This is a genomic window from Bacillus sp. ISL-7 (assembly GCF_018613065.1).
Window position 1 is genome coordinate 1 of the sequence record NZ_JAGGQW010000008.1, and the last position, 57,671, is coordinate 57,671.

General features: G+C 38.5%; 45 protein-coding genes, 1 pseudogene and 1 riboswitch (1 of these 47 running past the window's edge). Of the genes and pseudogenes, 12 read left to right on the forward strand and 34 right to left on the reverse strand.

The window, feature by feature from the left end; translation table 11 throughout:
* Positions 1–951: 951 nt before the first annotated feature.
* Both J7E66_RS02415 and J7E66_RS02420 read left to right on the forward strand, forming a co-directional pair.
* Complete coding sequence (locus J7E66_RS02415; RefSeq protein WP_214997866.1) at positions 952–1,548, forward strand: DUF5317 domain-containing protein; 597 nt, start codon at positions 952–954, stop codon at positions 1,546–1,548.
* Between the two features lie 170 nt (positions 1,549–1,718).
* Entirely contained in the window at positions 1,719–3,560 is a 1,842-nt protein-coding gene (locus tag J7E66_RS02420) for a bifunctional diguanylate cyclase/phosphohydrolase (RefSeq protein ID WP_214997867.1), read from the forward strand.
* 194 nt (positions 3,561–3,754) lie between these two features.
* Here the strand turns inward: J7E66_RS02420 and J7E66_RS02425 are convergent, their stop codons facing one another.
* From J7E66_RS02425 to J7E66_RS02435, 3 genes are all read right to left on the reverse strand, one after another.
* Complete coding sequence (locus tag J7E66_RS02425; RefSeq protein ID WP_214997868.1) at positions 3,755–6,100, reverse strand: Ig-like domain-containing protein; 2,346 nt, start codon at positions 6,098–6,100, stop codon at positions 3,755–3,757.
* 90 nt (positions 6,101–6,190) lie between these two features.
* A complete protein-coding gene (locus tag J7E66_RS02430) occupies positions 6,191–7,522 on the reverse strand; it encodes an Ig-like domain-containing protein (RefSeq protein ID WP_214997869.1) in 1,332 nt (443 codons plus the stop codon).
* A 170-nt stretch (positions 7,523–7,692) separates the two neighbouring features.
* Positions 7,693–9,783, reverse strand: coding sequence for an Ig-like domain-containing protein (locus tag J7E66_RS02435; protein WP_214997870.1), 2,091 nt, complete (start codon positions 9,781–9,783; stop codon positions 7,693–7,695).
* 464 nt (positions 9,784–10,247) lie between these two features.
* Between J7E66_RS02435 and J7E66_RS02440 the strand changes: the two genes are divergently transcribed.
* The gene (locus J7E66_RS02440; protein WP_214997871.1) at positions 10,248–10,637 is read left to right on the forward strand and encodes a VOC family protein; all 390 of its coding nucleotides are present in this window, start codon (positions 10,248–10,250) and stop codon (positions 10,635–10,637) included.
* Positions 10,638–10,724: 87 nt separating this feature from the next.
* On the opposite strand, the gene J7E66_RS02445 is transcribed toward J7E66_RS02440, so the two are convergent.
* The 11 genes from J7E66_RS02445 to J7E66_RS02495 form a co-directional block, all read right to left on the reverse strand.
* Positions 10,725–11,462 carry an energy-coupling factor transporter transmembrane component T family protein gene (locus J7E66_RS02445; RefSeq protein ID WP_214997872.1) on the reverse strand — a complete coding sequence of 246 codons (738 nt, stop codon included), beginning with the start codon at positions 11,460–11,462 and terminating at the stop codon, positions 10,725–10,727.
* On the reverse strand, positions 11,459–13,030 hold the full coding sequence (locus J7E66_RS02450; RefSeq protein ID WP_214997873.1) for an ABC transporter ATP-binding protein: 1,572 nt from the start codon (positions 13,028–13,030) through the stop codon (positions 11,459–11,461). Before J7E66_RS02450 ends, J7E66_RS02445 begins: the two co-directional genes overlap by 4 nt.
* Entirely contained in the window at positions 13,008–13,604 is a 597-nt protein-coding gene (locus J7E66_RS02455) for an ECF transporter S component (RefSeq protein WP_214997874.1), read from the reverse strand. Before J7E66_RS02455 ends, J7E66_RS02450 begins: the two co-directional genes overlap by 23 nt.
* Positions 13,601–14,287, reverse strand: coding sequence for a thiaminase II (gene tenA / locus J7E66_RS02460; protein WP_214997875.1), 687 nt, complete (start codon positions 14,285–14,287; stop codon positions 13,601–13,603). The genes J7E66_RS02455 and tenA overlap by 4 nt, the downstream gene beginning before the upstream one ends.
* 110 nt (positions 14,288–14,397) lie before the next feature.
* A riboswitch (TPP riboswitch) is annotated at positions 14,398–14,501 on the reverse strand.
* Positions 14,502–14,811: 310 nt separating this feature from the next.
* Positions 14,812–16,032 carry a benzoate/H(+) symporter BenE family transporter gene (locus tag J7E66_RS02465; protein ID WP_214997876.1) on the reverse strand — a complete coding sequence of 407 codons (1,221 nt, stop codon included), beginning with the start codon at positions 16,030–16,032 and terminating at the stop codon, positions 14,812–14,814.
* 326 nt (positions 16,033–16,358) lie between these two features.
* On the reverse strand, positions 16,359–17,297 hold the full coding sequence (rbsB, locus tag J7E66_RS02470; protein WP_214997877.1) for a ribose ABC transporter substrate-binding protein RbsB: 939 nt from the start codon (positions 17,295–17,297) through the stop codon (positions 16,359–16,361).
* 24 nt (positions 17,298–17,321) lie between these two features.
* Positions 17,322–18,260: an ABC transporter permease gene (locus tag J7E66_RS02475; RefSeq protein ID WP_214997878.1), complete on the reverse strand. Its 939-nt coding sequence runs from the start codon at positions 18,258–18,260 to the stop codon at positions 17,322–17,324.
* On the reverse strand, positions 18,257–19,759 hold the full coding sequence (locus tag J7E66_RS02480; protein ID WP_214997879.1) for a sugar ABC transporter ATP-binding protein: 1,503 nt from the start codon (positions 19,757–19,759) through the stop codon (positions 18,257–18,259). The genes J7E66_RS02475 and J7E66_RS02480 overlap by 4 nt, the downstream gene beginning before the upstream one ends.
* Before the next feature lies 1 nt (position 19,760).
* Positions 19,761–20,156: a D-ribose pyranase gene (gene rbsD, locus J7E66_RS02485; RefSeq protein ID WP_214997880.1), complete on the reverse strand. Its 396-nt coding sequence runs from the start codon at positions 20,154–20,156 to the stop codon at positions 19,761–19,763.
* Entirely contained in the window at positions 20,153–21,043 is an 891-nt protein-coding gene (gene rbsK / locus J7E66_RS02490) for a ribokinase (protein ID WP_214997911.1), read from the reverse strand. Before rbsK ends, rbsD begins: the two co-directional genes overlap by 4 nt.
* 27 nt (positions 21,044–21,070) lie before the next feature.
* Positions 21,071–22,051 (reverse strand): LacI family DNA-binding transcriptional regulator, encoded by a 981-nt coding sequence (locus J7E66_RS02495; protein WP_214997881.1) that lies wholly within the window; start codon positions 22,049–22,051, stop codon positions 21,071–21,073.
* A 451-nt stretch (positions 22,052–22,502) separates the two neighbouring features.
* On the opposite strand from J7E66_RS02495, the gene J7E66_RS02500 reads away from it, so the two are divergent.
* From J7E66_RS02500 to J7E66_RS02510, 3 genes are all read left to right on the forward strand, one after another.
* Positions 22,503–23,249, forward strand: a complete 747-nt coding sequence (locus J7E66_RS02500) for a GntR family transcriptional regulator (protein WP_214997882.1) — start codon at positions 22,503–22,505, stop codon at positions 23,247–23,249.
* Positions 23,250–23,588: 339 nt separating this feature from the next.
* Positions 23,589–27,278: a polysaccharide deacetylase family protein gene (locus J7E66_RS02505; RefSeq protein WP_308162444.1), complete on the forward strand. Its 3,690-nt coding sequence runs from the start codon at positions 23,589–23,591 to the stop codon at positions 27,276–27,278.
* Between the two features lie 228 nt (positions 27,279–27,506).
* Positions 27,507–28,049: a CBO0543 family protein gene (locus J7E66_RS02510; RefSeq protein WP_214997883.1), complete on the forward strand. Its 543-nt coding sequence runs from the start codon at positions 27,507–27,509 to the stop codon at positions 28,047–28,049.
* 251 nt (positions 28,050–28,300) lie between these two features.
* Here the strand turns inward: J7E66_RS02510 and J7E66_RS02515 are convergent, their stop codons facing one another.
* From J7E66_RS02515 to J7E66_RS02530, 4 genes are all read right to left on the reverse strand, one after another.
* Positions 28,301–28,972 carry a hypothetical protein gene (locus J7E66_RS02515; RefSeq protein WP_214997884.1) on the reverse strand — a complete coding sequence of 224 codons (672 nt, stop codon included), beginning with the start codon at positions 28,970–28,972 and terminating at the stop codon, positions 28,301–28,303.
* A 186-nt stretch (positions 28,973–29,158) separates the two neighbouring features.
* A complete protein-coding gene (locus tag J7E66_RS02520) occupies positions 29,159–33,790 on the reverse strand; it encodes a S8 family serine peptidase (RefSeq protein ID WP_214997885.1) in 4,632 nt (1,543 codons plus the stop codon).
* Entirely contained in the window at positions 33,745–34,188 is a 444-nt protein-coding gene (locus J7E66_RS02525) for a hypothetical protein (protein ID WP_214997886.1), read from the reverse strand. Before J7E66_RS02525 ends, J7E66_RS02520 begins: the two co-directional genes overlap by 46 nt.
* 58 nt (positions 34,189–34,246) lie before the next feature.
* Positions 34,247–34,540: a hypothetical protein gene (locus J7E66_RS02530; protein ID WP_214997887.1), complete on the reverse strand. Its 294-nt coding sequence runs from the start codon at positions 34,538–34,540 to the stop codon at positions 34,247–34,249.
* 398 nt (positions 34,541–34,938) lie between these two features.
* Here J7E66_RS02530 and J7E66_RS02535 point away from each other — a divergent pair, with 398 nt between their 5' ends.
* A complete protein-coding gene (locus J7E66_RS02535; RefSeq protein ID WP_214997888.1) occupies positions 34,939–37,155 on the forward strand; it encodes a glycerophosphodiester phosphodiesterase family protein in 2,217 nt (738 codons plus the stop codon).
* Between the two features lie 322 nt (positions 37,156–37,477).
* Here J7E66_RS02535 and J7E66_RS02540 read toward each other — a convergent pair whose 3' ends face one another.
* Positions 37,478–38,545: a sulfite oxidase gene (locus tag J7E66_RS02540; RefSeq protein ID WP_214997889.1), complete on the reverse strand. Its 1,068-nt coding sequence runs from the start codon at positions 38,543–38,545 to the stop codon at positions 37,478–37,480.
* 179 nt (positions 38,546–38,724) lie between these two features.
* Complete coding sequence (locus J7E66_RS02545; RefSeq protein WP_214997890.1) at positions 38,725–39,234, reverse strand: DUF2179 domain-containing protein; 510 nt, start codon at positions 39,232–39,234, stop codon at positions 38,725–38,727.
* Between the two features lie 249 nt (positions 39,235–39,483).
* Between J7E66_RS02545 and J7E66_RS02550 the strand changes: the two genes are divergently transcribed.
* Entirely contained in the window at positions 39,484–41,193 is a 1,710-nt protein-coding gene (locus J7E66_RS02550; RefSeq protein ID WP_214997891.1) for a fibronectin type III domain-containing protein, read from the forward strand.
* Positions 41,194–41,388: 195 nt separating this feature from the next.
* On the opposite strand, the gene J7E66_RS02555 is transcribed toward J7E66_RS02550, so the two are convergent.
* From J7E66_RS02555 to J7E66_RS02565, 3 genes are all read right to left on the reverse strand, one after another.
* Positions 41,389–41,523 carry a BA3454 family stress response protein gene (locus J7E66_RS02555; RefSeq protein WP_088089908.1) on the reverse strand — a complete coding sequence of 45 codons (135 nt, stop codon included), beginning with the start codon at positions 41,521–41,523 and terminating at the stop codon, positions 41,389–41,391.
* Between the two features lie 451 nt (positions 41,524–41,974).
* Positions 41,975–42,322, reverse strand: a complete 348-nt coding sequence (locus J7E66_RS02560) for a VOC family protein (protein ID WP_214997892.1) — start codon at positions 42,320–42,322, stop codon at positions 41,975–41,977.
* Positions 42,323–42,510: 188 nt separating this feature from the next.
* Entirely contained in the window at positions 42,511–43,338 is an 828-nt protein-coding gene (locus J7E66_RS02565; protein WP_214997893.1) for a TrmB family transcriptional regulator, read from the reverse strand.
* A gap of 142 nt (positions 43,339–43,480) precedes the next feature.
* On the opposite strand from J7E66_RS02565, the gene J7E66_RS02570 reads away from it, so the two are divergent.
* Positions 43,481–44,110 carry a homoserine/threonine efflux transporter gene (locus J7E66_RS02570; RefSeq protein ID WP_214997894.1) on the forward strand — a complete coding sequence of 210 codons (630 nt, stop codon included), beginning with the start codon at positions 43,481–43,483 and terminating at the stop codon, positions 44,108–44,110.
* Positions 44,111–44,459: 349 nt separating this feature from the next.
* Here J7E66_RS02570 and J7E66_RS02575 read toward each other — a convergent pair whose 3' ends face one another.
* Positions 44,460–44,885 (reverse strand): MaoC family dehydratase, encoded by a 426-nt coding sequence (locus J7E66_RS02575; RefSeq protein WP_214997895.1) that lies wholly within the window; start codon positions 44,883–44,885, stop codon positions 44,460–44,462.
* 164 nt (positions 44,886–45,049) lie between these two features.
* Between J7E66_RS02575 and J7E66_RS02580 the strand changes: the two are divergent.
* Positions 45,050–45,232, forward strand: a pseudogene (locus J7E66_RS02580) (IS110 family transposase); the annotation flags it as partial.
* Between the two features lie 223 nt (positions 45,233–45,455).
* Here J7E66_RS02580 and J7E66_RS33060 read toward each other — a convergent pair.
* The 7 genes from J7E66_RS33060 to J7E66_RS02615 all read right to left on the reverse strand — a co-directional run bounded on the left by J7E66_RS33060 (position 45,456) and on the right by J7E66_RS02615 (position 52,905).
* Positions 45,456–45,638, reverse strand: coding sequence for a hypothetical protein (locus tag J7E66_RS33060; RefSeq protein WP_214997896.1), 183 nt, complete (start codon positions 45,636–45,638; stop codon positions 45,456–45,458).
* 153 nt (positions 45,639–45,791) lie between these two features.
* Entirely contained in the window at positions 45,792–47,075 is a 1,284-nt protein-coding gene (locus tag J7E66_RS02590) for an SLC13 family permease (RefSeq protein WP_214997897.1), read from the reverse strand.
* Positions 47,076–47,175: 100 nt separating this feature from the next.
* Entirely contained in the window at positions 47,176–48,342 is a 1,167-nt protein-coding gene (locus J7E66_RS02595) for a sialidase family protein (RefSeq protein ID WP_214997898.1), read from the reverse strand.
* A gap of 218 nt (positions 48,343–48,560) precedes the next feature.
* Positions 48,561–49,589, reverse strand: coding sequence for a 4-hydroxythreonine-4-phosphate dehydrogenase PdxA (gene pdxA, locus J7E66_RS02600; RefSeq protein ID WP_214997899.1), 1,029 nt, complete (start codon positions 49,587–49,589; stop codon positions 48,561–48,563).
* A 13-nt stretch (positions 49,590–49,602) separates the two neighbouring features.
* Positions 49,603–50,502 (reverse strand): 4-hydroxy-tetrahydrodipicolinate synthase, encoded by a 900-nt coding sequence (dapA, locus tag J7E66_RS02605; protein WP_308162445.1) that lies wholly within the window; start codon positions 50,500–50,502, stop codon positions 49,603–49,605.
* 11 nt (positions 50,503–50,513) lie between these two features.
* The gene (locus tag J7E66_RS02610) at positions 50,514–51,671 is read right to left on the reverse strand and encodes an iron-containing alcohol dehydrogenase (RefSeq protein ID WP_214997900.1); all 1,158 of its coding nucleotides are present in this window, start codon (positions 51,669–51,671) and stop codon (positions 50,514–50,516) included.
* Positions 51,655–52,905, reverse strand: coding sequence for a four-carbon acid sugar kinase family protein (locus tag J7E66_RS02615; RefSeq protein ID WP_214997901.1), 1,251 nt, complete (start codon positions 52,903–52,905; stop codon positions 51,655–51,657). Before J7E66_RS02615 ends, J7E66_RS02610 begins: the two co-directional genes overlap by 17 nt.
* A gap of 167 nt (positions 52,906–53,072) precedes the next feature.
* Here J7E66_RS02615 and J7E66_RS02620 point away from each other — a divergent pair, with 167 nt between their 5' ends.
* A complete protein-coding gene (locus J7E66_RS02620) occupies positions 53,073–54,860 on the forward strand; it encodes a sigma-54-dependent transcriptional regulator (protein ID WP_214997902.1) in 1,788 nt (595 codons plus the stop codon).
* A 299-nt stretch (positions 54,861–55,159) separates the two neighbouring features.
* Complete coding sequence (locus J7E66_RS32245; protein ID WP_285289194.1) at positions 55,160–55,291, forward strand: hypothetical protein; 132 nt, start codon at positions 55,160–55,162, stop codon at positions 55,289–55,291.
* Positions 55,292–55,397: 106 nt separating this feature from the next.
* On the opposite strand, the gene rfbB is transcribed toward J7E66_RS32245, so the two are convergent.
* The 3 genes in view from rfbB to rfbC are tightly spaced (at most 3 nt apart) and all read right to left on the reverse strand, a layout consistent with a single transcriptional unit that may run on beyond the window.
* Positions 55,398–56,426, reverse strand: coding sequence for a dTDP-glucose 4,6-dehydratase (rfbB, locus tag J7E66_RS02625; protein ID WP_214997903.1), 1,029 nt, complete (start codon positions 56,424–56,426; stop codon positions 55,398–55,400).
* Positions 56,426–57,280 carry a dTDP-4-dehydrorhamnose reductase gene (gene rfbD, locus J7E66_RS02630; protein ID WP_214997904.1) on the reverse strand — a complete coding sequence of 285 codons (855 nt, stop codon included), beginning with the start codon at positions 57,278–57,280 and terminating at the stop codon, positions 56,426–56,428. The genes rfbB and rfbD overlap by 1 nt, the downstream gene beginning before the upstream one ends.
* A gap of 3 nt (positions 57,281–57,283) precedes the next feature.
* Positions 57,284–57,671, reverse strand: the 3' portion of a protein-coding gene (gene rfbC / locus J7E66_RS02635) for a dTDP-4-dehydrorhamnose 3,5-epimerase (protein WP_214997905.1). 170 nt of this gene lie beyond the right edge of the window; the window shows 388 of its 558 coding nt (coding positions 171–558); the start codon falls outside the window, past its right edge; the stop codon is at positions 57,284–57,286.

The window sequence follows — 57,671 nt, forward strand, 5'->3', positions numbered from 1 at the left end:
GTGACCGGACTCTCCTTTTTTCCTCCTTCACGGTCACTTAGAACCTCTCTTTACGACCAACTTCTCTCTTTTTTCGCCTTCATGGTCGTTTACAGCCTCTTGAGTACTAGTTCTCGCTCTCCTCAAAACTCTTCTCCATTTCCGCCCGCCCGTTGATTATTTACTCCCCATCCATCCGACTAAATGACAAACCTCGCTTATTTCCCCCAAGTTTCCCTTTCAATCAAACGTTTGATTAAAACTGCTTCCACCCTTTGATAAATAAGTGTTTGTCTCTCCAAATACGTAAATTAATTGTTGAAATATGAACTAAAAATGGGAAATAAATAGCTCCAGAGCCATTATTGTCACTAAACGACGGCCATTCGACTAAATACCATATATGCTATATTAATCAAACGTTTGGTTGAAACAGCTGAAAGTACTAACCAATAAGGATTTCCTCTGCTAATGCAGGCGGGAAATTGTCGGTTTACGCGTGATCATTCCGCAGGAAATAACCATTATTTCCACAAAAACAGGCGGATTTCGCTTGAACTTACATCATTCTATTAATTCCCCCCCTTTTCCCTACTACATAAACGTTTGATTAAAAGTGGGTTCAGCACCTGCCATTCCTGGATTTATTTCTCTAAATGGCTGAAAAGTATGTCGAGAACTGTCTTTAATAACACCTCTTTTCTGGAGATTACTAATGAATAGCTGAGCACTCCACATAAAAAAAGCTATTCTATTAAGCTACCAGTCGGTTTATTACATGGGACAATCCCATGAAATAAGAGTATCCTTGTCAAGACATAAGAATATATACAAATTCGTCACAAAACCAAGCAACATCCCCTTGCATTCGACGAATATCTTTGATTATATTATTGTGGGAATATTTTTTTTTTGTGGAATTTTTGAACTTCTTCTATTAGTTATATATTCTGGCATAGGCAGGTAACAACTATGGTATTTGACGGCATCATTATTTCGTTTATAGTAGGGTTTCTTCGAAAAGGGAATCTAAGAGCACTGGCACAGTTGAAGCTAAAGTGGGGATGGATCTTTCCTCTTCTATTGGTTGTTGAACTAGCCGTTTTTATGCTTCAAAATGATTACAAATTCCTGGGAAAGGTAAGCGGATACATTTACATTGTGGTATATGTACTCGGTTTGCTGTTTTTATTTATGAACCGCAATAACCAAGGATTTACTTTCATTCTAATTGGTGTATTTCTCAATTTTTTAGTCATGGTGATCAACGGCGGAAGAATGCCGGTTTCATTGGAAGCAGCTGCTGTTTTAGATCCTGAATATATCGAAGTCCTTAAAGAAAGCCTATACGCCAAGCATACGATGCTAACATCTTCTACGCATCTTGGATTTTTGGGCGATGTTATTCCCATCACAGACCCCTATCCACGAACACAAATCATCAGTATCGGTGATATCGTTATGAATATTGGTATCTTCTTTTTCATCCAACATCTCATGGTTCATCATCCAGTCGCCAAAAAGAGTGAATACACACCCGCCTCCTTTAGAGGAGGTGAAAAAAGATGAAAAATGAACAAAAAAAAGGCATTAAATTAACTGGAATTCTTTTCAATGCAATCATTATCGGTTCAATTATTATTGCTTTAACATCTGGATATAAATTAGTATAAGAGTAGAATTGTAGGGAGAAGTAACTTTTTTTACTTCTCCTAAATTTATTTATGAGAGTGATGAGTATGCGTATTATAAAGACACCTGCAAATATATATCTTTTCTTAATTTCAGTCTTAGGCATTTTGTTTTTTACTTTCTCAATTAAAATCCCACAGTACTCTCAAATGGATTGGATTGTTATTTTTGCTTTTTCCGGTTCCATCTTATTGCTTAATTACTACACCGTACTGATTCCTCCAAAGGGTAATTCCCTTTCCATGGATTCTTCTATTTATCTAGCAAGTCTTTTTTTGTTTGGATTAAATACATCATTACTTGTTTTATTCATACATTCCATAGTATTTGCTATATTCCAGCGAAAAGTCGCCTGGTGGAAACATGTGTTTAACTTCTCTGTTTATTCTTTAATGATTAATAGTACCTATTATGTTTATATATATACAAATGGCATCACTGGACATATCAGTGTCGATAACATTTTTTCCTATTTACTTTCTTTTTGCACTTATTTTGCACTAAATCTACTATTAGTTGGGATCTATTTTATATTGGCAACATCTGAAAACATCGTGAACTTTTTTAAGGAAATTATTGAAGAGACAGCTGCCACATATATTATCACACTTGTACTTTCATTAGTCCTAGTCATTTTATTGAAACCCGACGAATTATTCGGTCTGTCTCTTTTCACCTGTATTGCCTTTTTATTATCATTAGCATTTAAACAGTATTTTAATTTATATAAAGAGATTTCCGAGAAAGCCAACAAAGACACCCTCACTGGTCTCAATAACCACGGTTACTTTAAAGAAATTTTGGAAAAAGAAGTAGCGATCGCAAAGGAAACGGATCAGCCTTTAAGTGTGGTCATCCTTGATATGGATGATTTTAAAAAATTTAATGATTTGTACGGGCATATTCAAGGCGATCATCTGCTCCAGGAATTTGGTGGTATTTTGAAAACCGAGTCCGACGCGGCAAATTTTATCGTTGCACGCTATGGCGGCGAAGAATTTTCGATCATCATGCCCAACACCGATCGTAAAACCGCTTATTCCTTCATGAATGAATTACGGAAGAAAGTAAATGACACCTACTATAATGGGGTGGAACGTCTCCCCTACGGCTGCTTGTCCTTTTCATCTGGGATTGCCGAATGTGAAAAAGAGACCTACAATATTTCTGAACTTTTGAACAGAGCGGACCAAGCCATGTATGCGGCGAAGAACCAAGGGAAAAATCTTGTCCAAATCTATAATGGGCTTTCCGAATATTCCGTCCATCGGTCGCTTTCACTTGAAAAAGAACTGGAGGAAGCGGAGTTTCAATTAAAGATCTTCCTCTCAAAAGATGTCTATACCTATCGTCACAGTAAACGGGTCTACCAATATGCGGTTGATTTTTCACGGATGCTTAACTTAAGTGTTCATGAACGCAAAACGCTGATTCTTGGAGCTCTTGTCCATGACATTGGAAAAATAGAAATCCCGCGGGAGATTTTAAATAAAAAAGGAAAGCTTGAGCCTCATGAATGGGAATTGATGAAGAAGCACGTAACCTATGGAAAAGAGATCATTTCAACGAATAAGAAATTAGAAGACTTGATTCCGCTAGTTGAACTCCATCATGAGCGCTATGATGGGAACGGCTATCCATATGGCTTAGCAGGAAAATCGATTCCAAAGCTGGCGCGAATTCTCTGCGTGATCGATTCCTTTGACGCAATGACAACCGAGCGTCCTTATCAAAAAACAAAAACCTTCCATGAAGCAATCGCTGAATTGCGCAACTGCTCTGGAAAACAATTCGATCCTCAATTCATTGAACCGTTTATAGCGATGATCAAGAAGTTTGATCACTCCGGGGATAATCCAAAAAAGGAGCTTGTTGGAGTGAATGGCTGACAGGCGGGCAACGAAATTAAGACAATGACCTGAGCCAGGCTAAATGACTGGCTTTTTTTGGTTTTATTGGGGTGAGTGATAGAGGAAAATCGGAAGTGGCCGATAAAACTAACAAAACAATACTAAGCATATTGAAAAAAGCCAAGTTCCCTAAGAAACTTGGCATTCAACATATTCAGGCTCCAACCAAGATATTAATATACCTTCACAACTTTCACCTTACTCTGGTTCCCAGCTTTATCTAATACAGAAACCTCTAATGATTTCCCCTTTTTCTGTACCTTGATCACTGCTTTAAACTTTCCGTACTTATCTGTGAGCGTTTTACCAATCAAAGTTACACCGTTATAAATATATACAGTTGATCCTGCTTCAGCTTTTCCTGTAACCGATTTTGATAGATGGGTTACTTTGTTGACAACCGGGATGGAAGGTGCAGTTTTATCAACTACCGTAACAGTGGTTTGACTTTGGTTCCCCGCTTTATCACTAGAGTAAACTGTTAATCGGGTCCCTGCTTTTTTGGCTGTACGGATTTTTATTAGGAAGGATCCAGTACTATTCACATAACTCTGACCTAAAACAGAACTCCCCTCCTTAATAACTACTTTTGCACCCGCCTCCGTTCTCCCAAATATAATCGTTTGATTATCACCTACGGAATAAATCGAAGGCTTAATAGGCACTGTTTTATCTGAAACAATGACCGCAACTTCTCCACTTTTGTTACCTCCACCATCTTGTACAAAAACAGTTAATCGGGTCCCTGCTTTTTTGACAGCAATTTTAACAGAAAAAGAACCAGAAGAACTTACCAAGTCTTGACCGATGATGGTTGAACCAGATTTCACAACTGCCTTCGTTCCAGCTTCTGCTTTCCCTGTAACAGCTGTTTGATTGTCTCCTACCGGATTGACAATCGGGTTTGCAGGAGGGATGGTATCCTTTACCGTTACTGAAATGGTTTTGCTCCTATTTCCAGCTAAATCCTCTGCATATACTTGCAGGAGGGTTCCGCCCTTTTGTTTAGGAATCGTGACATTGAAATTTCCTGTACTTTCAGTCACTACACTGCCAAGCAGCGCAGTCCCTTTCATTACATAAACCACAGCATCAGCCTCGGTCATTCCAGTTACTGTTGTATCAAAATCACTCACAGGGTTAATCGAACCGATGACTGGCGGAGTGTAATCGCCATCTAGATCTTTCGGTATAAATGTATATGTCACATCAGTACCTTTATCCGCTGGTGCTGTATATTCTGTTTGGGAATCCAGTTGCTTAACGACAGCCCCACCGCCATGAAGTTGAGTTCCTGAACCGTTGTATAATTTTGGCGTGATTGCTTCAAAGCCTGGTTCACCTTTAAAACTATATAACCCAGTCCCCTGTTTTAATAAAAGGGCAGCTCGGAAAGAAGTCATAAATTTCCCAAAGGTAAGAGTAGGGCTGATATATTTTTGTACAGCATCTTCCACCGCACGATAATCATTGTTTGGATCATTTAATAGTTCTTTAAAAATACTATCTCCTTGATTCGCTTGAATCTTTAAATATTGAGCGAATAAGTAGGAGAGGGAATAATTAGCTAATACATCCCCGTAATCATCCCAATATAATAAAGAATGGCCATTGGTTATGGAGTCCGAATAATTATAATAATCGATTCGATCATCTAATGCTTGCCCAGTATATATTTGCTCAGCGGCCATGGCCATCGCTTCATCCAACCAAGTATCCATAGATTCCGTACTGCCTTCGATTAACACATTCCGGTTAAAGTTCACCATGTGCTGAAATTCATGCGCTAACGTGCTATATGCTTCCGTCACATCCTTCGTGGTTCCAGTACCCATGGATGGATAGGTATCCATATAGAATATTTCGGATTGATTGGAGTGAGGGTCAGCATATAAGTCGCCTGCCCAAAAATAGCCCCCAATATATGCACCAGTACCATCAAAACCATCCTCGATATCATAGCATAGGATATTGACCTTCCCATTTCCATCCACATCAGACGCTCCGCCAAAGCTGTTCGTAATAAGTGGTTGAATTTTACTATCAAACTCTTTTCCTAACTTTTGTGCATCTAAACTAGTAATTTGATTATTATAGACCCAGACATTTGCTGTGGACCCGCTATATAATAATTTGGCCGTTATTTGCGTATCAAAATTGTTGACAAAGTCTGTCACCCAGAACGGTTTACTATCACCAACTACGGGGACCGACTGAGCAGAAAAATATTTCTTCACCAGCTTGCTGCTGTTTTTTGCACTATTAAAAGGTTTGTTAACATCCATTTGGTAGGCAGTTGGTTTTAAATCGTTGTTAAATGAAAAGTTTTGTTTTTTTACATTAAATGTGCCCGTATATGCCGTTCCATCACCATTGGTTGCTTCGTTACCAATGATGACGTAATTTCCTTCTACAGCCAAATTTTCCGCAACACCAGGTTCTTGACCGTAAGCGATTGTAGTTAAGCAAAGCAGCAAAATGGATAGAAGCGAACAAAGGGTCCTTTTGAGATTGTTCATATAATACTCTCCAATCATTAGTTAACTTCATTTGTGGATACTAATAATCTTTTTGTATTGATCTAGGGATGGAAAATTGTAAATCTTATATTAATATACTTTTGAAAAAGTTGACTTACTCTGATTACGAGCCTTATCCAATGAAATCACTTCTAATGTGGAGCCCTTCTTTTGTGCTTTAATGGGTGCTGTAAAGCTTCCACTAGTATTGCTGGAAGCTATTCCAACCAAAGTCGAACCATTAAAAATATACACCATCGCGCTTTTTTCTGCTTTTCCTGTCACCTTCGTTGAGGCATAGGTTACCTTATTAACGGTAGGTGCAGTTGGAGGTATTTTATCGACTACTGTTATAATGGTACCTAGGCTCCGGTTACCCACACGGTCTGTTGCATATGTAGCGAAGATCGTCCCAGCCTTCCTAATCGATGTAAGTTTAATAGTAAAGTAGCCTGTACTAGATGCAGTCGTTTGGCCTACGACAGTCGAACCTTGCTTCATTACCACTTTCGAACCAGCTTCTGCTTTTCCTCTGATAATGTTTTGATTGTCGCCAACAGAGTAAACAAGTGGTTTACCAGGAGCAGTTTTATCAATCACAGTGACGGTTGCTCCACTGCTCAGATTTCCTGCACGATCTCTAGCATAAACCGTTAATTTTGTACCTGCTTTTTGTTTGGGAATCGTTACGCTGTAAGTGTTATTTGACAATGCGGTCCCTCTTCCAATCGTGGTGCTTCCTCTGTTCACACTAACTGTCGAATAAGCTTCAGCCTTCCCTTTCACAGCTGTGGTCAAATCACTAACTGTTGTTACGGTTGGCTTTGACGGTGGAGTTTTATCCACAGGAGCGGTGTAAAAAGGATTTTTCACTTTAAACTGTGTAACATCTGAGTAATATTCATCATCAATAGATTCTGAGACACCAACTCTTAAATAGATATATGGCTGGCCTTGATAGATTGATTTCGGAACAAGAGAATTTAATCTAATGGTTGTATAACCAATCGTATCAAATTCAAGTGAATTCAAATACACTAGTGTGCCTCCATTACTTTTTAGAAACTCAATCGTAACAATAGAGTCCTTCAAATATGCATAATCTGTAAAATCAAAAATCTGAACGTTCATAGTTGAGGCCGAATAATTCGACACTGCTTCAAAATAAATATCATGGGTTGTATCATAACTATCCCACAAGCTATCTACATAATTACCGTTTGCTTTTAATGAATAATCCGCTGGGTTGTATGATTGTTTAATGGATAGGGACCTTTTTGGCAAGTTCCCTGGAGTAATACTTTGAACTAGTTTGTTAGTCAGACTTTTTTCAACCTCTTTCATTTCTTGTCCATCCGCATGATTGGGTATAGCAAGAATCATTAATACGATTAGGAAAAAAAACATCCGTAAACTCTTCATTATTTATCATCTCCCTGCTACCATATTACTAGATACTTCATCCTAAATCTAGGTGCTTTGGAAAAAATATCCTTCATTATATTGTCATTAGTGAGATAGATAGATAGGTTATTGATAAGCAAAAAAAAAGCCAAGCTCCACTAAGAAAACTTGGCTTCACCTAATACCTATTATTTTCTAGAAAAGACCACCCGATCTAAACCACTAATCTGAATGCGATCTCCGGATTTAAGAGTCACAGTCACACTAGTAACCTCATAATAATCCGCTTTACTTGAAAGAATTTCATTTACAAGTAAATTATTTCCTCTGTAAATAATTAAATTCCCAGCGCCACTAGAAGTTGTGATTCTATACTTCCCAGCACTAATATCTTTACCGACCGTCCAGTAACCAGAATGCAAGATATTTGATTTCACATTTGAGACACGAGTAAACTGCACACTATTTAAACCTAAAATTTGAATACTATCACCAGCTTTAATATCCGTTGTCACAACCGTTACACCAAATCCATCATTACTACTCGATAGGATTTCATTTACAAAATGATTGGTGCCCGAACCAATAAATAAATTGCCACTACCCGAACTTGTAGTAATCTTATAACGACCTGCCGGTAAATCTTTACCCGCCTTCCATGTACCAGCACTTAAACTCTTAATATATGGAACTCTAATCGTTGCCGAAGTTTTTTTACCATTTGTAGTTGTCGATGTAATGGTAGCTGTCCCCGCACCAACTGCAGTTACTTTCCCTTTACTATCTACTTTTGCCACTTTCGTATTAGAAGATTTCCATTTCACTGTTTTATTCGTTACATTACTTGGGCTTACAGTTGCAGATAAGGTTATTGTTTTACCTTTAATGAGCGTGACGAAGGTCTTATTTAATTTAACTGACTTGGCCAAAACAGGTGGCGTAACCTTAACTTGTACCTTTACTATCTTAGCACCGTTAACCGTAGCGGTAATTATCGCCGTACCTTTTGCTATAGCGTATATTTTCCCTTTACTATCAACGGTTACAATTTTTTTATTAGACGTTTTCCACTTTACCGTCTTATCAGTGCTATCCGATGGTGAAACTGTGGCTGAAAGTACCGCTGTCTTACCGACCGTTACGGATAAACTAGTTTTATTTACTTTCACTGTTTTTGTAGAAACTCTAACGGCAACAGTCTTAAAAACTTTAACATTATCACTAGCAGTCGCCGTAATCGTCGCAGATCCATTGGCAATTCCTTTAATATTACCAGCGGCATCCACTGTGGCCACTTTCGTGTTTGAACTTTTCCATAAGATGGTCTTATTTTCCGCATCAGTCGGGGCTATTGTCCCATATACTTTTACCATTTGATTATTGGTGATATTTAAGGAGGATCGACTTAACTTCAAACTAGTGGGTACAACTTTCGTTACAGTCACATTAATACTTTTTTTGATAGTAGGATCACCATTTGCGCTAGCCGTAATGCTGGTACTTCCTGCTTTAAGCGCTTTTACATTTCCTCTCATATCCACTGTTGCAATATCTGGATGACTGCTAGTCCAACTAACCATTTTATTAACAGCTGTAGATGGTTTTACAGTCGCTGTTAACTGTGCCGTACGGTTTACAAGGAGTGACAAACTTGATTTGTTTAACGTGATACTTTGAGGAACAAGAATTTTTTCCTTCAGGCTCATTGTTCCTGTCATCCTCGAGATATAGATTTTATCCCCTGATGAAACTGTGTATTCAATCGGATCATCATCAGCATATAAACTAAGATATCCAATTTCATTATATTGTGGATCATAAATATTAACATAAGCAAAATCATTGTAGACTTCTGAATCATTAATTTCTAAAGTGTATGTTCCAGCTGGAATATCAGCACCCACTTCGTAAAAACCAATTGACATATGATTTAAGTCCACGCTAGAGATTGGCTGTACCTCTATGTTAGACGCACCATAGTCTACTTCAACCTCGATTTCATCTCCATCTTTCAAACTCGCAGTAAATCGATCAGAGTAGTAATACTTATCACTATCCAGCGATTCATTTAGATAAATTTCCGTTCCTCTACTAATTCGAATAGTAGCTGCACCTTCTGAAATATGAAATTCCTTTAATCCTGCAGAAATTTCTTCTCCTACCGTATATGTACCATTACTTAATGAGCTATTACTTGCTGCCAGTACTGAACTGCCTACTGAAACCGAGAGTAACAGCATCATCATGAAAAATACTTTAATCAATACCTTCTTGTTCATAAACAAACCTTCTTTCATATTTAGGAAATACCATTTATAAAAGAGAAAGGTTGTAGCACATCTCCCCCGCTACTATACTACTAGATACTTTGACCTAAATCTAGATATCTTGGAAAAAATAACCTCTATTGTATAGCCATTACTATCCTATTCATAGATAAAGGAACCACTGGTAGCTGCTGAACTAGAATCGTGCCCATACCTATTATTGTGAGTGGTTGTGAATTTCCAATTATCATCCAGAAAATGTCGTAAGTTTTGAAAAATATGTAGTAAGTGACCGCAATTTCGTCGTAAGTCTCAATTATTATGTAGTAAGTGTCCGTAATTTCGTCGTAAGTTCCAATAAAGGTGTAGTAAGTTGGTAACTAAAAAGTGAGTCATAGCTGCAATTTTTAGCACGCCATATCAATCATCTATTTGTGATATGATGAAAATAAATTTATTTAGGGGGGATGACTGCGGTGATCCAATATAAAGAACTCCACCATGTTAGTCTAACGGTTACTGATTTAGAACGTGCCAAGCATTTTTATAGCAGCATCTTATGTTTAAAAGAAATACAACGTCCTAATTTTGATTTTCCTGGTGCCTGGTACGAAGTTGAGGGACAACAGCTACATCTAATCGTTCTTCCTACATCACAAACGATTCGCCAAGATAAACGCCTGAGCAGCAGGGAAGGCCATTTTGCACTAAGAGTGAAGGATTACATAGAGACGCTGAATTGGTTGAAAAGTAAGGATGTTGAACTGTTAGAGAAACCCAATGGCATGAGCGGTTTTGCGCAAATATTCTGTGCGGACCCTGATGGGAATCTAATTGAACTAAATGTCGATCAAAAAGACCTTTAGGAATGCCGGCAGCTGACGAACCTTCCAAAGTAAAAAGGAGAAGTGCGCTAACACTTCTCCCCTCTAACAGCCTATCAACTTCCCCATTCATCCAATAAAAATAATAATCCCCACTCCAACAATTACCAAAGAAAGTAAGTAGATCAAGTCTCTCGATACTATTTTAGTTGTTTGATAATACGTTCTGTCTCTTGTACCCGTAAATCCTCGCGCTTCCATTGCGATTGCCATTCGTTCTGATTTCCTAATTCCTTGAGTAAACAGCGGTATAGAGTACCTCATAAAAGCTTTCCAGCTATTTTTCTGCTTGTAACCTCTGACTTTATGAGCCGTCTTCATTTGGTTTAGTTCAGATTGGAATAGTGGAATAAAGCGGAACCCCGCTAATAGCCCATACGCCCATTTAGGTGAAAGTTTACATTGATGAATTAAACTCATGATGAACAAGGTGATGTCTGTGGTAGAGGTGAATAATAATCCATACGTAACAAACGCTAACATCCGCAAACCGATCGTTAAGCCATGATTCATGCTCTCATGCGTAATATGGAACCAGGCCCATTTCCATATCGTTTCTTCTCCTTCTCCAAACGCCGCCATCATCCAAAATACAAGAATAAAAAAACCTAAATAAGGCAGAAGCCTTTTCAGAAGGTAAGTCATTCTCCATCCGCCTAAAAAAATACCGATCAATACAGCAAGTAACCAGATCAAAAAAGTCACCTTTGGATTGGAGATCGCCATTAATAGAAACATAACGATCAAATGAGAAAGCAGTTTACAAGCAGGATTGAGAGTCGCCAGGAATGAATCGTTAGCCTTCATACCAAAACACCCTCCTTTCGTGCATGCATCAACTGGTAATGGAGGGGTGGAATTAACGCACTGTCACGGAAACTACTCGGATTTGAAAATAACCCATAGGGGGTCCCTTGATAGGTTATACTTCCCTTGTTGAAGAGGATAACCTGATCAGAATAATCATCCACTAAATCCATATCGTGGGTGACCATGACAATCGTTGTTCCCTGGTCCTGCCGCTCCTTTAAGCGTTGAATCAGTTCGTTCGCTGTTTTTTCATCCTGACCAAATGTTGGTTCATCAAGCAATAATAAATCTTGATCAAACAATAACATCGTCGCCACACTTAACCGCCGTTTTTGTCCTAAACTTAGGGTAAACGGATGAGCATTTTTATGCGATTCCAATCCAAACTCCTCTAACAATTGGTTGGTCTTGGTATGAATCAGCTCTTCGGGCCAATTTCGTTGCCGGCCGCCAAAGGCAACTTCCTCAAAGACAGTATCCGTAATGAATTGAAGTTCTGGATTTTGAAAAACAAAGCCAGCTTTTTCATATAATTCTCGTTCGGACCATTTTTTTAGCTCCGTATTTTGAAAGAGAATTTCCCCCTTTTTAATCGGCTCCAATCGGATCAGACTTTTTAAAAAGGTACTTTTCCCACTTCCATTTTCTCCGACGATGGAAATCCATTCCCCTTTATGAATTTTTATATCAATATCGCTCACGATGGTCTTCTTCCCATAGCCAATTTCAACATGTTCGGTGCGTAGTAAAATCTCGCCATCCTTGAGCGGTTTGGTTTTTTTCAGATTAGCAAGTTTAATAGAAAGAGGATGCGCGTTATTTCGAACCACTTCCTCCCACTTTTCTGGAAACAACTTAGGGCGCCAAATGCCCGCTTCTTTCATTTCATTTTTAAAATTCAGGAGCATTTCTTTCGGCTGACCATCCCCGATAATACTTCCATTCTCATTTAGGATAATGACTCGATCCATCCATTCGATGCATCCGTCTAGGACATGTTCGACAAATACCATCGTATGGTTTGTCTTTTGGGCTAATTGATTCAATAAAACAAATATCTCATTCCGGCCGGCAGGGTCTAGCTGGGCTGTTGGTTCATCAAAGAAGATGACTTCTGGTTCTAATGCTAGTAAACAAGCTAACGCCAATCGTTGTTTCATCCCACCTGAAAGGGTTTCAATGGGTGTTTTCTTATCGACCATTAGCCCTACTTTATCCATCAACTCAGCAATGATGGGGTCCATCTCATGTCGCGGAATCGATCGATTTTCGAGACTAAACGCAATTTCTTCATCGACATGAAGCATGCAAAATTGCGAATCAGGATCTTGAAACATAACACCTGCATCTTTCCTGCAGAATACTTCACCACTTACCTCTGCCTCCAAATGCTCAGGGATAATACCTGAAAGAGCGGAAATCAACGTCGATTTCCCGCTCCCACTAGGCCCTAATATTAATACTTTTTCGCCTTGATTGATGGATAAAGTAATATGACTGAGTATTTTTTCAGAGCGATTATAAAATCGAATCGAAAGATCCTTACATCCCAGAAACATGTCCATCGACGTTTTCCCTTTTCCTTTTTTCCTTCATCAGTTCATATTGTTCTAACACACCTGTTTTTGCGAGTGCGTCTACAATGATCTTCGCTAACAATCCACCGAGAATCATTCCGCTGACGACATGAATTCCTAATGTTGTAAAAAATACTTCCTTCGTGTAATATCCAAAACCGTTGGCGATTAAGTTATAAATCATGCTGCCTAGCGCTGCAAAAGCTCCAGATAGCATTAAATTAAATAGATTGTAGCGTTTATATCCGAATATTGCGAATGCGATTTCTGCACCAATCCCTTGAAAAACACCTACTAAAAGGGCCGACAAACCAAAATGACTTCCGGTTAATAACTCTACTGCGGCCGCTGCAATCTCAGCAATAAGCGCTGCTCCCGGTTTGCGGATAATATACGCGACGATTGGACTAGCAATCACCCAAATTCCAAACATAAAACCTGCACCCACCGGCCCGACAAGAGCGGAAATAGGAATCCACAGCGTCGACCATCCTAAATAGATTACTCCACAAGCGACCGCTAGAATCACAGCAAGAACGACTTCTTTCATCTTCCAAGTCATCGTTTCACTACCTCCATTTTCACAGGCCATTCTTCGAGTTTATAAGCCATATCCCAAAACATATATTCCAACTGACAACTGATTAAGAAATGATCCTTCATTTTTTCCTTCTCTCTCTCTGTTGCTGTTATTGCCCACTCATCAAGACGGGCACAAAATTTCGTGGTAATCGAATCGGTACGATTTCCATAAAAACTGATCCAATCATAAAAAGGATGAGAGCGATCAGGATTAACCTCAGTTAATAATCTTTTCCCAATTTCCCAATACGTCCACGGACATGGCAACAACACAGCTAAAATTTCCCCTAATGTACCTTCGTGAGCAACGGTTAGCATATGACGCGTGTAATGAAGAGCCGAGGGAGATAACGGATATCCATGTAATTCCTCGTAGGGAACACCAGCTACTTGACAAAAGTTATTATGAGGATGGATTTCACTGTTTAAGATAAAAGAAATCTGCGTATTAAACATATCCATTTCTTCACGATTCTCACACTTGGAAACCGCTATTCCATAGATGCGCATAAACGAATTCAAATATTCAAAGTCCTGTTTAACATAATGAATCAATTGTTCCTTTTGTAAATCCCCATTGGCGATTCCTTGCACAAACGGATGTTCAAAAATCGCCTCGAAAATAGGATCTGCTTCTTTTCTTAATTCTGCTGTAAAACTCATAATTTTGCCCCCTTATTGGTTTTAATGGAAAGACTCTAGAAAAGGCGACTGAATTTTCAAACACGAAAAAACCGCCCCAAAAATGGAGCGGCTGAATAATTATATCTATCCATACACGAACTCCACTTTCCTACGCTAGTATGAACTAGATCAGGTTCAAAGGGTCCAAGATAACTCCTGTCTCAGCCATAAAATGGCTCCCCTAGTGGTCTTCCTATTAATTTAACCTTCATTCTACACTCACTGGTTAATGTTGTCAATCAATTAATATCTTAAATATAAAAATAGACCAAATGGATTATAGATGTTTGGAAACTCAAAGTAATTTCCAATTAATAACCAGAAAATGTCGTAAGTGTCCGGAATTATATAGATTCGCTGATAAAATGCTAGAAACGCTGATAAATGTTCGATTTCCGCTGATAAAATGGCCCAGTTCGCTGATATCTCCCAAAAATCCGCTGATAAACTACTCCCCTCTAACAACCTATCAATCTACGACAAATTCTGGGACGTGAAATTTTTTACGCTTCCACCGTCTTCGCAATAATGGCTCCAACAACCAGCCCCCATACAGGTGCACTTATATGGAAAAATGATACATTGGATAATGCGATGAGGAACGCAAATAGGGCACTTAAACGATATTTATTTTCGGAGAAACCCAGCTGTAAACTAGATAGAAGGACGCCGATTAACGCAAACCCTGCTAGCATCGATACAAACGCGTGGGGTAATGATTGGATAAAGGGAACAATTTTCCAAGCGAATACTCCAAACAATAATGTCAAAACCCCTGATACCACCGCTGCCATATACCGCTTTGATTTTACCCCTGCATCCGAACTAGAGCAGATGGCGGTCATCATGCCAGCAATATTCGCACTTTGCCCCCCGAAAAAACTGGCAATAATCGAAAACACTCCACTAAAAGAAACAATTTTTCGAATGGGAGGTTCAAAATCCGAGCTTTCTAGTGCGCCGATTCCAGGTGCCACATCATTACTTAAGATTAACATGGCCAGAGGCAGACCTAATGTAACCATCCCCATCCAGGTAAATTCCGGCATTTGTATCGATGGTAGGAAAAAAGCAATCTCCTTAGATGAGCTATGTAGATCTTGGGTTAAAAACAAAGTAATAAAAGCGACAACCACTGCGACCATAACAGCCGGGATACGTTTTGAGACCTTCGTACTGATAAAAAAACTAAGCAAGGCTGCCCCACCAACTATTGGTAATGCCTTAACGTCTTGGACAAGCTGAACAACATAATTGGTGACCAGACCTGCCAGCATGGCTGCAATGACTTCTTTCGGAACCCATTTAATAATTTTAGTAAAAAGTCCTGACAACCCAATCAGCAAAATCAACAGCCCCGATATCACATACCCGCCAATTAGCTGGGGATAAGTAAAATGTGCTGTCACTGTCGTTAAAAAAGCAACCCCCGAAATCGAGTGAGCTCCGGTAATGGGAATTCTAAATAACAGAGGCATAACAATCCCTAACAACCCTCCAAAGAAATAGACGGCAAACATCCAATTGATGGTTTGCTGATTAGAGAAATGCCCTGCCTCTGCTGCCTGCAGAATGATTAACGCTGGACCTGTCATAACTAAAGTACTAGAAATCAATCCAGAAGATACGTTTTGAGTCGTTAGATCTTGAAAAATTGATTTCCTTTTATTTTCACTTAATGGTTCAATTGGTTGCTCACTAATTAATCTATTTACCTGCCCCATTTTTTCTCCTCATACCCTTCTTCAAATAAACGACTTTTATTGTTAGTTTAGACAACCTTCTACAAAATGTATAGGACAAAGGCAATCTTCGACAACCTATTAAAAACTCACTGGCAGCCCTTATCATAACAAAAGGGATGGGGAATAAACTAGAGGAAAAAATAGCTTAAAAAAGGGAAAAGGTGCATTCTCGCCGGTTCTCGGGACTGCACCTTTTTCTTTTAGCCTTTAAACTCCACGGGCATCATACCCTTCAACTAAACTAAAAAAGGAGAAGTGTGCTAACACACTTCTCCCCACCAATCTCTATCAATCTCCGAAAAAAATTACTTCTTAATCAATTCTAACGATACTGGAACAAACTTATCTACAGATTCTTTCTTAAATACTTTCATTGCTGTTTGTACACCTTTTTGGCCAATTTCAGCTGGCTTTTGCGCTACAGTTGCTGCCATTTTTCCGTCATGGACTGCTTTAACGGCGTCATCCGTTGCATCAAAACCAACAACAATGACATCTTTCATTCCAGCTGCATCAAGTGCTTGAAGAGCTCCTAACGCCATTTCATCATTGTGAGCAAAAACGGCTTGAATATCTTTGTTGCCTTGAAGAATATTTTCCATTACTGTTAATCCTTTAGCACGGTCAAAATCTGCTGCTTGCTTGGCAACCACTTGGATATCAGCCACTGCATCAATGGCTTTGTGGAATCCTTCGCCGCGTTCACGTGCTGCAGAAGAACCTGGGATTCCTTCTAATTCTACCACTTTACCTTTTTTGCCTAACTTTTCAAGAATAAAGTCACCAGCCATTTGACCACCGGCCACATTATCAGAAGCGATATGAGATACAACCGTGCCGCCATTTGCACTACGGTCAACCGTGATCACTGGAATATTTGCATTATTTGCAGATTCGATCGCAGCTTTAATCGCATCAGAATCAGCTGGATTCACGATTAAAACATTTACACCTTTTTGAATTAAATCTTCGATATCACTTACTTGCTTCGCTGAATCGTTTTGCGCATCCACCGTAATAATCTCAGTACCTTCTGATTTTGCTTCTTTCTCAGCACCCTCTTTTAACGAAACAAAGAAAGGATTATTTAACGTTGAGATCGAAAGACCGATTTTTAATTGATCGTCTTTTTTCTCTTTCGCAGAATCCTTGACTGAAGAAGAGGAAGGTGCTTTTGTGGAACAACCAGCTAAAACGACCATAAGTACTGTTAAAAATAGAAACCCTTTAAATAGTTTTTTCATTTTTATTATTCCCCCATAATTTTATTAGGCAGTTTTTTTACGATCAAGCAAGACGGCTAGTAGGATGACACCTCCTTTAACTACCTGCTGGTAGAAGGAACTTACATTCATTAAATTCAAACCATTATTTAAAACTCCAATAATGAGTGCCCCAACCAATGTTCCAAAAATCCACCCTTTACCGCCTGAAAGACTTGTCCCGCCTAAAACAACGGATGCAATCGCATCAAGTTCATAAGAAGCACCGGCAGTAGGCTGGGCAGAGTCCAATCGGGAGGCAAGGATAATCCCTGCAAGTGCAGAAAGCGTCCCTGTAATCGAGTAAATCCAAACCTTCACATTTGTAACCTTGATTCCTGATAAAATCGATGCCTCTTCATTGCCGCCAATTGCGTATACTCTGCGGCCAAACGTGGTTTTTTTCAGGATAAAATAAAGAATCAGATAACAAGCGAGCATCCAAATGACGGGAACGGGAATCCAGCCAAAATAGCCTCTTCCCATGATTTCAAAAAAGGAACTCGTTGAAAGACCAGTAATCGGTTTACCATCGGTGTAAACCAAGGTAAGCCCGCGGAAAATTGTCATCGTTGCCAGCGTCGCGATAAACGGTGCCACTTTTCCTTTGGTGATAAATAGACCATTAATGGCCCCCATCACCGCACCTGCGCCTAAACCAATTAACATCGCTAGCGTAGGATCCATTCCATTCGCTAACATCCCAGCGGTTATTGCTGATGATAAGGCTAAAATCGACCCGACCGATAAATCAATCCCACCGGTTAAGATGACGAAGGTCATTCCGAAGGCAATTAACGCATTAATCGATACTTGGCGCAAAACATTAAAGATATTATCTAAGGTTAAAAAGCTAGAGCTGACGATGGATAGAATGATTGTAATCACAATTAGCCCAATTAGCGGACCTAGCTTTTGTAAGATTTGGAACTTCGAGGACTTCATTCGTTACTCCCTCCAGTGGCGGATTGCATAATATTTTCTTGGGTTGCTTCGGACTTGTTAAGCTCGGCGGCTAATTTCCCTTCATGAATGACGAGAACGCGGTCACTCATCCCTAAAATCTCAGGAAGCTCCGACGAAACCATAATGATGGAAACCCCTTGTTTCGTTAAATCGTTCATTAATTGATAGATTTCTTTCTTCGCCCCCACATCGACCCCGCGCGTTGGCTCATCAAGAATTAAGATTTTCGGATTAATTCCCAACCATTTTCCAATGACAATTTTCTGTTGATTCCCACCACTTAAGGATTTGACACTGATTTCACGTCCCGATGTTTTGACATGGAGCTTTTCAATCATTTCATCGACCAGGTTCATTTCTGTTTTCGTGGAAATCACACTTTTAGTAGAAATTTTATCGAGCGTCGTGATCGAAAAATTCTCGCGAACGGACAGTTCGAGAATTAAACCTTGGCTTTTTCGATCCTCCGTTACAAACGCAATTCCAGCTTTAATCGCCTCATACGGAGACTTGATCGACACTTCCTTGCCATCAATGAACATCTTACCGCCATCAACGGAGCGATAACCGAAGATTGCTTGCATGATTTCACTGCGGCCAGCACCCATCAGACCCGCTACACCAACAATTTCACCTTGATGGACGGAAAAACTAATATTTTCGAAGGAACCTTTGCTTGTTAAATTTTCGACCTTGAATCGTTCCTGGCCAACGACTGTATCTCGTTCCGGAAAACGCTCACCCAGCTGTCTTCCAACCATTAATTTGACAATTTCATCAAAGTTGGTCTTTGCCACTTCTTTGCTATCAATGAATTGCCCGTCCCGAAGGACTGAAATCTGGTCACAGATTTGAAAAATCTCTTCCATCCGATGAGAGATATAGACGATCCCGACACCTTGTTCCTTTAAGGAGGAAATCACTTTAAAAAGGGCCTCAATTTCCCGATCTGTCAGCGCTGCTGTTGGCTCATCCATAATCAGGACTTCGGTATTGGCAGCAACCGCACGGGCTATTTCAATCATTTGCTGTTGACCAACGGATAAATTTCCTGCTTCCGTATTCGGATCAATTTCAATTCCTAAGCGGTTCAGATATTCTTTCGTCTTCCGCTTCATTTCTTTATCTTTGGTAATCCCAAACCTGCCGACCGTCAGCTCTTTGCCGAGAAACATATTTTCATAGACCGTGAGATAAGGGATAATATTTAACTCCTGATGAATCACAGCAATTCCCATTTGCTCTGCTTCCTTCGGATTTTTAAAATGAACTTCTTTTCCTTTGATAAAAACTTTCCCAGCATCCCGTTCGTAAATACCGGTTAATATCTTAATCAATGTCGATTTCCCTGCGCCATTTTCCCCCATCAGGGCATGGATTTCACCTCGTAAAAGCTGAAAATCGACTTGATCCAACACCCTGTTTCCAGAAAACGATTTGCTGATACCCTTCATTTCGATGATAGGTGTGAGGCTCATATTAGAAAATCACTCCTGCGTGTAAAATGATATTGGCATAGGGAGTTGCTTCACCGGTGCGAATTACCGCTTTCGCATTCTTCGTTAACGCCTTTAGTTCTTCATGGGTAAGATAGGCAATTGGAACACCATTTACTAGATTCGTAACCTGCGCCTCTACTTCTGGATTCTGATCTTTGATTTCATGAGCAAGGGTTACTTTTTCCACCGCCATATCCGCTAATATCACTTCCAGTGTTTCTATAAACGATGGGGTCCCTAGGCTAAGAGCAAGGTCAATTCGGATTGTTTCTTCCGGGATTGGCAGTCCGCAATCCGCAATCACGATCGTATCCGTATGACCAAGCCTTGAAAGGACTTCGGAAATGTGACTATTTAATATGCCGTATTTCTTCATAATTCTTCCTTCCCTTCCCGTAAAAACGTCCGAACCTCTTCCATCGTCGGCATGCCGCCTTGGGCACCAAGCTTGGTAACCGAAAGGGCCGCAACCGCTGTCGCAAACTGGCAGGCCTCCGCCAAAGACGCCCCTTGACTGATCGAATACGCGAATCCTCCATTAAAAGAATCCCCTGCACCCGTCGTATCCACAACATCTACTTTAAAACTAGGAATCTCCACTTTTTCCTCTTGAAAAAAAGTAATCCCCTTTGAACCTCTGGTAATAATACATTTCTTTAACATTGCTTGCCGTTCTTGCTCCGTCCATTCGACCGAATCAAAGAGTAATTGTTGTTCATATTCATTCGGAGTAAGATAATCGACCTTTTCTAGCAATTCCTTCGGAAGCGGCTGAATCGGTGCAGGATTCAAAATCACCTTTACCTGATGCTTGTGGGCAAGCTCGACTGCTTTTTCGACACTTTCAAGTGGTATTTCGAGTTGAAGCAACAAAATATCACTTTTTGCAATCACGTCCTCAAACGATGCCACAAACGCCGGTGTTACATGATAATTCGCACCTGGAATCACAATAATCTGATTCTCTCCATTCGAGATGGTAATCGCGGCGATTCCTGTTGAGGAATCTGTAACCGGTTCCACATTGTCCACATTGACACCCTGTTCTTTCAAATGCTTCAATAGGTCCTGGCCAAATAAATCCTTGCCGACACAGCCAATCATCGTCACATCCGCACCCAATCTTGCAGCGGCTACGGCCTGATTAGCGCCTTTTCCTCCAGGAATCGTATGAAAGGATTCTCCCATCAACGTCTCTCCAAGGATCGGTACTCGATGGGTACTCGTCACTAAATCCATATTGATACTGCCGATGACAGTCATTTTTCTATTTTTCAAATGTTATCACTCCTAAGCCCTTGTAGATTGGCCTTTCATTAATGAAACTTCAAACAGATGATCTAGCTTCGGAACGGTCTTTCCTTCAATCAGTTTTAGCAACAGCTCACCGGCTGTAGAGCCTAGTTCATAAATCGGCTGAGCCATCGTCGTGATTTCAGGACTGGTTAATTGGCTCAGTTGGATCCCATCAAAACCGATTAACGAGAGATCGTCTGGTACCCGAATCCCCAGCTTTCTAGCCGCCTTTAAGACGCCTACTGCCATATAGTCGTTCCCTGCAAAGATCCCATCAATATCAGGATTCGTAATCAGTAACCTCGTGGCTGCCTCTGTCGTCTGCTCCACATGATAATTTCCATCCACCACTAAATCCGGGTAAAACCATGATTCGTGCTCCACCTCAGCTAAGTAGCCTTTATACCGTTCATCCGCATTACTAATGTCGTGCGGACCGCGAATATGAGCAATCTTTTTGCAGCCAATCTTCTTCAAATACTGAACCGCTTGCCTTGCCCCTTCCATATTGTTAACGGAAACAGAGGGCAAATCGCTACTAATTGGCCTGTCTAACGCCACGATTGGAATGTCTTTATTTTTAATATGCTTAGGCGTCAATGTACTCGTGACAATAATAATTCCATCCACATATTTCTGCTTCATGACATCCAAATACATGATTTCCTTTTCCACTTGCCCATCCGAATTACAGAGGATCAATGTATATTCCTGGCTGCTCATCACATCTTCAATCGCTCTTGCCACTTCAGGAAAGAACGGGTTCTTAATATCCGGAACAATCAGGGCAATCGTCTTCGACTGTTTCTTAAAAAGACTTCTGGCCACCTCATTTGGCACATAATTTAATTCCGAAATGGCGAGCAGAACCTTCTTTCTGGTTTCCTCGTTGATATAACCTTTATTATTTAAAACTCTAGAAACAGTGGCAACAGACACGTTTGCTAAAGCTGCTACATCCTTAATCGTGCTCATGCTGTTCACTCACTTCCCTTAATGAAAAATTTCTCATTTATTTTATGTAACCCGTTACATATTCTTGTAAAAAAAAGGTGTTTTCCCTTTGTGTAACCCGTTACATACTGATCAAAAAAATATCGATCCATCTTTTTTTGTAATCGCTTGCATTTACAAGTTTATTTTAGGGGCTATTATATTTGAAGTCAATACTTTTCTTATTAGTTATTTTACAATAATTTAATTGTTACGTTATTCTTCACATTTCGTAATATATTTACTAACCTTTAGTAAATTAAGTAAATAGAACGATAGATCCCCTTCCTTACTGCCTTGCCAATCTGAACACCAATTACTTTCGACAAATATCGAGCGGTGCCTGTGTAACCGAAAAAAAAGCGCTTGCATTATTAAAATGTTCTATTATAATGCTTGTATACAAGTATACTCCTTAAGAGAAGGTGAATTTATGGCTGAATCAAAGGAATTTCTTTATCCTGAAAAATGGCTTTCAAAAGCTTCAGCTGGTGATCGTGTAACATCCGAGCTTAGAATGCGTATTATTTCGGGCATGATTGTAAGCGGTGCTATCCTATCTGAAAATAAATTAGCTGCCGATTTTGGTGTGAGCCGCTCACCCATTCGAGAAGCGTTAAGAATACTTGCATCTGAAAATATCATCCGATTAGAAAGAATGGGTGCGGTTGTCATAGGTTTAACAGAAAAAGAATATGCAGAAATTTATGATGTACGTTTACTCATTGAAACGTTTGTGTTTGAACGGCTAGTAAGGATGGACACGAATGAATTAGTAATGGAACTTAATAAAATACTAGAAATGATGAAAATTGCCATAAAATACCGAGATGCTGATGAGTTTTCCTATCAGGATGTCCTATTCCACGAAACAATTATTCGGTCGATCAATCATTCCTACATCCTGATGATCTGGGAAAATTTAAAGCCTGTGATGGAAAGCTTGATTGTTCTATCCATGCGCAGTCGTTTTAAAGAAAAGTATGAAGACTTTACAAGGATCATCAATAATCATCAACTGTATATTGATGCGATCAAAGCAAAAGATCGAGAGCTCATGATTAAGTCGTTACATGAAAACTTTGATGATGTTCAAGAGAAAGTTGAAGACTTATATATGTCCCAACAGATGCTTTCGAAAAAGTCTGATAAACTTAAAAAAATCAGAAAAAAAATATAATAATTTCTTAATTAATTTAAGCTGAAATATATATAGCCAATTCAATGGCTTAGTATATTTCAGCTTTTTTTACAACATATATCTAAATGAGGTTTTTACATTTACACAAAATCCTCCTCAATTGCCATTTAAAATTAAAAAAACTTTATCCGCCTACCCCCAAATTCTTTAAATGATTATCTAAGTGTTTGAAGATAATCATTTTTTGTCGAAAAATCCGCCCGCGAGATTGTAGGATAACTTTCAGTTAACATTTTTTATAAATTCAACTGTATAAAATCAATCTATTACAATAGAATGAAACATTTTTAAAACACTACACCTATAGGAGGAGTCAATGTGAATCGTGGTTTTAGGTGGATTGTTAGATCATTATTTGCACCCGTCACAGGAAATGCAGGAGCGGTTGCAAGTACACTTGGTTTTTTCATGGGGTTTTTCCCTTTAGATAGTTTTAGAATACCATTATTGCTTGTTCTTTCACTTTTGTTGCGTCTTAACATCATTGCCTTATTTCTTGGAACGTTGATTCCCCTTTTTATACCAAAGATGAATCATTTACCCTTCCTGGATATGCGTGTATTGGAGGATTACTGGTTATATTCTACCCTGAAGTCAAAAATACAGCTTTCACAAACTTTTGTCTCGGGGGTTCTAGGAGGCTTGATTGGCCTTGTCTGCTACTTTATTTTCCATTGGTTTTACAATTTAGGGCTGAAAAAGAGGGAGAGAAATCAAGAACATGTTTTTCTTGATCCAGCCAAAAGACGCTGGTCTATTATCAAACGAATGAGTGCAGGCTTTACGGTTTTAATTATTTTAGTATCGACTATTTTTATTGAAAGTCTTAATACGAACCCAGAATTTCCTGAACTACAATTGAATAAAAGCGCAGTAAAGAGCGGAATCGAGCCGATTAATAAAAGTTTCAGTGCAGAACAGCTTGCCACTCAGTTTCAAAAAACGAGTCCTTCCCCTCTTATTCAAAAAAATATCGGGCAATCAAACAAAAAACAAGAAGTGTATGGTTTTTACGTCGATTGGGACAAAAACAGCCATACTTCTTTTAAAAAGAATAGCGATTCGATTACAACATTAGTGCCGGGGTGGATGCAGCTTACTCCTGGCCTTACCCTAAAAACCAGCACGAACAAGTCCATTATTGCAGAGGCCAAAGCCTATAATATAAAGATTCTCCCATTAGTGAATAATTTTAGTCATAATAAATGGGATGGCGAAGCTCTTCACCGCTTATTTATTACTCCCGGTGCTGAAGATCTTTTTATTAAAAAGATGTTGGATTATGTGAGAACAAATGACTTTGACGGAATTAATATAGACTTTGAAGGTATCCATCCAAAGGACAAAGATGATTTCACACATTTTATCGATAAAGTTCATGAGGCGTTTCATCCGCATGGTCTGATGGTCACACTGGATGTTCCGCCGAATAACAACAGTTTTAACTATACTTATTTAGCAACGAAGGTTGATCGGATGATTGTCATGCTCTATGACCAGCACCATTCGATGAGTAAACCTGGACCTGTGGCTCCATCTGATTGGGTAAAAGAGAACTTGAACCAGCTCCATATTCCTTCTGAAAAATTGATTGTGAGTTTGGGAAGCTTCGGTTACGACTGGGAAGAAAACTCCCATCAGCCCGCAGATACGGTTGCTTTCGGCGATATCATGGATTTAGGAATTGGGACCAACCTCCAAATCCAATGGAATAAACAAATAGGTAACCCTTATGTACGCTACAAAAGAAACGGAAAAAACCATATTGTTTGGTTTTTAGATGCAGCTTCATTTTATAATCAAATGAAGTTATCGATGGATCACGGTTCAAGAGGAATTGCGGTTTGGCGGCTCGGTTCTGAAGATCCTTCAATCTGGAATTACTTGAATAAACCAAAGGAAATTACCGATCCATCCCATGCCCTTCAAACCTTGGTCAGCCCTAAGCCTGTTCATTATACAGGTGCTGGAGAGATTTTAAAAATTGCCTCTCCATCAGAAAAAGGAAAAAGAACGATTCAATTGGATTCACATGGGTTGATTCAAACCGAAACCTATCGTAAATTACCAAAGCCTTCCGAGGTCGTTCGGTATGGCCAACCAAAACGTAAGGAAGTCGTCCTTACCTTTGATGACGGTCCGGATCCAACCTATACACCACAAATATTAGACATTTTGGACAAGAATCACATAAAAGGAAGCTTCTTTATCATTGGAGAGAACGCACTGCAGCATCCAGAACTGGTTAACAAGATGTATAAAGAAGGTCACGAAATTGGTAACCATACCTTTACCCATCCGGATGTTGCATCGATCACACCATTTCAAACGAGAATGGAGCTAAATGCAAATCAGCGATTATTTCAAGAAATTACCGGTCATTCGATGACTCTTTTCCGTCCGCCGTATGTGGCTAATGCGGAACCGAGCACAAAGAGCGAACTGGAGCCAATTTTGCGAGCACAGGATATGGGTTATACCATGGTCGGTGAATTAATTGACTCAGACGATTGGCAAAGACTTTCTAGTGATGAAATTGTGAAGCGGGTCTTGGATCAGCTTCCTGAAGGAAATGTGATTTTGATGCACGATGCTGGCGGTAACCGCTCCAACACAGTAGAAGCCTTGCCTACGATTATTAAAGAACTCAAACAGCGCGGCTATACATTTACCACCATTGCTGATCTAACTGGAAAAAGTAATAGTCAGATAATTCCCCCTGTTAAGGACAGCCCTTATTTGGTCTATGACAAGGCTGTTTTCATGGTGCTACAAGGCTGGCACGTAGGATTAAGCTTCCTGTTCTACTCAGCGATCCTGTTAGGAATCTTACGACTGGCTATCTTCGTTTTCCTTTCAAGAAAGCAAGTAAAAAGGTATAAGGAGACCGTGATCGACCTTGGCTTTGCCCCTTTTGTCAGCGTCGTGATTGCTGCATACAACGAGGAAAAAGTAATTTGTAAAACAGTAGATTCAATTTTATCCAGCGACTACCCAGCTTTTGAGATACTGATTATCGATGACGGATCAAAGGATGATACGGCTGGTGTCGTTCAAGAAACATATGCAAACCATCCGCTTATCAGATTAATAAAAAAAACCAATGGGGGAAAATCTTCTGCTGTTAATCTTGGTTTTAAAGAAGCAAACGGGGAAATCGTGGTGGCTCTTGATGCCGATACACTCATCGCGGAAAATGCCATTTCATTGCTTGTTAACCATTTTAAAAATGAAAAGGTTGCTGCGGTTTCAGGGAATGTAAAGGTCGGCAATAAGGGGAACCTCCTTACAAACTGGCAGCATATCGAATATGTGACAGGCTTTAACCTAGAGAGAAGGGCATTTGCCGCTCTCAATTGCATTACGGTTGTACCAGGTGCAATCGGTGCATGGAGAAAGACGGCGGTAGAAGAAGCTGGATACTTTCAAGAGGATACACTGGCAGAGGATACCGATATCACACTTACCCTTTTACGCCAAGGGAAAAAGATTGAATTTGAAGAAAAGGCCTATGCCTTTACAGAAGTGCCGGAAGATATTAAAAGTCTGGCAAAACAGCGTTACCGATGGGTTTATGGTACCTTACAATGCTTATGGAAACATCGGGAGGCTTTATTTAATAAAAAACATAACTCATTAGGATTTATCGCCCTACCAAACATGTGGCTTTTCCAATATATTTATCAAACCATATCGCCTATTGCAGATATCTTGTTTATTTTAGCCCTGTTTAACCCACACCCTGAAAGAGCTGCGATTGGATTTATTCTTTTTTACTTGCTGGATTTCTTAACTTCTCTCTATGCGTTTCGCTTGGAGAAAGAAAGTCCCAAACCACTAGTCTCATTGTTTCTGCAACGAATCTTGTACAAACAGCTGATGACTTATGTGGTGATAAAATCGATCTTCTCGGCAATAAAGGGAGTAACCGTTGGCTGGGGTAAACTAAAACGCAAAGGTAATGTGACTCAAGAAACCTCGATGGTGAAGGTTAAGGAAAATATGTAATGGAGTCTTTGCACAGGTCTTTCCCATTCGGGGAAGACTTTTTTATATAGAAAAGCGGAAGCGCCACGAATACGATATGTTTATTTCAGTTACTAGGTTGCATTTAAAAGGTAAGCGAAAGTTACCTAGCTTTATTCTCTATTTCGAAGTAAAGAGATGGTATAACATTTAATAAATTGCTAAATATTATAAACGTATGAAAAACCATCTAGAACAGAGGGAATAGTTATGTACACTCAAATTGATAAAATGGGAAGTAAATTTAATTCAATACAAAGAGATATATGGCTTCATCATGATTTATATAGTCCTGGATGGTGGAGTATTGTTATCATAAATGTTTTATTTCTTATTTTGTTTTTATTTTTAATTGACCGTTATAAAAGGTTGTTAATTTCTTTTGCTTTTTTAGTGGATTTTGAAATTGTGGGGCTTGCAGATGAAATAGGCAATAATTTTGATTTTTGGAGTTATCCCCACCAGTTGGTTGTTTTATCTCATCGTTTTAATGCGGTAGATTTTGCTACGGTTCCAGTAATTATGTCTTTGACCTATCAATTTTTTAGTAAATGGAAAGCCTATTTTCTTGCTACTATTGTTATATCAGCAATAATAAGTTTCATTGGGGTTCCCATCTTTGATTATTTTAAATTGTACAAGTTAGAAAATTGGAACTATTTCTATTCATTTTTAGTTACAGTTTTAATGTTAATTATTTCGAAGGTTATCATAGATTTTGTAAGGATTAAGGCAAAAAAATATCCACAATAATATAGTATATAGTTGTTTTTTTGTACAAACGGGGGCGTTGAACGGGTGCGTTCGTAGAAGTAGCTTTGAAATAAAATATTGAAGCAGATCAGTTCAAATTGGACTGAGTTATTTATTTTTATAATTAAAAAACACCGCAAAATGCGGTGCAAATTCATCTACATTTTACTATACATTTGCAGCTACAAATTCACGTTTTGCGATAGGCAACGGAACCCGTTACCAGCATTTGATGATCCTTTTTGAAAGTATTACATTTTCTTTCCGTTGTTTTCTTTTTTATTGCTTTGACTCGCGGCCCTTTCTTTAGCTGCTTGAGAAACTTGTTGTCCACGGTTTGTTTTTGTTGTGGTTGCAGTAGTTGTAGTAGTTTTCGTCGGTGTAGTCGTCGCAGGTTTTGACATTGTTGTTGGTGCTTTTGTGCTTGTCGCAGGTTTCGTTGTTGCACTTGCTGCAGGTCTCGTTGTTGCACTTGCTGCAGGTCTCGTTGTTGCACTTGCTGCAGGTCTCGTTGTAGTGGATTTACTCGTTGTTGTTGGTGCTTTTGTGCTTTTTACAGGTATCGGTGTTGCAGCAGGCTTTGTGGTTGTTTTCACTTTCGTATTAGCAGAACTGGTTGTAGTTCTACTGCTGGATTTTTCTATATTTTGTTGAATGGCTGCTACTTCCATATCATTGGTATTCCTATTTTTTAAAGATACTTGGATAACAGGACGATCCTTCACATTCGCTGCTGGCGTTTGAGGTTTGTCCTTTTTTTCTTTCGGGTTGATTACATCCGCTTTTTTTCGGTCTGCCGATATAGGTATAGCCATTTCTTTTGTTAATTGTTTAATAGGATGACTAAACAAAGCGTTGGCGACAGAAAACGTAACAGATCCCGCTAATACCATGGCAAGGGCTCCCTTGGTTATTTTAATCATGTTATACCCCTCGTGTTTTTTGTGTGTTCATACTAATAGAATACGAACGATCCAAATGTCTTATGGGGGTGAGAAAATAGAGTCTATTAAAATTCCCAATGCAAGCAAAAAAAGTGCTGCTCTTCATGTCTCAAGACAAAAGATCAGCACTTTTCTTTACCTTAAATCATTCACTATATTCTGTTATTACTTAACAACGTTAGAAATACCCTCGTTTAATCCGCCAACCACTTTCACTCGGAACTGGTAGGAGGTATTTTCCAACAACCCTGTCACTACTGCATTGTTTGAGCTTACTATAACCGGCTGCTTTGTTGTCGCAGTGCTCCATGTTACGCCATTATCGCTGGATTGCTCAATTTTCACTTCCGTTGCCTTGACAGCAGCTATCCAGCTAAGCGTAGCTGTATCTTTTGTTTTCGTTGTATATTTCAATGTGTTAATGGTAGAGGCAATTCCTAATTCATTAAAGTAATTGGTACTATACTTGCCAGCCACTACTTCTTTCGGCTTGACAGTCGCATCTGGATTCGATTTATATAAGTTCCGAACGAGGAACTTCATATCCGTCTCATTGATGATGCCGTCTTGGTTCAAATCTTCTACTTTGAACTCGTCTTGATCTTGCATACCAATTTTATTCGCTAATTTTTTTACGTCCAGGACATCAATCACACCATCACCATTGACGTCACCTCCAGCCGCTTTCGGTTGGCGACCGCCAATCCATAAATATTCTCCAATATCCTCACCCCAAGCCGTTTTTTTGCCTAGGGTTACTTTTTGGATACTCTTTAAATGGCCAGGTGCTTCTACAACGATATTTGTTGGATCTTTTGATAACGGGATATTTTGGATATCGATTTTGCCTTTTCTGTCAATTGTTCCTGGGTATTTCACTCCATTCGAATCTTGTGCGTAGGTTGTTGCGCCAATTTTCGATAAATCTTTATCCCATTGACCGTCGAATGCTTCTAAGCGTGCATATGATTGAACAAATGAATGCTTTGGAATAATTTTATAGCTGTCAATTTGGTTAAACGATGTGATTGTTGTCGGCGTCGATTCCCCAAATTTTGTGTAAATAAATGGTGTTGTATTATCTATACCGTTCATTTCGTCGGCAAGAATATAGAACTGATCGTCAACTAACTTGAATGTTACATCAAGGAACGGTGTGTCGCCAGTAAATCCTTTGAATCCATTTCCACTGATCTTAGCGCCTACATTAACTGTTTTTCTAGTATTCTCAAGATTAGGGGTTGGTATCACAACTGGTTCATCCACTGTTACGTTAAAATTGTGTTGGTCAGCATAAGTTCGGAACGCTGGATTCACTTTGACATCTTCAAAATCAAAGTTTTTATAGAAATCAACATTGTACGTACCTGACATCATTTTTTCAACATTGTTTAAAGTTAACGTCATCGTTAACGTGTCGTTTTTGTATACTTTGTGTTTATCGTAGGTCGGAACGACATAAGGCGTACCTTCCTTAACAAAGGCATAAGGATAAAATTCATTTAATAAATGAGCGTTTGTTGCTAAATCCATTGGGAATAAAATCATAGTCGCCGGACCATTCTCAATATCTGATTTCTCGATTCCGAATTTCACGTCTCCGTTATCGCTTAAAGGGAAATCTCCATCCGGGTAAATTTTCTGATTTAGATAATACCAAAGGACATTAGATGATTGAGTAACACCAGCAGATGCTAATTGCTTTGTCCCTTCATCAAATAAATTGGCATGAACCCAAAATGCGTTATGTGCATTACCATTAACCGTTTCTTGTGTAAAGTCTGAATCTTTTAACTCATACACCTTACCCGGAGCTTTATCTTTAAAGGTTAGTTTAGGCAATGTATTGTCAACAATAAACAAATGGTCTTTCTCGTATGTTTTGCCGTCGGCGTCCACTGCTTTAAACCTCACGGTGTATTGGCCTTCCGGTAATACAGCCTGTGGCTGATTAATATCGGTTTTCTCTTCTAATGGATCTCCAACAAATGGAAGGTAAGAAGGGCTAATGGTCAGCAATAAATCTTGGTCAATTGGTGCGGTTCGAGCATCTACCGTTCTTGGAGTCGTGCTTCCCAGTGCATGACCGTCTTTGTCATAGTAAATCGCACGAACTGTCTTCATTGGGCTATTTAATTTAAATTGCAAGTATCGAGTAGGACCTGCCATAAATGGATGGGCTGGATTCCATGATGCCGTGCTCATGGCCGGGTTTGGCAAGATAATTTCTTCCATCCCTTTATCCACGACACGAACGGCAAACGGCACTCGATAGCTTTCGTGTGGATTTGCATGATTGACAATATTCACATATCCTTCATATCTGCCCTTCTCCGCAGTTCCTGGCACATGAATCGCTGCTGTCAAATCAGTAAATGCGCCAGCTTCAACAGTTAGCGATTGTGCAGATGTCGTGATTTCCACTTTATTGGACTCTGCATCAAGAACACCAGCCTTAGCCTTCGAATATTCATAACTGATATCGAATTCTTTTTGCTCAGTTCCCTTATTGTTTATAACAATTTTACGACTGTCTACATTTACGGCGTTTTCTTTCCGATAAACCGTACCATAAGCAATCGAGCCTGCTTCCTCGTCAATCGTGACAAGAGAACCATACTCATCGATATTTTGTGTCTTGTCCATGACTTTAAAAGCTATATCAGCGTGAACGGCTTCTTTTACATCGACTTCTCCTGCCCCTACTTCGTATACGGAATAGTCTTTTGATAATTTATCTGCTGTATTCATTAACGCCGCTTTCACATCAGATGGTTTGTACTCTGGATGTGCTTGTAAAATAAGCGCTGCTACTCCCGCAAGATGAGGCGATGCCATCGACGTTCCAGAAATACGAGCATAAGCTGACGAATAGTCGATTCCGTCCTCTGGACTATGAACGTATTCCGGATAAGTGGAATAAACAGATACACCAGGTCCCACGACGTCAGGTTTAATGTCATAGTTTTGCGTAACCGGTCCTCTTGAGCTGAAACCTGCCAGATGTATTCCATCCGACACAAATGTACCGACACTGCTGAAAGTAATGGACGAAGATGCTGCTGCTGCTTTTAAACGCTCGCCATCCGCTTTCGTGATACGGAACGCCGGAATAAGTGCTGGGTCTTTCCCTAAATAAGAGTCGATTTCTCCGTCGACATTGTTATAAAGAATGACAGCTGCCGCTCCCGCTTTCTTAGCGTTCGTAACTTTGTCATTTAACGCGTACGTTCCACGCTGAATTAAGGCCACTTTTCCTGTTAAGTTAAGCGGTTGGCCATTTGCCTCTTTAAGGTCATCCTCCCCGCCTAAACCTATATAGACGACAGGATATGATTTGTCTACTAAACTATCTAAATGATCATTTAATCCCTGGCCTAACAGCTTCATATTGTTGAAGGTTTCACTGCCAACGGTTGCCGATGCTGCAGGTATAGCCATTGGGAAGTCGCTTGCTCCTACTGTAATTGCTAATGCCGCTGTCCCTGGTGAACCAAGCGTTTTCTCACCCGGGCCTGAGTTTCCTGCCGAAACTGTACACGTCACACCAGCAAGTGTTGCATTATTAATCGCAATGGATTCAGCAATTAACGGATTATTTACTGGAGCACCTAGTGACAAGTTAATAACATCCATTCCATCTTGTACAGCTTTATCAATTCCTCCAATAATGGCGCTTGACCATCCGCTGCCGTATGGACCTAATACACGGTACCCATACAAATCAACATCTGGCGCAACCCCTAAAGCTGGAGATTCTACATTATTAGTTCCTTGACCTGCAATCGTGCCTGATACGTGAGTACCGTGATACGTAAAATACGAATTAGTACCACCATCCGGCTTTCCTGCATCAATCCAATCTTGATACGTCGTCTCCATTGGATCCGCATCATTATCGACAAAATCCCAGCCTTTTACGGTCGCCGGATCAATAATTTTTGGATTTTCTCCATCTTTTTTACGGTATCCTTTATATGCATCTGTTAAATCTGGATGTTTGTAATCAATTCCCGTATCGATGACACCGACTTTGATTCCTTTACCCGTCACTCCTTCATTATGCACTTCATCAATACCCGGAAGAGGAATAGAATTCTCTTTCATTGTATCCGTCGAAGTATTTTGCACAGCCACACTTTGCTGCTTGATTGAAGTTGCCGTTGATTTCAATGACCCATTTTTATTTAAATCAGAACCCTCTGATTCCCTTGGGTCAACTTTTATCACTTGATCTTCAAAAATACGGTTGACCAAGCCTGAATCCAGTAGTTGTTCCACAGCTGTTCCGGGAAGTGTCATCGCTACACCGTTAAACGCGTGCTTGTATTCTCTAGTAATCTCAATTGTTGATTTAATAGCATTAAACGGAGTGACGGCACTAACTCCAGCTTTTTGTTGCTTCACTTTATTAACAAAGTCTTTAAACTTTTTATGGCTATCATTTACGACTTTAGTGGCCTCTGCCAACGAAATCTCGTTTCCTTCTATTTGCTCCTTAACGACTGCTACTGCTGCCGGGGCTTGTTTAAACTCGACAATAATCCGAATAGGCTCAGCACTTTGAACGTTAATTTTCTGCGAAATTTTCACGTCATTCTCGGTGCTTATTTTGTTCATCGCCTCTAGCTGCTCTGGGGTTAGATTATATGTACCCGTTTGAGCTTTACTAGGAATCATACCTTGAGTGATGTTTTCGACTGGGTCTGCAGCCATAACATTATAAGGAATGGATGACAACAATAGACAACTCATAGCTGTCTTTGCAAAAATCTTTTTAAACTTAGTTTTCCCCAATACATTCTCCCCCTTAAAACCAACATAATAATAAGTCTTTTTGAAATTTTCCGACAAATATCTTTGTTAGTTTTATTGTACTTAGGAATATCCGTATCGTAAATTGGGGGATTTTGATGGAAAATAGAAAAAAAATGCGGGATTTCAACGCTTAAATATTGCAAAATTTCATTTTTTTGTTTATGTACCTGAGCTTTTGCGTAAATAGAACTTGGGGGAATTACACAAATTAACGAATTATTTTGGAGGAATTGATGATTATAATATTTTACCAGTTTCATAAACTGTACGGGCAGGCGAAGCCACAACCACACTAAAAAATACGACCCAGAGCAGGAATCAACATCCTTTTTAAAAAGGAACCACTGGTAGCTGCTAAAACCAGCATTTGTGCCCATACATCATGCACCAACAGCTGCCAATTTCCCACCAGCCAAAGCAGCGTGTGGCAAAAACTTAGCGTAACCCCACGAATCTTTTATGTTCCTTAATAATAAGCTGAATAAATCTTTCGCGCTCCTCTTCACTACTTTTGAGAATTTTAATATTTTCAGGCTTCCTTAAGAAGTGCTTAACTCTCTTGTTATGCCAAATGATGTAATTGTATCGAACATCTTTATTCAGGTTGGAAAACCATTCTTCTTCCTTTAATTCATCGATGTTTTTTTCTAGTTTTGACATCGGAGTAGGGAAAATTACCTCCACTAGACCACTAATCAAATCAACCAAAAAATCACTAATGATTATCATAACTACTCCTTGCCCTAAAATAGATTTTTCCCAGCAATTTAATAATATTATTGGAGAGGTTGGAAGTAAACATTCGTCCTTGGAGAAAGATCCTTCGCACCAGGCCTTTTTAAAAAGAAGCAGCGGATACTTGCCTGGCGAGTAGTCTAAAAATACTCCGCTCAATATGAAGGAATGAAGAATGAATACAACAAACGCCGGGAGGAAATGCACATGCTCTTTAAACGTTTATAGGTAATTATCCCTGTAAAAATAGTTCCATTTTCATTATTTCATTATAAGAAAAAAGTATTGTTTTAGTGCGCTTTACTAAATATTAACATTCTATCAATTACGGCTTTACAATTCTCCTATACTTTTAAATTGAAATACATAAACTTATAGGAGATGAATTGAAAATGAAAAAGAGTTTAATAGCCGGATTAGCTTGTCTGTCACTTTCGGTAACAGCAGCGGCTCCTTACGCTGTTTTCGCCCATCCCATTCAAAGCAATGCTACAGATAATGGACAATCGACTTTACGACCGCTTACCTCTGATGTAGCGGTAATTGCTCATCGCGGTGCATCTGCCTACGGCCCGGAACATACACTCGCTGCCTATAAGCAGGCGATGACGATGAAGGCGGATTATGTAGAATTCGATTTACAAATGACAAAGGACGGCCAATTGATCGCCATGCATGATGAAACCTTGGCGAGAACTACCAACGTAAAGGAACTTTACCCAGACCGCGCACCTTGGAGGGTAAAAGATTTCACTCTTGAAGAAATCAGCCGTCTGGATGCAGGGTCATGGTTCAATAAAGCATATCCGGATAAAGCAAAAACAGAGTACATCGGACAGCATGTCCCAACGCTTGAGGAAGCAATTGAATTTGTCAAAAAACATGGTATCGGAAAAGTTGGCCTTTACATGGAAACAAAAGCGCCAAACGTTTATCCAGGGATGGAAGAGAAAGTAATTGAAATCTTGAAAGAAACCAATGTACTTGATGACGAAAAGCTTTTTCTCGAATCATTTAGCGAGGAAAGCCTTCGTAAATTAAACACTCTTGCCCCTAATGTAAAGCTTATTCAACTGTATTCAGGAAGTATGCTGGCAGGCAAGGATGTATATCAGGAAATGAAACGGATCTCTGACTATGCAGCCGGCGTAGGTCCTAGTAAGGAGCTTGTTGTGCCAAAACTAATGGAAGCCGCTCATCAGAATCAGCTTCTAGTGCATCCATGGACAGTCAATTCAGAGGACGATATGGTCTCCTTGCTTTCCCTTGGTGTGGACGGAGAGTTCACAAATAATACTGACCAGCTTGTGGATTTACTGGAAAAGCCGTATATTTCACATGGAGTGGCAAGCGGAGATGTAACGGATTCATCAGCGATTTTATGGGCCCGCGCAAATGTTGATGCAAGAGTTCAGTTTGAAATTTCAACCGACAGCAGTTTTAAACACGATACAATCGTAAAAACGAGCCATGCAGATGAAGCACATGATTATACAGTAAATGTAGAGGTTAACGGATTAAAGCCTGATACTACTTATCATTACCGGGCCCATGCAGTTTCCAGCCAGTACACCGTAAATGGTTCATTCAAAACAGCACCGGAGGAAAACAGCTTAAAGCCAATGTCAATCGTTTGGGGCGGAGATACTGGCGGCCAGGGAGAAATACCGCCATATAAATCTTTCAAAGCGATGTCAGCAATCAATCCAGATTTCTTCCTGTTCAGCGGGGATACCATCTATGCTGATAATAAGACACCGGCTGTTCCTAACCCTCCATCTCAAACCGTTCAGGATTTCTGGGCGAAATATAAGGAGAATCGTACGGATGCTGGATTACGCAGCCTTTTACAAAAAACAGGAACGTTTGCTATATGGGATGATCATGAAGTGACCAATGACTTTTCAGGTCCTTCCCAGCCGTTGACGCAAGCGGGGTTGGGTGCGTTTAAGGATTATTGGCCAATTTCAAATGAACGCAGTTCAGCGAACAAGCTTTATCACAAGTATTCTTGGGGTAAAGCAATGGATATGATCATTCTTAACAACCGCGGCTACCGCTCTCCAAACACCATGGCAGATGGGCCTGATAAAACAATGCTCGGTGAAAAACAAGTGAAATGGCTGGAACAGCAGCTTCTCGAATCTGATGCCAAGGTTAAATTTGTCGCGACCTCCGTGCCAATCTCCGTTCCTACTGGAAAAGCAACTGCCAGGGATGGATGGGCAAATGGTAATCAAGTAAACCCTAATGATGTAACAGGATATGAGAACGAGTTCAAAAAAATCTCGGATTTTATCATTGAAAAAGGAATCAAAAACGTTTATTTCGTCACAACCGATGTCCATTTTGCCGAAGTCATCAAATATGATGCCAATCATGACGGCAAAACAGATTATCACGAATTAATCAGCGGTCCGATTGGAGCAGTAAAAATCAATCCTGGTACATTGGATCCTACCTTCGGCCCTGAACGCTTGTATGCGGAAGGTAATTTCTTCAACTTCGGTGTGTTCCATGTAGATCCGGCAAAAAATCAAGCAGGCGTGGAAATTCGCGATGAAAATGGAAAGGTCCATTTCAGCCAAACATTCCAGCTTGAAGATTAAAAAAGGGTAACTGAAAAGGTAGAGACTATTTTAATTTACTGGAGGATAATAAAAGGGCAATACCCAAAGATTATGTCCAAAGGGTCAAGAAAGAGGGCTAACCCTTCTAGTAGATTACTACTTTTGGGGTGAGCCCTCTAATTTTGCATTTAGAAAATGTTAAAGTACCAATAACCTATCCCAACTGATAAAACGCTAGATTCGCTGATATACTAATCTTTTAATCCCTTTCCACGTTACTGAAAGTGGCCCGAATTTATACATTCACATGTTCTATTTAGGAAAAAATAACATCCTATCTTGGACTTTTAATGTTTTGGTTTTATTCTACTTTAACTTTTATACTATCAAAGGCATTGTAACCATAGCCCTTTCTGTTCCAAAATGGTTCCGAAGGTTGAACATTCCCTTGAGAATCAGTTGCTTTTGATTTTATCGTGTATTCACCTTTTTTTAGTGCCTCCCATTTATAATTCCAATGAACCCATGAGTATTTTTCGGATGGAGAATTTAGTTGACAGGGTTCCCAAGTTTGACCACCATCTAAACTAATTTCTACTTTTGTTATCATTCCTTCTCCTGTCCGTGCAATTCCTTTAATTTCATAAATTCCTGTATGCAATAATTGTCTATCTAAAGGATATTGTATGGTGGAGTTAACATTGGCAGCAGTGATGGAAAACTTTCCTCCATCGTTTTCTTTGTTTGGGTAGTAAACGTAATCAACTACTTGAAAGGGACCTTTAAATTCCTTGTCAATCACAGTAATTTTTTTAATCCATTTTACAGAAGCCATTGCATACCAACCAGGAACAATCAATCTCAGGGGAAAACCATGCTTGAATGGGATGGGTTGATGATTATATTCATAAGCAATAAGGATATCTGGTTCAAGGGCTTTTTTAATGGGTAAGCTTCTTGAAAAATTAAAAATTTGGTTGGAATCAGGTCTTTCTCCATAATCATAGCCTTCAAAAACAATTTCTTTTGCTGTATCAATCAAACCAGTGTGCTGTAGTAAGGTCCTTAATGGAACACCTTTCCAAATTCCTTGACTGATTGCACCTTTCCCAAATTGTTCACCAAATACCTTTGGTTGATATAACCCACGCTTATCTCCGGCACACTCTAAAACAACTTTTATAGTTTTCGATGGCAATGAGTAAATTTCCTGTAAAGAAAATATTTTGGGGGTATGCACCAATCCATCAATTGGGAGCAGATAAAAGGATGATGTAAAGTGAGGGTAAGAAAAATGGTTTCTTCTGTAAAATAATTTTCCATCCACAATATCGCTATTTAAAAAATGTATAGGTGTTTCCTGATTTTCAGGGAATAAAGTCTTTGTAATTAGGTAGGGTTTTACCTGGGGATGATCAAAATTTTTCAAGTAAATACCTCCTTAAAAATACTTTGCTATTTAATGCATATGTAGTCGGTCGTTTATTATTTCAAATTCCCCCTTATTAAATTATAATCTGTTTTTTAATATGGATAAAAAACAACAAACTTTGCGAAAATAGCGTATAAAAAAATAAAAAACACAACAGTTCGTTGTGTTCAATTCATCTATCGAAGTCGGTCCAATAAGAAACCGCCTTTAAATCTTCTTGGCTCATATGAAATAATAAACGCACGAGGTTCAAACATTTCCACCGTTGCAATTAGTTCATTTTCTCTATTTCTCTTTGTCAATATTTCCATTCTATAACGTTCACTGTCTCGGCCTTCACCCGTATATAAAGTAACGCCGAAGCCATTCTGTCGTAATGTGTCTATCAAATTACTATTTTTTTCTTGTGTATTAACCGTTACGTTTATAAAACCAATAGCTATTTTTTGTTCCAATTTCGTCCCAAGGATAATTCCTAACCCGAAGCCAACAGCATAAACAACCATTGATACAAAACTTTGATCTCCACCAAATACAAGAGAAAGGCCAAAAACATAAATTAACATTTCTGCAATACCTAATATCGATGCTAACACGGTTATATTTTTAACCAAAAAGATTGTTCGCAGCGTGTATATAGGTACATAAATCAGTTGTAACAGCAAAATCAAAAGAATCTCTTTCACTTTGGCACCTCTATTGTCAAATATTTAAAGTACACTTTATTTTATCTTTTTTAATCTAAATTAAATAGTGTTATTCTTACTTTAAAAGTATAGAAGATATTTAACGTTTCTACTACCAATAATTTCAATAAAAATGATATATTGTCAGATTTTCTCAAACCTTGTAGAATTAAGATTGGATAGATGCGCCTGTAAAAAAAGAGATAAATAGGTTATCTATACCGAAAATATCCTATCTAGGGGGAAATTATGAGAAACAGCAAGGTTACCATCTTTTTATTGTCCTTTTTCTTTCTATTTGCCGTCTTCTTCATTCCAGAAAAAGCTTTCGCAGCAATAGGGGACAGAGCGACACCGTACAGTGCATGGGATTATCACAAGTTCACTTTGCAGGAATTCAAGACCGACACACCTCAAGTGGTGGATTTGCAGCAATTTGATATGTATTTTGGTGAAGAAGCCAACAAAATCATTCAATCTGAAGATGAATCAAACCAAGTTCCGGCAGCAGATGAACAGTGGATATTAATGGGTTTTGATATATCCTATATCTCTGGACCGGATGAACCCTTGGTTGCCGCTGATCTTATTTACAGCGATTATAATTTCTTTACAACGGGCGGGCAGAAAATCACTCCAATTGCAACCGCCTCGTTTACAGACCAATACGCAGGACTGGATGAATTAGATGTTAATTTGAACCGCGGTGAATCGTCCGAAGTATGGTATGGAATTCTTGTTAAAAAGTCAGTCGGCCTCCCGGTGATCAGGATTGGTACGGGCGTGAACCAGGCCACGGGTGCAATCAATTACAAGTGGTTTACAACCGATCCTTCTTACCTTGAGCCTGTCGTTACATCGAAAGCGACAGCGAGCTCCTATAATAGCATAAAGCTAACATGGACTCCTGCAACAGGGGTTGACGGTTATGACATTTACAGATCAACATCGAGTGCCGGGACTTTTACAAAAATTAGCAGCACAACCGATCCTACTGCCTATTACACAAACACAGGCTTAAATACTGGCACAACGTATTACTATAAAATCCAGACTTATTTTACATTTGATAATGGCGAAAAGATTTACGGTGCATTCAGCCCGGTTGTTTCCGCAAAGCCAGTACTAGCGGTCCCAGCTTCTCCGAAGGCAGCATCGGCTTCTTATTCTAGCATCAAAACCAGCTGGACTGCCGTCAGCGGTGCAAGCGGGTATGAAGTATCCCGTGCAACCTCCTCAACGGGGACGTATTCTGTAGTCGGTAATACTACGACCGCAACGAGCCTCACGAACACAGGGCTTTCTACCAACAAAGTATATTATTACAAAATCAGGGCGTACCGAATGGTCGGGACAACCAAAGTTTACGGCGGTTATACTACAGTGGTCTCAGCCAAGCCAATCCCGTCCGTTCCAACTAATTTCAAGGCAGCATCCGCTTCATATTCCAGCATCAAAACAAGCTGGACGGCCGTTAGCGGAGCAAGCGGGTATGAAGTATACCGTGCCACCTCTTCAACGGGTACGTATTCCTTAGTCGGTAAAACCACGACCGCAACGAGCTTCACGAACACAGGGCTTTCTACCAACAAACTATATTATTACAAAATCAAGGCGTACCGAATGGTCGGGACAACCAAAGTTTACAGCGGTTATACCACAGTGGTCTCAGCCAAGCCAATCCCGGCCGTCCCAACTAATTTCAAGGCAGCAAGATACAGTTCAACAAGCATCAAAACAACCTGGAGTGCGGTAACAGGGGCAAGCGGGTATGAGGTGTTTAGGGCGACTTCCAGCACCGGAACATACAGCCTTGTCAAAAATACGACCTCCCTGTATTTCACCAATACTGGATTGACAACCGGAAGAACCTATTATTATAAAGCAAGGTCCTACAAGTTGGTCGGCACTGTAAAAGTGTACAGTGGCTGGACAGCTGTTTCAAGCGCAAGACCATAAAGCAAAAAGCCTGGAATTGGCAGCCAGGCTTTTTTTGCGGTCTAAAAATGCTAGTAAACTACCAGCACGAGTTATAAGTGCAAGTGCTGAAATCTAGCCGCCATTGGCAGCTAGATTTCAAGTAAAGGAAGCTATCCAAAATCCATTCTTTAAGTGGAAGTTCCATTCAATCCTTTTAGTCCCAGGATCCCGTATTTAATTTGCCCATTGTTTCAGAACTTGTTCTTGTGCCATACGATAAACTTCTTCTTCTGTTTGGTCTTTGCTAGCTATTACGTTGGTTTGATAGACTTTACCTTTATGTGTTACATAGATTGTATACTTGTACATTTTGTTCTATCTCCTTTATTTAATTCTAACTTTTTGTTCATTCCACTTCACTTAGTTATTCCTACAAATGTTTTTTGACTTTTTTATATTTTACAAATAAAATGAAATTGATTAAAGCTAAATAATAGGTCAAGATTTGACAAATTCTCAACTTAACAAAAATTAATATACTCACTAGCAACGGTAATGACTGGAAAAGTCAGTAAAATCAACAAACTTTATATGATTCTAATCTCTTATGTAATTTTTTACACTTCTTAAAATGCAGAAAAATGTCGAAATATAAAAACTAAAAAAGGCTGGCTCCTTATACCGATCTTAAATTACCCTTTTGTTTTTTACTTTGAAGTTAATAGCCCCAAAGTAAAAAACCCACCTTAGATAAGATGGATCTTACTTATTTATTAAACTAACTGGCCCAATAGCTCAATAGCAAATAAATTACAACTCGCTATTTCTCCCAAAGCTCGATCAGTCGACCTTCAGGATCTTCAATCCAGATAAACTTTCCAAACTCACTAACCTCTTTTTCCTTAACAAGAGGTACACCAATTTGTTCAAGATGCTTAATAGTCTCGTTTAGATTATGTACTTGAAAATTTAACATCACTTGTTGTTCTGTTGGAAAATAACTGTCATTCTCGGCAAAGAAAGAAAAGATAGTCTCATTTCCTAATTGGGGTTTAATCACAGTCCCATTCCAATTTTCTATTTCAATCTTCAACACTTCACTGTACCATTTTTTTACAACATCAAGATTCTTAGTTCTCCAAAATATTCCACCGAAACCTTTTATCATCGTAACTAACTCCTGTCTTTCTTTAAATTTTTAGTTTTTCGATTACATTAGATATTCGAGATTTAATGTTACGTTCCTTCTTCAACTATACTACATATAACTGCTCCTTTAGTTGAAGAAGAACAGCCTATTTGTTATGAAAAAATGCTGTTCTTCTTATGTTATATAAAACAGATAATCATACAAATTTATTTTACATAATGTTTTTTAAAATCTGGGTGAATAGAAAATTTTTGACGTAAATTCACGAGGTTTTCCCCAAAACTTTCCTCTAAAAGTTCTCTATGTTTCTCCATAATTTCCATGAGATACAAATCATGAATCATGACTTCTGTAATTGGCATTACTAACCCAACATGCCTTGTCCATGCTGCACGGCTATCTTTACCCAGCGAGACAATACCTGCTACTACTTCTGAATCATCTCCACTAATAACAAGCCATCGTCCACCATACTCTTCTGTAATTTCATGACCCATATAATGTAGGTAAACATTACCAAAATCAGTGACGATTTCCCCATAAGCAATAATTGTTACGTTGACCCCTCTTTTTACTGCCTGTCTTAGTTCAGACTCCAATTCTTCGAATTCCTCTTTCCAAACCTCTAAGAGAATTCTTTTTTTTGCAGATAATATACAAACTTTTACCTTATGGAGTATTTCATTGTGTCCCGTTATATTCCAGATATTTTCACGGTCATTTGCAGAACGTTCGAACTCCGCTAGTGATTTTTCTGCCAGTTCAAAATTCTCTTCTGCTTTCCTTCGGCGGTTTTTAATTAGCTCCTTCGCAGGAACAGGAGTATACTGTGGCGTGTTTCCAGGACTAACCAGAATATCTCCTCGTATGGCGAGACTATCTAGAACTTCATATATTCTTGAACGTGGTACACCAGAATTTTTCGCTACTGCATATCCAGTTAATGGCGATTCCTCCAATAAGGTAAGATACGCTTTCGCTTCATATTCGGTAAAATTTAGATTCTTTAATGTTTCGAAAATGGTTTCTTTCATAAACCCTCCAATAGAATATTAGTCGCTACCTTAGTAACTAATATTTTATCAAAATCTGTTGATTATTTCCAAAGGCTTCTGATATACTCGTATTAAGTAGTTACCTCGGTAGTCACTATTAGTAAAGGAAGGGAGAAAAAACATGGATAGCTTACTAACATACATTTCAATTGCTGCAATGATGGTTGTTATACCAGGAGCAGATACTATGCTCCTGGTGAAAAACACGCTCAGCTATGGACCAAAAGCTGGACGTTATACGGTTCTCGGAATGGCAACGGGACTTTCTTTTTGGACGCTTATTGCTATTCTTGGATTATCTGTTGTTATTGCAAAGTCTGTAATTCTTTTCAGTACAATCAAATATTTGGGAGCTGCTTACTTAATTTATTTGGGTATAAAAAGTTTTTTTGCTAAAAGTTTGTTCTCTTTAGAGGAAATTCAAGCACAAGCGAATGCTCCTACCAATTCTTCAAGTCGGCATAATAAAGAGTCCTTTATGCAAGCATTACTTAGTAATGTTCTTAATCCAAAGACTGTTTTGGTTTATATAACTATCATGCCTCAATTTATCGATTTGAACGGAAATGTAAATCAGCAATTGATTGTGTTAGCATCAATCCTTACTTTACTTGCTGTATTGTGGTTTCTAACCCTTGTTTATGTAATTGATTACGCAAAAAAATGGTTGAATAACTCCAAATTCCAGAAAGTATTCCAAAAATCAACTGGCTTAATGTTAGTAGGTTTTGGCGTTAAAACAGGGATTTAAATTTCATTTATTACCACTCCTAATTCAACTTTCTCCGTTCAGACAACTGAACGGTTTTTTGTCCTCATTTGTTTCAAACGTGCAACTCATTGTTCAACTAACCTGCTTCTTTTGTTGAACAGAAAAGAGCCGCCTCAGCGATCTTCTCCTTCAACTCTTGCACCCCTTTAGTAAACTACTCAATACTCAACTATATTCAACAGCAAAAGTGCAAGCATTTACAAATGTAAATGTATTTGCTCAGTGTCTAAAAATAAAAAAAGGGCTTGCTGCAACGCAATCCCATTTTCAACAAAAGCACTCGGTAGTTAACCAACCAATCTAAACTGCCCGTTTTTTAAATGCACCTTCATCGCTTTATCAATACAGACAAGTCACCCTCAAAAACTTTTTCATCTTTATGATTGAAGGTAGATAACAATACAGTAAGGATACCTGTTTCATCTTTAGTTGCTTTCTTATCAATAACTTTAACAGTGATTTGCAATTCGTCTTCAGGAAACACGGGCTTTATAAATTTAATATTATTCATTCGTGTTCCAGCAATAACATCATCACCATAGATACCTTCTTCAACCCAAAGCTTAAAAGAAATGGCTAGTGTATGTATACCAGAGGCAATAATTCCATTAAACCTTCCCTGATTTGCTTTTTCCTCATCCAAATGCATATATTGAGGATCAAATTCACCTGCAAACCTCATAATATCCTCTTTTGTTAATTTTAATGATTTAGTTTGGAACTCCTGTCCAATTGTAAACTCCTCTAACTTCATTCCTACACCTCTATTTTGTCATTCTTGTACTTGTTCATTTTAGCACCACTTAATCGCAAGTGAGAAAAAATCGTCAAAGTCTTATTCAGCTAATCTGCCCCTTTAGCCATCCATGAAGCGCAAAAATCAGCGCTTCACCACAGAGAAGGAAAATTGTTTTAAAAACACCAAAAGGAAAGGAGATTCAAACGTTCTCTACTAAAACTGTATTTCTATTACAGTTGGTTGACTGGATTAAACAACATAATTGTTCCCATGTCGCCATGGAAAGCACGAGTGTTTATTGGAAGCCTATTGTAAATTTACTAGAAGCTGAGGATATCGAGTTTTTAGTTGTGAACGCCCAACAATGAAAAAACAGCTGATATCACAATCGTATCAAATGATTGCCTAATCCTCTCACAGCCACTTACACCAAAGGTGAATTTGCATTATAATTGGACCATCAAGGATGAAGAAAAAAAGGAGGATCTTATGTTCGAAAAATTATATAGACAAAGGGCTGAGCTCGCCAAACTTATTGAACGTCACACAAGTCAGGACGGGACTCTAGCGACTGAAATTCCGTCTTTATTTTTCTCCCGTTACTCTACTGTTACCGGACCAACTTACGGCATTCACAACCCTTCCTTTTGCCATCTGTTCCAAAATAATACTTTTTACCTGAAATGGTCTGACTTCAGCGTAAGTCACATCTTCAAGACGTGGAGAAATCTCTGGTGGGCAAAGTTTTACTTTTGGTGGAACATACATATTTTAATCCCCTCATATGATCAACGAAAAAGAAAACACACCCAGACGACAAGAATTACCTGACTGGGTGCGCTTTGCTATTATTGGTTTTTCTTTGAGACTTATGTAGTGATTTCTGCATCTCGTCCCACTACTGTTCCTTCTATCACTTTATCAGTTTACAGGGAAAATAAGAATAGCACCTACACACAGTGCAATAATACGAATCAGGTACATAGGTACTGAGAACAACCAGAACTGTGGAAGCTTATATTTACCCATGCCTAAAATCATAGCAGGCATACCATCGATTGGCATGTACCCGCCGTTCCATCCAGATACTACAACGGCAACTGCGGCAGCAACAGGATTAAGTCCCAAACTAAGGCTGGTTGCAATAGCGATTGGCGCAAAGATGAATACAGAACCCATATTTGAACCAGTAAAAGTAGCACAGGTACTAGTTAGAAGTGCGAAGATCAAGATAAGAATGAATGGATTGATATTAGTACCCAATGAATGCGCCACAACCTTTCCGATCATAGCTGTAAATCCAGAGTTAGCCAGAGCGTCAGCAACGCCGATAACACCAGCCATCATAAGGATTACAGGTGCACCCATATTATCACGAACTTCTTTGAAATCAAGTACGTTGATGATTAGTAAGAATGCTCCTGCAAGGCCAGGGATGACATAAGAAGCATTGCCCAACACGTTCATAAGCATCATACCAACAACACTGAGGGCAAATAAAGCGATGGTGCAGTATTCTTTCCATGCAGGCATAGCCACAATCTCAGCCGTAGCTGCCACCTCATCCATTACAGAAGCTGCCGAAATTGGATGATCCGGTAGAAGACGATAAGCAACCAAACTCCATACTAAGAAACCAAGAGCCAGGATGAAATTCACTACAGCAAATTTCGTCATAGAAAGCCCGTCGTGATAACCTGCCGTTTCCAGTACGCTGACAGTAACACCATAGAAAAGTGCTACATTGAAAGGAATCAAAGGGTGGTTAGTAGCAAACCCCAAAGGCATCATCAGTTTGGACGTAGGCATTTTTTTATTGTAAGGGATAGTAGATATCAAGGATAATATCAGTACATAGTAACCAGTGGCCCCGGCACCTGGTAAACTGGCACCAAGCATAACTACCACGAGCAAAAGAGCATAGCTCTTATAACCGCCCTTATTTACTAAAGCAAGCATAGAGGCCTGAACCTTACCAATCAAGCTAGTCTTCATTAGTCCTGCCATAACAACCATAAAGCCAGCAATCATGATAACACTTGGGTTCACGAAGCCTGCGAAAGCCTCCTGAACAGTGGACAGACCGGTGACTACTAGCAGAAGGCAAGCCAGGATTGGTGGTGCACCGAAGGCCATCTTGTCCGACATGATCAATCCAATCATCAGGATCAAGATACCAAGGGCAAGAATCATGTGCAATGTCATTTCTTATTTCTCCTCTCTTAATAACCAAGTTAACTGGATATTTTTTTACTTGGGTTTTATCCCAAAGCCTATCAAACTATAATTATGTGTAACTTAATATTTAACTTATTTCTCCAGATGTAGGATTGTAAACCCCTTCATTTTCACGTTTTTCACCATATATATCTTCAACTGAAAAACTATTATATTTTACACATATTCTATTCTTATATGCGTATACTAAATGTAATCGTCCTTGGGCATCTTGATAAATAGTAGGATATTCAAATTGTGAATTATTCGTTTTATTCTCTGCTCCAATAAAACCTTCTGCGTGTTCAATAATTCGACCGATTGGCCAAGTATTTCCGCCATCTTCAGACACTGAAACCACTACCGGGTTTCTTAATCCAGGCCATGCTACTTTACCTTTTTCAGGATTATTGGCAGCGTTTGCATTATAGGCAATAGCAATTGCACCGTTATCGAGTTTGATTGCACTTATACTTGCATTATTATTCGGTAAGGTTGTTGGCTCAGGCACTGTCCAAGAATCTCCATTATCCGTTGACTCACTTCTATAAATATAATCCGCAAATCTACTTCTCATAAATGCCACTAAATGACCATCTTCTAATTCTATAACATTGGCATGTACTCGTCCGTTACTTTCAGGCATGCGTACTTCTTTCCATGTTAGTCCTTCATCATCAGATACTTGGAATACAGTAGGATCGTTTGTAAGGCCAAATTCTGAATCTTCACATACCCACGTGCTAAATATCCATCGACCATTACTTAATACTTGAATCGCTTGTCGAGCAAATGTACCAGTCTGGCTAAATAATACTTCTGGCTCAGTCCAATTTTCACCGTTGTCATATGTTTTCTGATATTTAATAATGGACGTAAACTGCATATTATCTTTACCTGGTTGTCGACCTTCCTGAGAAGTATAGATTAACCATACTGATTTATCAGGTGCTTGGAAAAATGCTGGGTTTTGCTCACTACGCGTATCATCCTGCGAGACAATTTTCGGTTCATTCCACTCTTGAGTTTCATGATTAAATTTTGATAATACAATTGAAATATCGGGACTGCCTTCAAACGAACCTGCAAACCATGCACATAATAAATCTTCATTGTCTAACTTAATAATAGTTGGTGCATGTGCGGTTGAAAAAGGACCAGATGGAATTAAAGAAAAATCAATATTTGTATAATCATCATGATATAATTTACCGTTTGGAATTGACTCGCGAATTACTAATTTATTATTACTCATACTAATCACCTTAATCACCTTATCTTTCTAATTAAATTTCTACCTTAATTTACCGCTTTATTGTATTTCGTCGCTTTATTTATATATTTTAACGCTATGTCCATCGTGAGGCAGACAAATATAGGCCATACCTTTACCGTTGGCGATTTTTGGATTTAATGATATATACTCATCTAAATTTTCTATTAAATCAAATATCACACTATTCACTTCGTTTCTTAATTAGCATTATTTGCTAGCTGTACCGCGTAATCAATTGCATTTTCAAGACTAAGTTCACTCGCAGTCATCCTACCTGCTTGATCGAATGCTGTTCCATGATCAACTGAGGTTCGGATAATTGGTAATCCCAATGTAATATTAACTCCAGAAACCTCTTTCCATTTATTTTGTTCTTTATCAAATACAAACCCTAATAGTTTTAATGGAATATGTCCTTGGTCATGGTACATTACCACAACGATATCATACATTCCACCACGAGCTTTTGAGAAAACTGTATCTGCAGGTAAAGGTCCAAATACATTAATCCCTTCACTTTTAGCTACTTCAATCGCAGGGATGATTTCATCAATTTCCTCCGTACCAAACAATCCATTTTCTCCGCAATGTGGATTTAATCCCGCCACAGCAATCCTTGGATTTTCGATCCCTAAGTTTAGACAAGCATGATGAGCAATGTTTATTACATCTAATACTCTCTCTTTTTTAACTAAATCGCAGGCTTGTCTTAAAGAAACATGCGTTGAAACGTGAACCACTCTTAAATCACCATCAGCTAACATCATAGAAAATTTATTCGTATTTGTAAGCTGTCCATAAATTTCAGTATGACCAGCAAAGTGATGTCCTGCTATGTTTAACGCTTCTTTATTTAATGGATTCGTAACGGTGGCATCTACTTTCCCTTCAAGGGCTAATTCAATGACTTTTTCAACATAGAGATATGCTGCATTTCCGGCCTCTTTAGACACTTCACCAATCTGTAATTCATTTGCATCTACAGAAGCTAAGTCAATTACATCCATTGTTCCCCATTCATACAATCCATCTTCCGGTGTAGTAATGGCATTTACTTTAATATTAAACTCTGGGAATTTCTCTAAATAGCTCTCTACAATACTTTTATCTCCAATAAGTAAGGGGTTACATTTTTCGTACAAGCTTTTCTTTTGAAAAGCTTTGATTGAAATTTCAGGCCCGATACCTGCAGGATCACCCATGGTTATTCCGATAATTTTTTTCATAATGTCCTCCTAACTACTTCATCCCTGCTTCAATATTTTCATTTAATACTGATTTTAATGCTGTAATTCCTTCATCAGACACTTGATTGAATGGTGCACGGCACTTCCCAACCGGATAGCCTAGTAGTTCAACAGCTGTTTTTACCACAGTATTTGGATTCGCAAATTTAAAACAATCTCTAAAACTTCTGATAGAATCTTGAAATTTACGAGCTTCTTCAATATTATCATTTACAAATTGTTCGTATATTTGTGCCATAGTAAATGGATAAACATTAGAACATCCTGCAATTCCGCCTGTTCCCCCAGCAAGTAACGTCCATAATATTAATGAATCATTACCTGATAGCACAGAAAAATCTTCTCTATTTCTTGTTCTTTCAATATATTGAAGAATATTATCAAAGTTTCCACTACTATCTTTGACACCAACAATATTGTCAATGTGACTTAGTTTTTCAACAGTCGCAGGTTGAATCGTATTACCCGTTCTAGCTGGAATATTGTATAAAACAATTGGCATATCAACCGCTTCAGCAACTGTTTTAAAATGATGATAAATCTCTTCTTGAGTTGCTGCTGCAAAATAGGGTGTAATGATTGATAGGTAGTCTACACCAACACGCTTTGCTTCTAGAGACAAGCGAATGGTATCTTGCGTTCCAACTAATCCTGTGGATGCATATACTGGAACCCTCCCCGCTACTGTATCAACTACTGTTTCCATGACTTGCACTTTTTCTTCTTCACTTAAAATGTATCCTTCTCCATTCGTACCAAACGTAAAAATACCATGAACACCATTCTCAATGACTCTATTCACCTGATTTACGAGTTCTTCATAGTTAACTTCTTCATTGTCATACATGGGTGTAACAAGTGGTGTGATAATTCCTTGTAATTTGTTTTGCACACGAATCACTCCTACATAATTTCTAAATAAATTTTACGAGCATCTTCTGGTGTTACTTCTCTCCTATTATTCACAAGTAATCGTTGAACTTCCATTCCGGCCTCGACTAATCCTTCTAGATCTTCCTCCGGCACATTGAAAGCTTTTAAGCTAGTTGGAATTTCAAGTGTTTTCACAATGTTTTCTATTAAATCAATGATATATTTTGACTTTTCATTTACATTTAATTCTTCATTTTTTTCTTTTACCACTCGGTCATAGGCTTTAGCTAAGAGGTCTTTAATAACTGGCTCATTAAACTTCATAACTGGTGTTAGTAGAATTGCGTTAGAAACACCATGAGCAATGTGATATTTTCCACCTAAAGGATATGACAATGCATGAACAGCGGTAGTCCCTGAGGATGTAATCGCTACCCCACCATAGAAAGAACCTAATAACATATTACGCTTCGCTTCAAGTGCATCTGGATTTGTGCAAGCTTCAATAATGTTATTCATAATTAAATCTAATGCCTCTAGTGCAAAGGTATCACTGATTGGGTTAGCTTTTTTTGAAGTAAAACATTCGATAGCATGTGCTAGAGCATCAATACCTGTTGCTGCAGCAATAGGTTTAGGTAAATTTTTTATCATGTTGCTATCTAAAATAACATGGTCAGCAATTAATTCACCATTAACAATACCAACTTTTAAATTTTTTTCAGGTACTCCTACAATACTATTGGGAGTTGCTTCAGATCCTGTACCAGCTGTGGTGGGAATCATTAATGTTGTCACTTGTTTTTTAGCTACTAACGGATCCTCTAGTAAATCTTTTACAGTATAATCATCAGTAGATAACACGGATGCTAATTTAGCGATATCCATAACACTTCCACCACCAACTCCAATGATAAAATCAGAGTTCAATGCTTTAAAATGATCAACAACCTCTTGAGCTTCAATGTAAGATGGCTCTGTTGGTATATCCGATAAGATTTCGTACTCGATATTATTCTTTTCTATAATACTGATGACTTCGTCTAGCAAGCCAACTTTCAGTATGCCTTTATCTGTAAATATCGTAATTTTTGTCACACCGTTTTTGATAATTGTATGGAGGTTTTGCATGGCATCTGAACCTGCAAATACATTTGTTGGCATTTTTAAATTATATTGATTTAACATAATGTGCATCCCCTTTGTCCTTAATCAATGTATTTAATTTAATAAATAAATCTTCATCACCAAATCCGCCAGATTTAGTTATGACATAATGTTTTTCATCCTTAAAATCAATACTTCCAAGAACAATTCCGGGGAATAATTCTTTCAGAGGTTTAATTTCAGTAATCCCCAATACTCTCATTGATTGATATAATGTATCTCCACCTGTAAATAATAACGTTCTTTTAATACCATTTGACATAAGATTCTTTACTAAATATCCGAGTGACTGTCCTATTCTAAATCTTATTTCATTTCCTTGATCAGGTAGTTGATATACTTGATCGGTCGATACATTCCCAAATGTTTCAAACATGAAAGGTTGTTCAATTTTTAAATATTGATGGATATTTTCTTGCCCTTTTACTGTATCCCAATATTGTTTATCCCAAAGTTGCTCCATCGTTAAAGATATTCTTTCATATCCATTCACTTCCGCAAATGTAATTTGCTTTTTTGTTACTGGATTCACACTTCCACTTACAATCAATAATGGAAGTTTAATATCGTTTTGAGTGGTATCCCTTTTTTTATAGATTATATTTGCTAATGCTTTAGCAAACCCCGCACACCCCACCGTTATATTTAATGCATCATTCATTAATAGCTCATTCCCTTGAGATAACATCTCCTCATCAGAGTGACTTTCTATTAACAAAATTCTTTCTTCTTTTGGAGGAATTTCATATTTTTTTGTAATATAAGTTTTTAAATCTGCTTCTTTAAGTAGAAGAGATGGGATATGGTTTTCAGTTACTGGTTCGTACGGATCTTGTCCAAAAACACTTTCACTTACTGGTATTGAATCTATAAGTAATATTCCTTCACAACTAAAGCGATTTTGTTCTGGATACGCCGGAATAAAGGGAATTGATACATCCTCGAAAACATCACTCAAAGCTCTTAACTCAGAAGCAACATTTCCTCTTAATGCTGAATCAACTTTTTTAAATATATATGGAATATTTTCTTCTTTAGCTTTTAAGACGATCTTCTTGATCACTTCATATGAGTCACATTTATTCAAATATCTTGTTTCAGTATTGAAGACAAGTACTTCTAATTGATCTGTAGTTTCACCAAATTCGAACTCTAAATCAGAGGTCACTACAGTTTTCACACCGTAATTAGAGAACTGGACTCCAGTATCAAGTGCTCCAGTAAAATCGTCAGCCATTATAAGTACCCTTATCATTTGTTCACCACCCACTTTATAATTGAATTATAGGTTTATACTCTACCTAAAAAAATATGATAATTATAATTATTGTTACATTTTGAAACTTTTCTATTGAAAACGTTACCACAATTCAAAAATTCGTGTTAAACTGTTTAAATATGAAACACATAAGGGGAATATAAATGGAAAATATAACAAAAATCCTTGGTATAGCACCTTACGAAGAGTTAAGAAAATCAATGGAAAATGTAGGATCTACTTTCTCTAATATTTTGCTAAATACGTATACTGGTGATTTACAAGAAGGAAAAAAGCTAGCCCTGGAGGTGATTCATAACGATTACGATATTGTCATATCAAGAGGAGGTACAGCTGACTTAATTAGGAAGAATATATCTATACCAGTTATAGATGTTTCAATATCTGTTTATGACATTTTAGGAGCGATCAAACTAGCAAATAACTACACTTCTAAATTTGCTATTGTAGGTTATTCAAGTATTACTGAAACGGCACATCTAATTTGTGACATATTAGATTATTCTGTGGAAATATATACGATAGATGATTCAAGTGATAAATTAGGTCTACTAAAATCACTGGGAAGAAAAGGGATTAAATTAGTTCTTTGTGATGCAATAACGAATAAACTAGCACTAGAAATTTCTTTAAATACGATCCTTATTACATCAGGAAGTGAAAGTATTAGACGTACATTCGAACAAGCAATAGAGTTAAATATGCATCTTCAAAAATTAAAATTACAAAATAACTTACTCACAGAAGCTATTGAAAATTTTAAAACTGACTGTTTAATTTTATCCAGTCAGTTTGAATTGATTTATTCAAGTTTAGATACAGAAATTAATAACTCAATCTATAATTATTTGCTTCATAAAAAAGATACTACTGCATTTAATGAATCACATACTTTTTATCATTCAGTAAACAACACTCTTTATAACTTAAAAGTAAATATTTCAAATAAGACAAATGATATTTTTTATATTGTAACCGTCCAAAAATCTGTAACACCTATCATGAATTCTAAATTCGGTGTTACATATGAAGATAAGTCAGAAGTGGAACAAAAATTAAATAATAACTTATATAAAAATCCTATTATCACAGATGATATTAACGATAAAATTAAACAAATTAATTTAAGTAATGCGCCCATTATATTACTAGGAGAAAGTGGTACAGGAAAAGATATCGTCTCTCAAAGTGTCTTCACCAGTCAAAATAATAACAAAAATACAATGGTAACAATTAATTCTAACTTACTAAATGATACAATGTGGAAACACCTTTTAAACACAAGTAACGGCCCCTTCCTTGAGGTTGGTAATACAATCCAGTTTAATCACTTTGATAAAATTTCAAATGAAAACTTCGAAAAGTTAATCACTATTATTGAATCTACTAACTTACACGTAAGTAATCGACTGATATTTATTTGCGAAAAAACATCTGAAGGTATTACATCAGAATTCTATAAAGAATTAATGAATCGAATGAATTCTATAAGTTTTCTTCTACCTACATTAAGAGAAAGAAAAAATGAAATATCGGCTATATTAACGATGTTTTTAAATAAGGTAAATATTGAAAACAATACTGATATTATTGGGTACGAGCCCAATGCTCTGGCTACTCTTTCACAATATAATTGGCCAGGTAATTTCAAACAATTAAAACAAGTTCTAACCGAATTAGTATACTTATCTAAATCGCTTTATATCACTAGTAATAATGTCAATAATATTATGGGCAAACAAAAAGTTGTTGAAAATATTTTTTACTCAGAGGATGAAATGAATATTTCATTTAACAGTAGCAAAACATTACATGAATTTAATTTGGATTTGATCAAGCTAGTACTTGATCAACATAACGGCAACCAAACTTTAACAGCTGAGCAGCTTGGTATCAGTCGAACAACGTTATGGAGATATTTAAATAAATAAAAAAGGCTCTTTGTCAATTGGTTTTGGTGACAAATTCTTATACATTTATAATGACTGGTTTAAGTTATCCAGTTGCTTCTTGTTCAAACAAGAGTAACTGGATATTTTTTTGTTTATTTGATGAATAACGGTAAAAGGCTAAAAAAATTCTCGCTTGATTATTGCAGATGAATTGAGCCACTTATGCGGAGAAGAGAGCCATCTTTTGCGGGGTGGAGAGCCAATATAAAAAGAACAACCTCTTGTATAATAAAGTTGCATGCAAATAAGCATGACACTAATTTACAGGAGGTTTTTTTATGATTAATTGTCGTAAAATTCTGAAACTGTATTTTGAAGGAGTCAGTCAGAAAGCCATTAGTTCTAGCACTGGACATTCTAGGAATACAGTCTCTGATTTCGTCCATCGTGTCAAGAAGCTTGGTATTTAATGGGTAAAATTAGTTAGTTTAGCAGGAAAGCTTTACTAGCAGAACCGCGATGCCATACAAATAAAAAGCCCCGGATCCACGATAGTGAATACAGGGCTATGACAATCTATGATTGATCTAAAGAATACTGCTTCTTGAAGTAATTCTTGTATTCCCCACTAATAATTTGCTCCCACCACCACTTGTTATCCAAATACCATTCAATCGTTTGCGAGATTCCCGTTTCGAATGTGTAAATTGGTTTCCACCCTAGCTTCTCTAACTTCGTAGGGTCAATGGCGTAGCGCTTATCATGACCTAAACGGTCAGGGACAAACTCAATGAACTCTTCCGATTTTCCTAACGTGGTAATAATCGTTTTTACCACTTCTAAATTGGTCCGCTCGTTGTGCCCGCCTATGTTATAGACTTCACCGGTAACACCCTTATGCAAAACTAGGTCTAGTGCTGCACAATGATCATGGACATGCAGCCAATCACGGATATTCTTTCCGTCACCATAAATTGGTACCTTCTGATTATTTACTACGCGAGAAATCGTTAACGGGATCAATTTCTCTGGAAAATGGAAGGGACCATAGTTATTGGAACAGCGTGTAATATTAACTGGCAGTCCAAATGTTTCGTGATAGGCACGAACCAAGAAATCAGAGGAGGCTTTACTTGCACTGTATGGACTATTGGGTTGTAACGGAGTCTCTTCTGTAAAACATGTCGATGAATCCAGCTCTAACTCACCGTATACCTCATCCGTTGATACATGAACAAACTTGGTGACTTCTATTTGTTTGGCGGCATCAAGTAACATTTGCGTCCCTAGCACATTCGTCCGAACAAATATTTCTGGGTCCGTAATTGAGCGATCGACATGGCTTTCTGCGGCAAAATGGACCACATAATCAAACTTTTCTTTTTCAAAAAGCGGTAGAATGGTTTCGCGATCAGCAATATCGGCTTTCATAAAATGATAGTTTTCCTTCATTTCGATCTCACAGTGCTTGGTTAGATCGCCCGCATAGGTTAATCCATCTAAATTATAAATTTCATACTGAGGGTATTTGTTAATCATATATTGAACAAAGTTTCCACCGATGAATCCGGCTCCACCAGTTACAAGAAGCTTTTTCCCTTGCATTACTTCACCTCTTGCTTTAACGCTTTTAAGTACTGCTTTAAGGATTCCTGCCAAGACGGCAATGGAATAAATCCATTGTCCAGCAGCTTTTGCTTAGACAATCGCGAGTTCTTGGGACGGGCGGCCCTTGTCGGATATTCCTCTGTTTTAATCGAATGGACTTTTACTATTTTGCCCGCTTTGTGAAAAATTTCTTCGGCAAATTCAGCCCAGCTACAGAATCCCTCATTCGTGGCATGATAGATTCCATATCGATCCGTTTGAATCATATCAATTAATAAACGCGACAAATCCAAGCTATTCGTAGGCGAACCCACTTGATCTCCCACCACATGTAGTTCATTTTTAGTTTCAGACAATCGCAGCATCGTTTTCACAAAATTATTCCCGTTTAATCCAAAAACCCATGATATCCGGACGATGAACCAATCGGATAAGGTCGTTTGGACAATTTTCTCCGCTTCATATTTGGTCTGCCCGTAATAACCGACGGGGTTGGGCGCGCTCGTTTCGTCAAAAGGTGCATCCCCCCATCCATCAAAAACATAATCTGTACTGATAAACATAAATTTAGCCCTTAGTTCCTTGGCGGCGCAGGCTAAATACTTGGTCCCATCAACATTCAACTTCCAGCAATTTTCCTGATCGTCCTCTGCTTGATCAACCGCCGTATAGGCAGCACAATGGATTATCGCATCCGGGTTGATTTCTTTTACAACCTTGTATACAGAACACTCATCTGTTATGTCCAGATCTTTTGACCCCACGCCAACCATTTCAATACTGCGCCTCGCCCCTTCAAGAACCACATCAAAACCGAGCTGTCCTGTAAAACCCGTCACTAGAATTTTCATCGTTTATTCTCCAAAGTTAAAATTACTTTCTGCATCTGCCAGGAATGGAGCCATTTCATCCTTTGTAGATAGTATCGGAGTCACAACTGGCCATTCAATTCCAATGGTTGGATCGTTCCAGATGATGCCCCTGTCACATTCAGGTGCATACAAGTGGTCTACTTTATATTGAACTTCCACATCATCGGTCAACGTCAAAAATCCATGTGCAAACCCCTTAGGAATCAATAATTGACGTTTATTTTCCGCACTTAACTCGATTCCAAACCACTTCCCATACGTGTGGCTGTCTTTACGAAGATCGACGGCCACATCAAATATCGCCCCTTGGGTACAGCGAACGAGCTTGGTTTGCGCTTTTGGATGTAATTGATAATGCAATCCCCGTAAT

Bases quoted from the DNA above. Each gene is read 5' to 3' on its own strand.
- J7E66_RS02450 (WP_214997873.1), bottom strand. From the start codon at position 13,030: ATGGACATGTTTCTGGGATGTAAGGATCTTTCGATTCGATTTTATAAT.
- J7E66_RS02590 (WP_214997897.1), bottom strand. From the start codon at position 47,075: ATGACATTGCACATGATTCTTGCCCTTGGTATCTTGATCCTGATGATT.
- J7E66_RS02455 (WP_214997874.1), bottom strand. From the start codon at position 13,604: ATGACTTGGAAGATGAAAGAAGTCGTTCTTGCTGTGATTCTAGCGGTC.
- J7E66_RS02555 (WP_088089908.1), bottom strand. From the start codon at position 41,523: ATGTACAAGTATACAATCTATGTAACACATAAAGGTAAAGTCTATCAA.
- J7E66_RS32245 (WP_285289194.1), top strand. From the start codon at position 55,160: ATGATTAATTGTCGTAAAATTCTGAAACTGTATTTTGAAGGAGTCAGT.
- J7E66_RS02550 (WP_214997891.1), top strand. From the start codon at position 39,484: ATGAGAAACAGCAAGGTTACCATCTTTTTATTGTCCTTTTTCTTTCTA.
- rbsK (WP_214997911.1), bottom strand. From the start codon at position 21,043: ATGACTGTCATCGGCAGTATCAATATGGATTTAGTGACGAGTACCCAT.
- rbsD (WP_214997880.1), bottom strand. From the start codon at position 20,156: ATGAAGAAATACGGCATATTAAATAGTCACATTTCCGAAGTCCTTTCA.
- J7E66_RS02620 (WP_214997902.1), top strand. From the start codon at position 53,073: ATGGAAAATATAACAAAAATCCTTGGTATAGCACCTTACGAAGAGTTA.
- J7E66_RS02530 (WP_214997887.1), bottom strand. From the start codon at position 34,540: ATGATAATCATTAGTGATTTTTTGGTTGATTTGATTAGTGGTCTAGTG.
- J7E66_RS02495 (WP_214997881.1), bottom strand. From the start codon at position 22,051: ATGAGCACGATTAAGGATGTAGCAGCTTTAGCAAACGTGTCTGTTGCC.
- rfbB (WP_214997903.1), bottom strand. From the start codon at position 56,426: ATGCAAGGGAAAAAGCTTCTTGTAACTGGTGGAGCCGGATTCATCGGT.
- J7E66_RS02415 (WP_214997866.1), top strand. From the start codon at position 952: ATGGTATTTGACGGCATCATTATTTCGTTTATAGTAGGGTTTCTTCGA.
- J7E66_RS02500 (WP_214997882.1), top strand. From the start codon at position 22,503: ATGGCTGAATCAAAGGAATTTCTTTATCCTGAAAAATGGCTTTCAAAA.
- J7E66_RS02610 (WP_214997900.1), bottom strand. From the start codon at position 51,671: ATGTTAAATCAATATAATTTAAAAATGCCAACAAATGTATTTGCAGGT.
- J7E66_RS02435 (WP_214997870.1), bottom strand. From the start codon at position 9,783: ATGAACAAGAAGGTATTGATTAAAGTATTTTTCATGATGATGCTGTTA.
- J7E66_RS02475 (WP_214997878.1), bottom strand. From the start codon at position 18,260: ATGAAGTCCTCGAAGTTCCAAATCTTACAAAAGCTAGGTCCGCTAATT.
- J7E66_RS02510 (WP_214997883.1), top strand. From the start codon at position 27,507: ATGTACACTCAAATTGATAAAATGGGAAGTAAATTTAATTCAATACAA.
- J7E66_RS02570 (WP_214997894.1), top strand. From the start codon at position 43,481: ATGGATAGCTTACTAACATACATTTCAATTGCTGCAATGATGGTTGTT.
- J7E66_RS02565 (WP_214997893.1), bottom strand. From the start codon at position 43,338: ATGAAAGAAACCATTTTCGAAACATTAAAGAATCTAAATTTTACCGAA.
- J7E66_RS33060 (WP_214997896.1), bottom strand. From the start codon at position 45,638: ATGTATGTTCCACCAAAAGTAAAACTTTGCCCACCAGAGATTTCTCCA.
- J7E66_RS02420 (WP_214997867.1), top strand. From the start codon at position 1,719: ATGCGTATTATAAAGACACCTGCAAATATATATCTTTTCTTAATTTCA.
- J7E66_RS02465 (WP_214997876.1), bottom strand. From the start codon at position 16,032: ATGGGGCAGGTAAATAGATTAATTAGTGAGCAACCAATTGAACCATTA.
- rbsB (WP_214997877.1), bottom strand. From the start codon at position 17,297: ATGAAAAAACTATTTAAAGGGTTTCTATTTTTAACAGTACTTATGGTC.
- J7E66_RS02515 (WP_214997884.1), bottom strand. From the start codon at position 28,972: ATGATTAAAATAACCAAGGGAGCCCTTGCCATGGTATTAGCGGGATCT.
- J7E66_RS02430 (WP_214997869.1), bottom strand. From the start codon at position 7,522: ATGAAGAGTTTACGGATGTTTTTTTTCCTAATCGTATTAATGATTCTT.
- J7E66_RS02445 (WP_214997872.1), bottom strand. From the start codon at position 11,462: ATGAAGGCTAACGATTCATTCCTGGCGACTCTCAATCCTGCTTGTAAA.
- J7E66_RS02595 (WP_214997898.1), bottom strand. From the start codon at position 48,342: ATGAGTAATAATAAATTAGTAATTCGCGAGTCAATTCCAAACGGTAAA.
- J7E66_RS02425 (WP_214997868.1), bottom strand. From the start codon at position 6,100: ATGAACAATCTCAAAAGGACCCTTTGTTCGCTTCTATCCATTTTGCTG.
- J7E66_RS02525 (WP_214997886.1), bottom strand. From the start codon at position 34,188: ATGGGCACAAATGCTGGTTTTAGCAGCTACCAGTGGTTCCTTTTTAAA.
- pdxA (WP_214997899.1), bottom strand. From the start codon at position 49,589: ATGAAAAAAATTATCGGAATAACCATGGGTGATCCTGCAGGTATCGGG.
- rfbD (WP_214997904.1), bottom strand. From the start codon at position 57,280: ATGAAAATTCTAGTGACGGGTTTTACAGGACAGCTCGGTTTTGATGTG.
- J7E66_RS02535 (WP_214997888.1), top strand. From the start codon at position 34,939: ATGAAAAAGAGTTTAATAGCCGGATTAGCTTGTCTGTCACTTTCGGTA.
- J7E66_RS02480 (WP_214997879.1), bottom strand. From the start codon at position 19,759: ATGAGCCTCACACCTATCATCGAAATGAAGGGTATCAGCAAATCGTTT.
- tenA (WP_214997875.1), bottom strand. From the start codon at position 14,287: ATGAGTTTTACAGCAGAATTAAGAAAAGAAGCAGATCCTATTTTCGAG.
- J7E66_RS02575 (WP_214997895.1), bottom strand. From the start codon at position 44,885: ATGAAGTTAGAGGAGTTTACAATTGGACAGGAGTTCCAAACTAAATCA.
- J7E66_RS02615 (WP_214997901.1), bottom strand. From the start codon at position 52,905: ATGATAAGGGTACTTATAATGGCTGACGATTTTACTGGAGCACTTGAT.
- J7E66_RS02560 (WP_214997892.1), bottom strand. From the start codon at position 42,322: ATGATAAAAGGTTTCGGTGGAATATTTTGGAGAACTAAGAATCTTGAT.